Source organism: Reyranella sp. (genome assembly GCF_052439685.1).
In the GTDB taxonomy this organism is placed as follows: domain Bacteria; phylum Pseudomonadota; class Alphaproteobacteria; order Reyranellales; family Reyranellaceae; genus Reyranella.
In genome coordinates this window covers 1-54,431 of record NZ_JBQVQG010000024.1, presented here as the reverse complement: position 1 = coordinate 54,431, position 54,431 = coordinate 1, and the positions used below count along the sequence as shown (strand labels likewise).

56 protein-coding genes and 1 riboswitch (1 of these 57 running past the window's edge) are annotated in these 54,431 nt (G+C 66.4%); of the genes, 20 read left to right on the top strand and 36 right to left on the bottom strand.

The features are described from left to right. The 3 genes in view from ACT6UX_RS23735 to ACT6UX_RS23725 are tightly spaced (at most 24 nt apart) and all read right to left on the bottom strand, a layout consistent with a single transcriptional unit that may run on beyond the window. On the bottom strand, window positions 1-579 hold the 5' portion of the coding sequence (locus tag ACT6UX_RS23735; protein WP_444777627.1) for a LysR family transcriptional regulator. Its footprint begins 342 nt before the window's first position; the window shows 579 of its 921 coding nt (coding positions 1-579); it begins with the start codon at window positions 577-579; the stop codon falls past the left edge of the window. A 24-nt stretch (window positions 580-603) separates the two neighbouring features. Further along, entirely contained in the window at window positions 604-1,692 is a 1,089-nt protein-coding gene (locus tag ACT6UX_RS23730) for an LLM class flavin-dependent oxidoreductase (RefSeq protein WP_444777626.1), read from the bottom strand. 1 nt (window position 1,693) lies between these two features. Further along, window positions 1,694-2,659 carry a Bug family tripartite tricarboxylate transporter substrate binding protein gene (locus tag ACT6UX_RS23725; protein WP_444777625.1) on the bottom strand — a complete coding sequence of 322 codons (966 nt, stop codon included), beginning with the start codon at window positions 2,657-2,659 and terminating at the stop codon, window positions 1,694-1,696. A gap of 96 nt (window positions 2,660-2,755) precedes the next feature. Between ACT6UX_RS23725 and ACT6UX_RS23720 the strand changes: the two genes are divergently transcribed. Then, on the top strand, window positions 2,756-4,369 hold the full coding sequence (locus tag ACT6UX_RS23720; RefSeq protein WP_444777624.1) for a gamma-glutamyltransferase family protein: 1,614 nt from the start codon (window positions 2,756-2,758) through the stop codon (window positions 4,367-4,369). 4 nt (window positions 4,370-4,373) lie between these two features. Here the strand turns inward: ACT6UX_RS23720 and ACT6UX_RS23715 are convergent, their stop codons facing one another. Next, the gene (locus ACT6UX_RS23715) at window positions 4,374-4,838 is read right to left on the bottom strand and encodes a CBS domain-containing protein (RefSeq protein WP_444777623.1); all 465 of its coding nucleotides are present in this window, start codon (window positions 4,836-4,838) and stop codon (window positions 4,374-4,376) included. Window positions 4,839-4,930: 92 nt separating this feature from the next. Between ACT6UX_RS23715 and ACT6UX_RS23710 the strand changes: the two genes are divergently transcribed. The 8 genes from ACT6UX_RS23710 (at window position 4,931) to ACT6UX_RS23675 (ending at window position 13,468) form a co-directional block, all read left to right on the top strand. After that, complete coding sequence (locus ACT6UX_RS23710; RefSeq protein WP_444777622.1) at window positions 4,931-6,526, top strand: ABC transporter substrate-binding protein; 1,596 nt, start codon at window positions 4,931-4,933, stop codon at window positions 6,524-6,526. 96 nt (window positions 6,527-6,622) lie between these two features. After that, window positions 6,623-7,558: an ABC transporter permease gene (locus ACT6UX_RS23705; RefSeq protein WP_444777621.1), complete on the top strand. Its 936-nt coding sequence runs from the start codon at window positions 6,623-6,625 to the stop codon at window positions 7,556-7,558. After that, window positions 7,555-8,409 (top strand): ABC transporter permease, encoded by an 855-nt coding sequence (locus tag ACT6UX_RS23700; protein WP_444777620.1) that lies wholly within the window; start codon window positions 7,555-7,557, stop codon window positions 8,407-8,409. The genes ACT6UX_RS23705 and ACT6UX_RS23700 overlap by 4 nt, the downstream gene beginning before the upstream one ends. Window positions 8,410-8,419: 10 nt before the next feature. Then, window positions 8,420-9,397, top strand: coding sequence for an ABC transporter ATP-binding protein (locus ACT6UX_RS23695; RefSeq protein WP_444777619.1), 978 nt, complete (start codon window positions 8,420-8,422; stop codon window positions 9,395-9,397). Then, on the top strand, window positions 9,390-10,367 hold the full coding sequence (locus ACT6UX_RS23690) for an ABC transporter ATP-binding protein (protein WP_444777618.1): 978 nt from the start codon (window positions 9,390-9,392) through the stop codon (window positions 10,365-10,367). Before ACT6UX_RS23695 ends, ACT6UX_RS23690 begins: the two co-directional genes overlap by 8 nt. A gap of 15 nt (window positions 10,368-10,382) precedes the next feature. After that, complete coding sequence (locus tag ACT6UX_RS23685) at window positions 10,383-11,600, top strand: adenylate/guanylate cyclase domain-containing protein (RefSeq protein WP_444777617.1); 1,218 nt, start codon at window positions 10,383-10,385, stop codon at window positions 11,598-11,600. Between the two features lie 67 nt (window positions 11,601-11,667). Next, window positions 11,668-12,150 (top strand): Dps family protein, encoded by a 483-nt coding sequence (locus ACT6UX_RS23680; RefSeq protein WP_444777616.1) that lies wholly within the window; start codon window positions 11,668-11,670, stop codon window positions 12,148-12,150. Between the two features lie 10 nt (window positions 12,151-12,160). Further along, window positions 12,161-13,468 (top strand): ABC transporter substrate-binding protein, encoded by a 1,308-nt coding sequence (locus tag ACT6UX_RS23675; RefSeq protein ID WP_444777615.1) that lies wholly within the window; start codon window positions 12,161-12,163, stop codon window positions 13,466-13,468. Here the strand turns inward: ACT6UX_RS23675 and ACT6UX_RS23670 are convergent. Genes ACT6UX_RS23670 through ACT6UX_RS23625 form a run of 10 tightly spaced genes read right to left on the bottom strand, consistent with a single transcriptional unit; the run spans window position 13,459 to window position 23,113 of the window. Continuing rightward, on the bottom strand, window positions 13,459-14,316 hold the full coding sequence (locus ACT6UX_RS23670) for a 5'-nucleotidase, lipoprotein e(P4) family (RefSeq protein ID WP_444777614.1): 858 nt from the start codon (window positions 14,314-14,316) through the stop codon (window positions 13,459-13,461). The two genes, ACT6UX_RS23675 and ACT6UX_RS23670, sit on opposite strands and share 10 nt — an antisense overlap. Continuing rightward, window positions 14,313-15,272: an adenosine deaminase gene (gene add / locus ACT6UX_RS23665; RefSeq protein ID WP_444777613.1), complete on the bottom strand. Its 960-nt coding sequence runs from the start codon at window positions 15,270-15,272 to the stop codon at window positions 14,313-14,315. The genes ACT6UX_RS23670 and add overlap by 4 nt, the downstream gene beginning before the upstream one ends. After that, complete coding sequence (locus ACT6UX_RS23660; protein ID WP_444777612.1) at window positions 15,269-16,060, bottom strand: phytanoyl-CoA dioxygenase family protein; 792 nt, start codon at window positions 16,058-16,060, stop codon at window positions 15,269-15,271. Before ACT6UX_RS23660 ends, add begins: the two co-directional genes overlap by 4 nt. Then, a complete protein-coding gene (gene deoA, locus ACT6UX_RS23655; RefSeq protein ID WP_444777611.1) occupies window positions 16,057-17,385 on the bottom strand; it encodes a thymidine phosphorylase in 1,329 nt (442 codons plus the stop codon). Before deoA ends, ACT6UX_RS23660 begins: the two co-directional genes overlap by 4 nt. Continuing rightward, a complete protein-coding gene (locus ACT6UX_RS23650; RefSeq protein ID WP_444777610.1) occupies window positions 17,382-18,173 on the bottom strand; it encodes a purine-nucleoside phosphorylase in 792 nt (263 codons plus the stop codon). Before ACT6UX_RS23650 ends, deoA begins: the two co-directional genes overlap by 4 nt. 2 nt (window positions 18,174-18,175) lie before the next feature. Continuing rightward, window positions 18,176-18,565: a cytidine deaminase gene (locus ACT6UX_RS23645; RefSeq protein WP_444777609.1), complete on the bottom strand. Its 390-nt coding sequence runs from the start codon at window positions 18,563-18,565 to the stop codon at window positions 18,176-18,178. A 1-nt stretch (window position 18,566) separates the two neighbouring features. Next, window positions 18,567-19,487 (bottom strand): ABC transporter permease, encoded by a 921-nt coding sequence (locus ACT6UX_RS23640; RefSeq protein WP_444777608.1) that lies wholly within the window; start codon window positions 19,485-19,487, stop codon window positions 18,567-18,569. Window position 19,488: 1 nt separating this feature from the next. Next, window positions 19,489-20,586 (bottom strand): ABC transporter permease, encoded by a 1,098-nt coding sequence (locus ACT6UX_RS23635; protein ID WP_444777607.1) that lies wholly within the window; start codon window positions 20,584-20,586, stop codon window positions 19,489-19,491. Then, window positions 20,583-22,109: an ABC transporter ATP-binding protein gene (locus ACT6UX_RS23630; RefSeq protein WP_444777650.1), complete on the bottom strand. Its 1,527-nt coding sequence runs from the start codon at window positions 22,107-22,109 to the stop codon at window positions 20,583-20,585. The genes ACT6UX_RS23635 and ACT6UX_RS23630 overlap by 4 nt, the downstream gene beginning before the upstream one ends. Beyond that, a complete protein-coding gene (locus ACT6UX_RS23625; protein ID WP_444777606.1) occupies window positions 22,106-23,113 on the bottom strand; it encodes a BMP family lipoprotein in 1,008 nt (335 codons plus the stop codon). The genes ACT6UX_RS23630 and ACT6UX_RS23625 overlap by 4 nt, the downstream gene beginning before the upstream one ends. 126 nt (window positions 23,114-23,239) lie before the next feature. Between ACT6UX_RS23625 and hydA the strand changes: the two genes are divergently transcribed. Next, entirely contained in the window at window positions 23,240-24,685 is a 1,446-nt protein-coding gene (gene hydA, locus ACT6UX_RS23620) for a dihydropyrimidinase (RefSeq protein WP_444777605.1), read from the top strand. Between the two features lie 181 nt (window positions 24,686-24,866). On the opposite strand, the gene ACT6UX_RS23615 is transcribed toward hydA, so the two are convergent. Genes ACT6UX_RS23615 through ACT6UX_RS23600 form a run of 4 tightly spaced genes read right to left on the bottom strand, consistent with a single transcriptional unit; the run spans window position 24,867 to window position 29,030 of the window. After that, on the bottom strand, window positions 24,867-25,541 hold the full coding sequence (locus ACT6UX_RS23615; protein WP_444777604.1) for an isochorismatase family protein: 675 nt from the start codon (window positions 25,539-25,541) through the stop codon (window positions 24,867-24,869). A 48-nt stretch (window positions 25,542-25,589) separates the two neighbouring features. Then, window positions 25,590-26,753 carry an LLM class flavin-dependent oxidoreductase gene (locus ACT6UX_RS23610; protein ID WP_444777603.1) on the bottom strand — a complete coding sequence of 388 codons (1,164 nt, stop codon included), beginning with the start codon at window positions 26,751-26,753 and terminating at the stop codon, window positions 25,590-25,592. A gap of 28 nt (window positions 26,754-26,781) precedes the next feature. Further along, a complete protein-coding gene (locus ACT6UX_RS23605) occupies window positions 26,782-27,564 on the bottom strand; it encodes an SDR family NAD(P)-dependent oxidoreductase (protein ID WP_444777602.1) in 783 nt (260 codons plus the stop codon). Window positions 27,565-27,578: 14 nt separating this feature from the next. Beyond that, on the bottom strand, window positions 27,579-29,030 hold the full coding sequence (locus ACT6UX_RS23600) for an amidase (RefSeq protein ID WP_444777601.1): 1,452 nt from the start codon (window positions 29,028-29,030) through the stop codon (window positions 27,579-27,581). Window positions 29,031-29,164: 134 nt separating this feature from the next. Between ACT6UX_RS23600 and ACT6UX_RS23595 the strand changes: the two genes are divergently transcribed. After that, window positions 29,165-30,379, top strand: coding sequence for a CaiB/BaiF CoA transferase family protein (locus ACT6UX_RS23595; RefSeq protein WP_444777600.1), 1,215 nt, complete (start codon window positions 29,165-29,167; stop codon window positions 30,377-30,379). 220 nt (window positions 30,380-30,599) lie between these two features. Here ACT6UX_RS23595 and ACT6UX_RS23590 read toward each other — a convergent pair whose 3' ends face one another. Continuing rightward, window positions 30,600-31,820, bottom strand: coding sequence for an MFS transporter (locus ACT6UX_RS23590; protein WP_444777599.1), 1,221 nt, complete (start codon window positions 31,818-31,820; stop codon window positions 30,600-30,602). Then, entirely contained in the window at window positions 31,817-34,072 is a 2,256-nt protein-coding gene (locus tag ACT6UX_RS23585; protein ID WP_444777598.1) for an arylsulfatase, read from the bottom strand. The genes ACT6UX_RS23590 and ACT6UX_RS23585 overlap by 4 nt, the downstream gene beginning before the upstream one ends. Before the next feature lie 88 nt (window positions 34,073-34,160). Between ACT6UX_RS23585 and ACT6UX_RS23580 the strand changes: the two genes are divergently transcribed. The 7 genes from ACT6UX_RS23580 (at window position 34,161) to ACT6UX_RS23550 (ending at window position 40,905) form a co-directional block, all read left to right on the top strand. After that, window positions 34,161-34,925 (top strand): alpha/beta fold hydrolase, encoded by a 765-nt coding sequence (locus ACT6UX_RS23580; RefSeq protein WP_444777597.1) that lies wholly within the window; start codon window positions 34,161-34,163, stop codon window positions 34,923-34,925. A gap of 5 nt (window positions 34,926-34,930) precedes the next feature. After that, entirely contained in the window at window positions 34,931-35,650 is a 720-nt protein-coding gene (locus tag ACT6UX_RS23575; protein WP_444777596.1) for a DNA-3-methyladenine glycosylase I, read from the top strand. 2 nt (window positions 35,651-35,652) lie between these two features. Continuing rightward, complete coding sequence (locus tag ACT6UX_RS23570; RefSeq protein ID WP_444777595.1) at window positions 35,653-36,399, top strand: aspartate/glutamate racemase family protein; 747 nt, start codon at window positions 35,653-35,655, stop codon at window positions 36,397-36,399. Window positions 36,400-36,410: 11 nt separating this feature from the next. Further along, window positions 36,411-37,253, top strand: a complete 843-nt coding sequence (locus tag ACT6UX_RS23565; RefSeq protein WP_444777594.1) for a fumarylacetoacetate hydrolase family protein — start codon at window positions 36,411-36,413, stop codon at window positions 37,251-37,253. Then, the gene (locus ACT6UX_RS23560; protein WP_444777593.1) at window positions 37,237-38,481 is read left to right on the top strand and encodes an MFS transporter; all 1,245 of its coding nucleotides are present in this window, start codon (window positions 37,237-37,239) and stop codon (window positions 38,479-38,481) included. Before ACT6UX_RS23565 ends, ACT6UX_RS23560 begins: the two co-directional genes overlap by 17 nt. After that, window positions 38,481-39,320, top strand: a complete 840-nt coding sequence (locus ACT6UX_RS23555; RefSeq protein WP_444777592.1) for an NADPH-dependent oxidoreductase — start codon at window positions 38,481-38,483, stop codon at window positions 39,318-39,320. The genes ACT6UX_RS23560 and ACT6UX_RS23555 overlap by 1 nt, the downstream gene beginning before the upstream one ends. Window positions 39,321-39,390: 70 nt before the next feature. Then, window positions 39,391-40,905, top strand: coding sequence for an ABC transporter substrate-binding protein (locus ACT6UX_RS23550; protein ID WP_444777591.1), 1,515 nt, complete (start codon window positions 39,391-39,393; stop codon window positions 40,903-40,905). A gap of 7 nt (window positions 40,906-40,912) precedes the next feature. Here ACT6UX_RS23550 and ACT6UX_RS23545 read toward each other — a convergent pair whose 3' ends face one another. The 12 genes from ACT6UX_RS23545 to ACT6UX_RS23490 form a co-directional block, all read right to left on the bottom strand. Beyond that, a complete protein-coding gene (locus ACT6UX_RS23545) occupies window positions 40,913-41,566 on the bottom strand; it encodes an FABP family protein (protein WP_444777590.1) in 654 nt (217 codons plus the stop codon). A gap of 67 nt (window positions 41,567-41,633) precedes the next feature. Continuing rightward, a complete protein-coding gene (locus ACT6UX_RS23540; RefSeq protein WP_444777589.1) occupies window positions 41,634-41,954 on the bottom strand; it encodes a DUF2218 domain-containing protein in 321 nt (106 codons plus the stop codon). Then, entirely contained in the window at window positions 41,951-42,544 is a 594-nt protein-coding gene (locus ACT6UX_RS23535; RefSeq protein ID WP_444777588.1) for a PadR family transcriptional regulator, read from the bottom strand. The genes ACT6UX_RS23540 and ACT6UX_RS23535 overlap by 4 nt, the downstream gene beginning before the upstream one ends. Window positions 42,545-42,660: 116 nt before the next feature. After that, window positions 42,661-42,990, bottom strand: coding sequence for a hypothetical protein (locus ACT6UX_RS23530; RefSeq protein ID WP_444777587.1), 330 nt, complete (start codon window positions 42,988-42,990; stop codon window positions 42,661-42,663). Between the two features lie 108 nt (window positions 42,991-43,098). Continuing rightward, a complete protein-coding gene (locus tag ACT6UX_RS23525) occupies window positions 43,099-43,725 on the bottom strand; it encodes a 2-dehydro-3-deoxy-6-phosphogalactonate aldolase (protein ID WP_444777586.1) in 627 nt (208 codons plus the stop codon). Continuing rightward, the gene (locus tag ACT6UX_RS23520; RefSeq protein WP_444777585.1) at window positions 43,722-44,594 is read right to left on the bottom strand and encodes a 2-dehydro-3-deoxygalactonokinase; all 873 of its coding nucleotides are present in this window, start codon (window positions 44,592-44,594) and stop codon (window positions 43,722-43,724) included. Before ACT6UX_RS23520 ends, ACT6UX_RS23525 begins: the two co-directional genes overlap by 4 nt. Window positions 44,595-44,603: 9 nt before the next feature. Then, complete coding sequence (locus ACT6UX_RS23515) at window positions 44,604-45,038, bottom strand: hypothetical protein (protein WP_444777584.1); 435 nt, start codon at window positions 45,036-45,038, stop codon at window positions 44,604-44,606. A gap of 24 nt (window positions 45,039-45,062) precedes the next feature. Continuing rightward, the gene (gene argE, locus ACT6UX_RS23510) at window positions 45,063-46,232 is read right to left on the bottom strand and encodes an acetylornithine deacetylase (protein ID WP_444777583.1); all 1,170 of its coding nucleotides are present in this window, start codon (window positions 46,230-46,232) and stop codon (window positions 45,063-45,065) included. Window positions 46,233-46,370: 138 nt separating this feature from the next. After that, entirely contained in the window at window positions 46,371-46,997 is a 627-nt protein-coding gene (folE, locus tag ACT6UX_RS23505) for a GTP cyclohydrolase I FolE (protein WP_444777582.1), read from the bottom strand. A gap of 26 nt (window positions 46,998-47,023) precedes the next feature. Next, window positions 47,024-47,416 carry a Co2+/Mg2+ efflux protein ApaG gene (apaG, locus tag ACT6UX_RS23500; RefSeq protein WP_444777581.1) on the bottom strand — a complete coding sequence of 131 codons (393 nt, stop codon included), beginning with the start codon at window positions 47,414-47,416 and terminating at the stop codon, window positions 47,024-47,026. 60 nt (window positions 47,417-47,476) lie between these two features. Next, window positions 47,477-48,385, bottom strand: coding sequence for a cation diffusion facilitator family transporter (locus tag ACT6UX_RS23495; RefSeq protein WP_444777580.1), 909 nt, complete (start codon window positions 48,383-48,385; stop codon window positions 47,477-47,479). 14 nt (window positions 48,386-48,399) lie between these two features. Then, complete coding sequence (locus ACT6UX_RS23490; protein ID WP_444777579.1) at window positions 48,400-48,873, bottom strand: PaaI family thioesterase; 474 nt, start codon at window positions 48,871-48,873, stop codon at window positions 48,400-48,402. Between the two features lie 79 nt (window positions 48,874-48,952). On the opposite strand from ACT6UX_RS23490, the gene ACT6UX_RS23485 reads away from it, so the two are divergent. After that, window positions 48,953-49,402, top strand: coding sequence for a MarR family winged helix-turn-helix transcriptional regulator (locus tag ACT6UX_RS23485; protein WP_444777578.1), 450 nt, complete (start codon window positions 48,953-48,955; stop codon window positions 49,400-49,402). A gap of 293 nt (window positions 49,403-49,695) precedes the next feature. Here ACT6UX_RS23485 and ACT6UX_RS23480 read toward each other — a convergent pair whose 3' ends face one another. The 4 genes from ACT6UX_RS23480 to ACT6UX_RS23465 form a co-directional block, all read right to left on the bottom strand. Further along, window positions 49,696-50,307, bottom strand: a complete 612-nt coding sequence (locus ACT6UX_RS23480) for a TenA family protein (RefSeq protein WP_444777577.1) — start codon at window positions 50,305-50,307, stop codon at window positions 49,696-49,698. Between the two features lie 24 nt (window positions 50,308-50,331). Then, the gene (locus ACT6UX_RS23475; RefSeq protein ID WP_444777576.1) at window positions 50,332-51,543 is read right to left on the bottom strand and encodes an O-succinylhomoserine sulfhydrylase; all 1,212 of its coding nucleotides are present in this window, start codon (window positions 51,541-51,543) and stop codon (window positions 50,332-50,334) included. 74 nt (window positions 51,544-51,617) lie between these two features. Continuing rightward, a riboswitch (SAM riboswitch) is annotated at window positions 51,618-51,694 on the bottom strand. A gap of 71 nt (window positions 51,695-51,765) precedes the next feature. Further along, the gene (locus tag ACT6UX_RS23470) at window positions 51,766-53,454 is read right to left on the bottom strand and encodes a thiamine pyrophosphate-binding protein (RefSeq protein WP_444777575.1); all 1,689 of its coding nucleotides are present in this window, start codon (window positions 53,452-53,454) and stop codon (window positions 51,766-51,768) included. Window positions 53,455-53,470: 16 nt separating this feature from the next. Further along, window positions 53,471-53,785, bottom strand: a complete 315-nt coding sequence (locus ACT6UX_RS23465) for an NIPSNAP family protein (RefSeq protein ID WP_444777574.1) — start codon at window positions 53,783-53,785, stop codon at window positions 53,471-53,473. 289 nt (window positions 53,786-54,074) lie between these two features. Here ACT6UX_RS23465 and ACT6UX_RS23460 point away from each other — a divergent pair. Next, window positions 54,075-54,431 (top strand): RNA recognition motif domain-containing protein (locus ACT6UX_RS23460; RefSeq protein ID WP_444777573.1); only part of this gene is annotated, 357 nt, incomplete at its 3' end.

Genomic DNA, 54,431 nt, shown 5'->3' with positions numbered 1-54,431 from the left:
CTCGGCGAGCGCGACGGTGCGGCGTGCAGCCAAGCGATGGCGGCGCGGCACGACGAGGCAGAACGTCTCGCGCTGCAGCGCCTCCCCCGAAATCGCATCGGGCAGTTCGTCGACATAGGTGAGGCCGAGATCGGCGGCACCGCTGCGCACCGCTTCGAGCACGCTACCATGCACGCCTTCCTGGACATGGATCTCGATGCCCGGCCGATCGGCGCGATAGGCTGCGAGCAAGAGCGGCAACGTTCCGCTGGCGACTGACATGATGCTGGCGATGGCGAGCCGGCCGCGCTGCTCCTCGGCCACCTCGCGGATCGAGCGCACCGTGATGCGTAGGTCGTTCAGCATACGCTCGGCCACAGCCGCAAATTCGCGGCCGGCCGGCGTGATCTGGACGTGGCGCGTACTGCGTTCGAACAGACGAACGCCCAGCGCTGCCTCGACGCGCTTGATGGTGCGCGTCAGAGCCGGCTGGGAAATGCGCAGTCGCGAGGCCGCGGCGATGAAGCTGCCATATTCGCCGACGGCCAGGACGGCTTCGAGCTGGCGGGCGCTGAAATCCGGCAGGGTCGGCTGGGCCATGGCCTCACCCTAAGCAGGCGGAGGTTACGCCGCCAGCATGCGCCCGGGGTTGCGTTCCCGCAGGATCGGCATGATCCACTTGCCGAAGCGCTCGGCTTCCTCGTCATGCAGGTAGCCCGACAGGCAGAAGGAGTGGCACCCGAGGTCGATGAACTTCTGCAAGGTGTCGGCGCACTGTTCCGGATCGCCGACGATGGCGATGCCAGCGCCGGGGCGGACCTGCGTGATGCCGGTCCACAGATGCGGCTCGATGGTCTCGCCGATCGCCGCCAGCTCGCGCACGCGGCGGTTGGCTTCCGAGGTGGCGAAGCGTTCCTTCACGAAGGCCTTCTGCGCCTCGCTCGCATGTTCGACCAGCCCATGGGCGAAGTCCCAGGCTTCCTTCTCGGTCTGGCGGCAGACGACCTGCAGCCGCATGCCGAAGCCGATCTCCTTCTCGCGGCCATGGCGCGCCGCCATCGACTTGATCTCGGCCATGTTGGCGCGGATGCGCTCGTAGGTGTCGCCCCAGAAGAGATGCACGTCGGAATGCTTGGCCGAAATCTCCCAGGCCTGCTTCGAGCCGCCGCCGAGATAGAAGCGCGGATGGGGCTGCTGGAACGGCGCGGGCCGGATCTGCGCGCCCTTGAGCTGATAGAACTTGCCGTCGAAGTTCACCGGCCCCTTCGTGGTCCACAGCGCCTTCAGGATCGAGACTTCCTCGTCCATGATCTCGTAGCGCTCTTCCTTGCCCCACTTGATGCCTTCGGAAGCGTTCTCCGCCTCGCTCTGGCCGGCGATCAGGTTGATGCAGATGCGCCCGCCCGAGAGCTGGTCGAAGGCCGTGATCATCTTGGCCAGCAGCACGGGGTTGATGTAGCTCGGCCGCGCCGCCACCAGCATGCGCATCGACTTGGACCGCGCCACCATCATGGCGCTGGAGATCCACGCCTCCCAGCAGGCGGTCTGGACCGGCACCAGCATGTATTCGAAACCCGCCGCCTCGGCCGCGCCGACGATCCTGTCGAACAGGTCGAGCGACGGCGGCACCTGCGCGCTCGGCAGTCCATAGGCGGTGGTGTCCCCGGCGGTGGGCAGGAACCAGCCGAATTCGAGGCGCTTCTTCTCCATCATTTCATTCCTTCTCGATACCGGCGGCCCTGGAGAGCCGGCCCCATTTCTCGATCTCCGACTTGATGAAGGGCCGGACGTCTTCCGGCGCCTTGCGCTGTGGCTCGAACGAGATACCGCGCAGGCGCTTGATCACCTCGGGATCAGTCACGATCTCCTGCACCGCGGCATCGATCCGCGCCACGATCTCGGGCGGCGTCTTCGCCGGCGCCATGATCACGAACCAGGCGTCGAGCGCGAACTGGCCGAGCCCGGCTTGCTGGAAGGTCGGGACCTCGGGCAGCAGCGGCGAGCGCGAGTCCGAGGCCATCACCAGCGCCTTCACCTTGCCCGCCTTCACCTGCGGCACGGCGATGGCCACGTCCGCGAAAGTCATGTCGATCTGACCCGACAGGAGGTCGGCCAGCGCTTGCGGCGCCGACTTGTAGGGGATGTAGGTGATTTCGGTGCCGAGGCGCTCCGCGAGCGTCGCCGTGATCACACGGGCCGAGGGTGTGCCAGCGCCGGAGGTCAGTGGCGGCTTGGCTTTGGCGCGTTTGATGAAGTCGGCGAGCGTGTCCATGCCGACATCGGCGCGTACCAGCAGGACGAACTGAATGAAGCCATAGAAGCCCGCCGGCGCAAAATCGACCAGCGAATCGTAGGAAAGCGACTTCATCAGGTTGGGATTGCCGGCATGCGTGGCGGCCGTCGCGATCATCAGCGTGTAGCCGTCGGGGGCCGCCTTGGCCACGTAATTGGCGGCGATCGAACCGTTGCCGCCGCCCTTGTTGTCGACGATCACCGGCTGACCGAGTCGCGGTGCGAGTTGCTCCGCCATGAGACGCGCCAACGTGTCGGTGGCGCTTCCCGCCGCATAGGGCACCACGATGGTGAGCGGCTTCGCCGGCCATGATTGAGCGCGTGCCGGAGAGGCGGCGGCGGACGCTGCGGCGAGGATCGTCAGGGCTTTGCGCCGACCGATTGTCATGCCGACCTTTATGCTGGCGGCAGCACCGATGCGCAATTGTCGCTGGTCGAGGCGCGAAAGAGGCGGCACGATCCGCCCGCCTCAAAGGGAGATCTCATGCTGCAACACGGCAGGCGTCCGACAATCGCATCGCGGCACGGCATGGTGGCGGCGGCCCATCCACTCGCGGCGGCAGCCGGCGCGCGCATCCTGTCGAACGGTGGCAACGCCTTCGATGCGGCGGTTGCGACTGCAGCGGCACTGAACGTCGTCGAACCCTATATGTCCGGTCTCGCGGGCCGCGGCGTCGCGACCTGCTACATCGCTGCTGAGAAGCGCGTCCGCACGCTCGACTTCGTCGGGCCGATCTCCAAGAACTTCCCGATCGACAAGCTCAGCAACCGGGCGCAACTGCAGCGCGGCGCCGTGGCCGTTGGGGCGCCGGGCAATCTCGCCGGCTGGTGCGAACTGAACCGGGCACACGGCAGGAAGAAGCTGCCGGAACTCTTCGCGCCGGCGATCGCCATCGCGCGCGACGGCTTCCGGCTGATCGAATTCAACCTCGAGGAAATGCAAGCCGTCGCCGGCGACCTTGCGGGCCACAAGGCGCTGCATCCGGAATGGTCGCGGGTCTATACCGGCGGCGCCGGCACCGTGAAGCCAGGGTTCGTGCTGAAGCAGCCCGACCTCGCGCGCACGCTCGAGGCGCTGGCCAGCGAAGGGCCGGGCCTGCTCTATGGCGGCGCGCTCGGCCAGAAGATCCTCGATCGGCTGACCGAGCTGGGAGGGTGCATGGTCATGGACGATCTGCTGGCCGCCAAGGCGACCTGGCGCGACCCGGTCTCCGTTACTTATCGCGGCCGCACCGTCCACGTGCCGCCGCCGCCCTGCGAGGGCTTCCAGTTCCTGCTGACCCTGCGCATTCTGGAAGGCTTCGACCTCGCCGCAATGAAGCGCAATTCGACCGAGCACCTCGACACGGTGCTGCGCGCCGTCCGCATCGCCGCCGGCGTCCGCATCGCGGCGGGCGTGCCGGCGCCGCAGAAGCTCGCCGAGATCCTGTCGGACGCCCATGTCGAGACGCTGCGCGCCCGCGTGCGCGACGGCAAACCGGTAATCGGCCCGACCGAACAATGGACTCCGCCGCACCAGCCGGTCTCGCCCACCGACGAGAGCCATACGACCTCCTTCTCGATCGCCGACAGCGAAGGCAACCTGATCTGCCTGACGCAGAGCCTGGGCAGTGTCTTCGGCTCGGGCGTCGTGGTGCCCGGCACCGGCCTCTGCCTCAACAACTTCCTCTACTGGGCCGACGTGAATCCGCAGAGCCCCAACCGCGTGAAGCCGGGCGACCAGCTGCCGATGTGCATGGCGCCCTCCATCTCGACCAAGGACGGCGTCCCCGTCCTCGCGCTGGGCACGCCCGGCAGCTACGGCATCCTGCAGACCCAGCCGCAGGCCATGGTCCAGCATGTCGACTTCGGCCTGCCGCTGCAGCAGGCGATCGAGGCGCCGCGCGGCCGTCTCACCGACGGCGCCGCGGTGCTGCTGGAATCGCGCCTTTCGCCCGAGATTCATGCCGACTTGCGCAAGCTCGGACACGACGTCACCACCGGTCCGGAGTGGACCTGGAGCGTGGGCGGCATGCAGGGCGTTGCGGTCGATCCCGAGACCGGCATCTTCACCGGCGGCTGCGATCCCCGCCGCGACGGCTATTGCGTCCCGGCTTGAGCCGCTACTTTCGCGGTCGCGACGGTTCGGAAATCTCGGCCATGGCGGCACCGACGCGGGCCTCCGCCGCGGCATCGGGTTCGGTGGCAATGTCGCCCAGCGCCACGATGCCGGCCAGATTCTTGTCGCGGTCAAGGATGACGAGACGCCGGATCTGCAGCACTTTCATCCGTTCGAGGACTTCCTCCGTCTCCTCGTCGCAGAAGGCATAGGCGACGTCCTCGGTCATGCAGTCCTTCACCAGCGCGTCGACCGGCGACCAGCCGGCCGCCACCGCCCGCACGACGATGTCGCGATCGGTGATGGTCCCGACCAGCCGCTTTCCATCGCACACCGGCAGCGAACCCACGCCGATCGCTTCCATGGCCTCGGCGGCCGCCTGGAGGGAGGCATCGGGCGCGATCGTCTCGACTGCGCGGGTCATGATGTCGGAAACCTGCATGCGCGGATAATGCGACTCTCTCGACATGGTTGCGACCAGCTTAGGCATTCCTCTTGCACGGAGAGGCAAGGCAAGATGGAATGCGGTCCAACGAGAATGTTCACAAGGGGGATGGGTTGATGCGTAAACTGGCATGGCTCGCGGTCGCTGCAATCGCCGTCATCGGCGCCGGCACGGCGAACGCGCAGCAGACGCCGCGCAAGGGCGGTACCCTTCGGATGACCGCACCTTACGCCGCGAGCTTCGGCAGCCTCGACCCGCACGTGACGCCGCGGGCCCAGGACGACATCGTCGGCAAGGCGCTGCAGCGCTCGCTCTACAACTGGAACACCGCCGCCAACAAGCTCGAACTCGAGTTGGCCAAGTCGGTGTCGGTTTCGGCCGACGGCCTCACCTACACCTACAAGCTGCGCGACGACGCCTTCTTCCATAACGGCCGCAAGATGACGGCCGACGACGTGATCTTCTCGTTCACCCGCATCATGGACGGCAGCAAGGGCTATCCCGGCGCCCGCTATGTCCGCCTCATCAAGGGCGCGGTCGATGTCGAGAAGGGCACGGCCAAGGAGATTTCCGGCCTCAAGAAGATCGACGACTCCACGCTGGAGATGACGATCACCGACCGCGTCGACCCCGGCTACTACTTCTTCGGCGGCTCGACCGCGATCCTGCCCAAGGAAGAGGTCGAAAAGGGCAACTATGCCTCCAATCCGGTCGGTCTCGGCCCCTTCAAGTTCAAGGAGCACATCCCGGGCTCGCGCGTCTCGATGGAGCGCTTCGACAAGTTCTACAAGACGGGCAAGCCCTACCTCGACAAGCTCGACGTGCTGATCATGGCCGAGGCCGCCGCCCGCGACGTCGCCTTCCGCAACAAGGAGATCGACACCTCGATCCTGGGACCGGCGCAGTACGTCGCCTATCGCGCCGATCCGCAGCTCTCCAAGGGCATCCTCGAAGTGGCCGAGATGTTCACGCGCTCGATGCACATGAACCTGAACTCGATCAAGCCGTTCCAGGACAAGCGGGTGCGCCAGGCGATCAACTATGCGATCGATTCGAACCTGATCATTTCGCGCCTGGTCAAGGACAAGGCCTATCGCGCCACCAGCTGGTTGCCGCCCTCGTCGGCAGCTTTCGACAAGACCATGAAGCCCTACCCCTACGATCCGGAGAAGGCCAAGAAGCTGCTGGCCGAGGCCGGCTATCCCAACGGCTTCGAGTTCGAATGGACGACCAGCCAGAACGAGAGCTGGGGCCTGCCGATCGTCGAGGCGGTGATCCCGATGTTGGCAAAGGTCGGCATCAAGGCGAAGCCGAAGCTGGTCGAGGTCACGGTGCTCACCGAGATCCTGATGAAGGGCGACCACCAGTCGCTGATCGCCTCGAGCCTGACCGGCCCTGATTCGCTCGCCACGCTGCGCTGCTACTACTCCAAGACGCCGCGTACGGCCTGCAACTACACCGGTTTCAACAATGCCGATTTCGACAAGCTGCTCGACAATGCCGCCCAGGAAGGCGACATGGCCAAGCGCGACGAGATCCTGAAGAAGGCCAACAACCTGCTCTACGACGAGGCGCCGGTCTGGTTCTTCAACTACAACAAGGCGGTGCTTGCCTTCCAGCCGTGGGTCCACGGCCTGCAGGCCAACCCGACCGAGATCACGCATCAGTACCCGGAAGACATCTGGGTCGACGCAAGCTCGCCGGCGAAGTAACGGCGAACGAAGAAAGTCGAAGCGTCCCTCGCTACGGTTCGGGATGACAGCTCCGTTGTCATCGCGAGCGTAGCGAGAGACCTTTCAGAACCCCGCATGCTCCTCGTCCTTGGCCGCCGCCTCGCCAACATCATCCCGACGATGCTCGCCGTCGTGGCGCTCGTTTTCCTGCTCTTCTCCGTCCTCCCGGGCAGCTTCATCTCGGGCATGAACGAGGACGGGCGCTCGACCATCGACCCCGCGGTCATGGAACGAATGCGCAAGGAGATGGGCCTCGACGATCCGTTGATCGAGCGCTTCGCCAAGTATGTCGCGGCGACCGCCGTCGGCGACCTCGGCACTTCGTTCCGCACCCGCGAGCCGGTCACCAAGATGCTGGCCGGGCGCATCTGGCCGTCGCTGAAGCTGGTGCTCGCGGCCATGACCTTCGCCATCCTGGTCGGCGTCACCCTGGGTTTCCTGGCCGCCCTCAAGCCCGGAAGCCTGGTCGATACCGCCGCCATGGTCGGCGCCATCTCGGGCCTCTCGCTCAGCCAGTTCTGGTTCGGCCTGATGCTGATGTACCTGTTCGCGTTGAAGCTCCAGTGGCTGCCGAGCTTCGGCTACGGCGATGGCGGCCTGCGCAACCTCATCCTGCCCGCGATCGCGCTGGGCGTCGGGCCGATGGCCCTGCTCGCCCGCACCACGCGCGCTGCGGTGCTCGACGTGCTCAACGCCGATTTCGTCCGCACGGCGCGCAGCAAGGGCATGAGCGAGCGCCGCGTCGTCGAATGGCATGTGCTGCGCAACGCGCTGGTCCTCGTCATCACCATCGTCGGCCTCCAGTTCGGCTCGTTGATGGGCCAGGCGGTGGTCGTCGAGAAACTGTTCGCCTGGCCGGGTATCGGCTCGCTGATGGTCGACTCGGTGTTCCAGCGCGACATGCCGACGGTCCAGGGCTGCATCCTGATGATCGTGCTGTTCTTCCTCGTCATCAACACACTGGTCGACATCGCCTATGTCGTGATCGACCCCCGGATCCGGTACCGATGAGCCTTGCCCTCAAGCTTCCCCGACTGCGCCTGAAGGGCGGCGCCTCCCTCTGGGTGGGCGGAGGACTGGTCGCCATTGCCATCTCCTCGGCGCTCCTGGCGCCGTGGATCGCGCTGACCGATCCGGTGCTCGACGCCAACCTGATGAACGCCGAAATCCCGCCCTGCTGGGAGTTTCCCTTCGGCACCGATGCCCAGGGCCGCGACATCTACTCGCGCATCGTCTGGGGCGCGCGCGTGTCGTTGAGCGTCGGCATCATCAGCCAGATCTGCAACAGCCTGATCGGCGTCACGCTCGGCCTCACTGCCGGCTACTGGGGCGGCTGGTGGGACGATCTGGTGAGCGGTCTCACCAACCTGATGCTGGCGATCCCCTCGCTGGTCTTCGCGCTGGCCATCATGGCGATCCTCGGCCCCGGCCTCGTCAGCCTGGTCATCGCACTGGGCCTCACCAGCTGGTCCTATTCCTGTCGCATCGCGCGCGCCCAGGTCCTGTCGCTGAAAAGCCAGGGCTATATCCAGGCGGCGCGCATCCTGGGCTATGGCGACCTGCGCATCATGTTCACCCAGATCCTGCCCAACATCCTGGGGCCGCTGATCGTGATTGCGACCCTGGGCATGGGCGGCGCCATCCTCTCCGAAGCGGCGTTGTCGTTCCTCGGCCTCGGCATCCGCCCGCCCTTCCCGAGCTGGGGCAGCATGCTGTCGGAGGCGCGCGACCAGATCACGACGGCGCCGTGGCTCTCGGTCTTCCCCGGCCTCGCCATCTTCTTCACGGTGCTCGGGCTCAACCTGCTGGGCGACGGCCTGCGCGACTATCTCGATCCACAGTCGACGACGCGGCGCGGATGAGGACCGGCGCATGACGACACCTCTGCTCAAGGTCGAGAACCTGCGCATCGCGCTGGCTGGCGACGGTGTCACCTACGATGCCGTCGAGAACGTCTCGTTCGAGATCGGCCGCGGCGAGGCCTTCGGTCTGGTGGGCGAATCGGGCTGCGGCAAGAGCATCACCGCGCTGTCGGTGATGGGCCTGCTGCGCCGACCGCTGTCGCTGGCGGGCGGCAAGATCGTGCTCGACGGCAAGGAAATCCAGAACGTCTCCGCCGCCGAGATGCGCCGCCTGCGCGGCAAGCGCATCGCCATGATCTTCCAGGAACCGATGACGGCGCTCAATCCGCTGTCGCCGGTCGGCAAGCAGATCGCCGAGATGTTCGTGCTGCACCAGGGCGCCAACTGGAACGAGGCGATGGACCGCGCCGAGGACGCGCTGCGCCAGGTCCGCGTGCCCTCGCCCGAGCGGCGCATCAAGGACTATCCGCACCAGCTCTCGGGCGGCATGCGCCAGAGGGTGATGATCGCCATCGCGCTGGCCTGCGGCCCGGACCTGCTGGTCGCCGACGAGCCGACCACGGCGCTCGACGTCACGGTGCAGGCCGAGATCATCGACCTGATGGCCGAACTCTGCGCCGCCAAGGGCACGGCCGTCCTGATGATCAGCCACGATCTCGGCCTGGTCGCCAACATGTGCAAGCGCGTCGCGGTGATGTATGCCGGCCGCATCGTCGAAAGCCAGGTGGCCGACGCGATCTTCGCCACGCCGACCCATCCCTATACGCAGGGGCTGATCGATTCGCTCCCTCGGCTCGGCGAACGGGCGCGCCGCGGCCGCCAGAAGCTGCGCGAGATCTCGGGCGTCGTGCCATCGATTGCCAACTATCCAGCCGGCTGCCGGTTCAATCCGCGCTGTCCCGCCGTCACCGATGTCTGCCGCACCATCGTGCCCGAGGCCACACCGCTGCCGGCCGACGGCCTCGTGAGGTGCCATCACCATGGCTGAGCCCCTGCTTTCGCTCGACGACTTGGCCGTCCATTTCAAGGTCGGCAACGCGCTGGCCGGCGGCATCAAGACCCTGAAGGCCGTCGACGGCGTCACGCTCGACGTGAAGCCCGGCGAGTGCCTGGGCCTGGTGGGCGAATCGGGTTGCGGCAAGTCCACGCTGGCGCTCGCCATCATGGGCCTGCTGCCGCCGACACGCGGCACGATGAATGTCGATGGCCAGCAGATTTCCGGCGCCACGCCACCCGACCGCATGAAGATGGCGCGTACGGTGCAGATGGTCTTCCAGGACCCCTACGCCTCGCTCAATCCGCGCCAGACCGTGCGCCGCACCCTGGCCGATCCGCTGCGCCTGCACGGCGTCACCGACAAGGCCGAGGTCGAGGCGCGGGTCAGCGACATGATGGCCAAGGTCGGCCTGCGCGCCGAACAGGCCGATCGCTATCCGCACGAGTTCTCGGGCGGCCAGCGTCAGCGCATCGGCATCGCGCGCGCCCTGATCCTGAAGCCGAAGCTGGTGCTGTGCGACGAGCCCGTGTCGGCGCTCGACGTGTCGATCCGCGCCCAGATCATCAATCTCCTGCTCGATCTCAAGGATGAGATGGGGCTGGCCTACATCATGATCAGCCACGATCTCGGCGTGGTCGAGCATGTGAGCGACCGCGTCGCGGTGATGTATCTCGGCCGCATCGTCGAACAGGGCGGCTGGCAGGAGATCTTCGAGAATCCGCGCCATCCCTATACGCGCGCGCTGATCGCGGCGATCCCCGACCCGTTCCACCGCGCTGCGATCAGCGCCGACGCCAAGGCGCGCGGCGAGATCGCCAGCGCGCTCAACCCGCCCCCGGGCTGCCATTTCAATCCGCGCTGCCCGCTGAAGGCCGACATCTGCACGACCGAGTATCCCGCCTTCGGCGAGGTCTCACCCGGCCATCGCGCAGCTTGTCATTTCCGCGACCGCGTGGGTTGATGGGGCCATAGCCCCATGACTCTCCTCGACACCGACATTCTTCTCGACTGGATCGTTCGTCGCGGCCTCGACGGTCTCGACGAGGGCCAGCTGCTGCGCGAATTCTGCGAGAAGTGCCGCGAGGCCGGCCTCATGGTGTCGCGGGCGCTGTCCTTCATCGACACGCTTCACCCGGTCCACGAGGGGCGCATCTATCGCTGGAACGACGATTCGGTCGAAGAACCTGCGGCTACGGACTACGCGCGCACCGACCAGGGTGGCCCCGCCGCCGAATCCTGGCAGCGCAGCCCGTTCTTCCATCTGCTGCAGACCGGTGAGGAAGAGCTGCACCGCCGCATCGGCTTCGGCGACGCGGTGGACTTCAGCGTCATCCAGGAGATGAAGGACGCCGGCCACACCGACTACATCGCCTTCATCCACCGCTTTGCCGGCGACACCAAGATCGGCGACATGGATGGCGTCTATTCGGCTTGGTCGACCCGTCATTCCGAGGGCTTCAGCGATGCCAATATCGTCGCGTTGCGCCGCCTGGTGCCGGCGCTGGCGCTCGCGATCAAGAGCGCGGCCCTGGCGCGCATCGCCGACACGCTGGTGCAGGTCTATCTCGGGCGCGATGCCGGCCGGCGCGTCCTGGAGGGCAGCATCCAGCGCGGCGTCGCCGACCGTGTCGAGGCAGCGCTCTGGTTCTCCGACCTGCGCAGTTTCACCGCGATCACCGACACGGCAAAGCCCAGCGAGATCATCCCGCTGCTGAACGACTATGCCGAGGCGGTGATCACCTCGATCCACGAAGCCGGTGGCGACGTCTTGAAATTGATCGGCGACGGCACGCTTGCGGTCTTCCGCGCCGACGATCCCGCCGAGGCCTGCCGGTGTGCGCTGCGCGCCGAGGAGAATCTGCGGGCCCGCATGAAGGAGCTGAACGAGCGCCGTCTCGCCGCGGAGCAGCCGGTCACCACAGCCTATATCGGCCTGCATATCGGCGAAGTCTTCTACGGCAATATCGGCAGCTTCGATCGCCTCGACTTCACCGTGGTAGGACCGGCGGTCAACGAGGCCAGCCGGATCGCCTCGATGTGCCGCTCGGTCGACCGCCCCCTTCTCGTCTCCTCGACGTTCGCGGAGACCCTGCCCGCGGAGGAACGCGCCCGCCTGGTCTCCGTCGGCCGCTTCGCCCTGCGTGGCGTGGGCAAGGCGCAGGATCTGTTCACCATCGATCCGGAGTTGCTCTGACCTTCGGTATGCTTGCCGACGCCGTGGACGCTGCTAGGTTCGCGGCCTGACCCAGGAGGAGCAGCCCATGGCCAAGACACCTGCCATCTCGATCGGCATCAAGGAAACGGACCGCAAGAAGATCGCCGAGGGTTTGAGCCATCTTCTGGCCGATACCTACACGCTCTATCTCACGACCCACAATTTCCACTGGAACGTCACCGGGCCGATGTTCACGTCGCTCCACACGATGTTCATGACCCAGTACACCGAGCTCTGGAACGCCGTCGATCCGATCGCCGAGCGCATCCGCTCGCTGGGCTATCCCGCGCCCGGCTCCTACGGCCAATTCGGCAAGCTGAGCTCGCTGGCCGATGCGCCGGCCAAGCCGCCAAAGGCGCTGGAGATGGTGAGCATCCTGGTCACCGGCCACGAGGCGGTGGCACGCACCGCGCGCGGCATCTTCCCGGTGGCCGACAAGGCGGGCGACGAGCCCACGGCCGATCTGCTCACCCAGCGCCTGACGGTCCATGAACAGTCGGCCTGGATGCTGCGTTCGCTGCTGGAATAGTCGCCCCCACATGGCCAGGACCAGACGTCGTCGCCTGTTGAGGCTCGCCGGCGGCGGCGCCGCATCGATGGCCGCCATCCTGGCGACCGGCCGCATGCCGGCGCTGGCGCAGCAGAGGACTGTCCACTGGCTGAAGTGGGTCGACTACGTCCCAGCATCCGATGCGTTGCTGCGCGGAGAGATGCTGCCGGAAGCCGAGCGCGCGCTGGGCATCCGGATCGCCCTCGAGACGGCCAACGGCAACGACCTGCAGCCGCGCGTGACCACCTCGATCAGGTCTGGCGCCGGCCCCGACCTGGTCATGGCGTTCAACGAACAGACCTATCTCTATGCCGGCGGCGCGGTCGATCTCACCGACATCGCGCAATCCGTCGCGCAGGCCCAGGGTGGCCTCTATCCCTATGCCCGCGCAACCTGCAGCCATGGCGGCAGGTTCATGGCCATGCCGTGGGCGGTGATCGGCAGCATGATCGTCTATCGACGATCATGGTTCGAGGAAGCCGGGGCGACTTCATTTCCCACGAGCTGGCCTGCCTATCGCGACGTGGCGAAGAGACTGAAAGCGCGAGGCCGCCCGATCGGCCAGACCCTGGCCCATACGCTGGGCGACGCTCCGGCCTTTGCCTATCCCTTCCTATGGTCGTGGGGCGGCATGGAGATCGATCCCGCCGGCAAGGTGATCCTCAACTCGGCGGCGACGCTCGAGTCCGTGAAATTCCTGCAGGCCTTCTGGAAGGATGGCTGTGACGAGCGCGGCTTCGGCTGGGACGACACCGGCAACAACCGCGCCTTCCTGTCCCAGTCCATTTCGGCGACGCTCAACGGCGCCTCGATCTATATCGAGAGCCTGCGCCAGCCCGAGCGCTACCGGACGGCCGACGGCACGCCGATGAACAGGGACATGATGCACGCGCCGCTGCCAGCGGGACCGGGCGGGCAGTTCGGCATGCACCTGCTGCAGTCGAACATGCTGATGAAGTATTCGCAGAACCAGGAGGCCGCGAAGGAGTTCCTGACCTGGATCCATGCCGAGAAGAACTTCGAGAAGTGGTTCGTCTCGCAGAAGGGCTTCTCGACGCCCTGCACCGAGACGTGGGAAGGCCACGCGGCCTGGACCAACGATCCCGTGATGGCGCCGTTCAAAGTCGCGGCGAAGCTTGGCCAGGCGCCGGGCCGCGCCGGCCCGCCGGACGCCCGGGCGGCGGAAGCGCTGTCGAAGTACGTGATCTCCGACATGTACGCCAAGGCCGTGCAGGGCATGCCCGCCGAGGAGGCCGTGAAATGGGCCGATGGCAGGCTGGGGAAGATCTACGGCTGAGCCGGCCCCGCCCAGGACTCCAGCACGTCCCACTTCGCCTTGCGCTGCTCGTCGCGCGATTTCTTGAAGTCGTGGCCGTAGGGAGCCGTGTCGAACGAGCCGTAGGTCGGATTGGGGAGCATCAGCCATTGCTTGCCCCAATAAGGCATGCCGGCCTCGAACGCCTTCACCCGGTCGGCCTCGCTGCTGCGATAACGGTCGTCGAAGTCGCCCAGATTGTCGCCGATGTTCAGCAGGATACGATAGTCTTTCGCGATGGCCGCGCGGCGCGTGCTCTTGGCGCCAGTCCAGTCCGGCTTCTCGCCCTGCATCAGGAACGTGTCGACATCGCCGCCCAGGGGAAAGCCGAGCGTCGCCATGTTCTCGCGCGTGTCCTTCTCGGTCTGGGCGCCCCGGTTGGTGACGTAGAAGGCCTTCACCCCCTTCGACTCGGCGTACTTGGTGAACTCGACGGCGCCCGGAATCGCTGCGGAAATCCGGGCGGCGCAGAACTGGTTCCAGGTCTTCGTGCTGAAGCTCTGGTCCGCGCGCATAAGCCAGACCTGATACTTCGAATTGTCGAGCACGGTCTCGTCGACGTCGAGTACCACGGCCGGCGGCAGGCTCTGGAAATCGCCCTTCTGCTCGCCCGGCGCCGCCGTCCAGCTCCTGTCAGCCAGCGCGTCGTCGAGGCGGATGCGCGCCAGCGCATACACGGTGAGGGCGTTGGCCTTGTATTCGACGGCCCGCTGCATCCAGAGGTTGGCGAGCAGAAAGTCATGCGCAGGCGGCACGTCCTGGGCGCGCCCCGCACCGCCCGAGACAAGCGCGAACAGGAGGCCGAGAAGCAGCGTCTTGCGGGCGATCATGGCAATATCCTCTCCAGCAAGTGCCGCTTGGTCGCCTCGTCGGCAAAGGAGGCCTCGATCGTCGTGCGGGCGATGCCGCGAAGATGCCCCTCGTCGAGACCCGCGAGGTCGTACTCGGTGCCAAGCGTCGTATGGAAGAAGGGCGGATCGTCGGAATTCAGCGTGACCCGGACGCCCGCCTCGATCAGCCGATGCAGCGGATGCGAGGCCCGGTCGGGATAGAGACCGAGCGCGACGTTACTGCCCGGACAGACCTCCAGGACGATGCCGCGCCGCGCCAGCTCCTCCATCAAGGCCGGATCGTCGGCGGAGCGCACGCCATGGCCGATGCGTGTCACCGGCAGGTCGCTGATCGCGGCCCAAACGCTCTCCGGCCCCACGACCTCGCCTGCATGGACGGTGCAGCCATAACCGTTCTCGTGTGCGAGACGATAGGCCGGCGCGAAATCGACCGGCGCGAACTTGGCCTCGTCGCCGCCCATGCCGAAACCCACGACATAGGGATGCGGCTCGACCAGCATGGCGCGGACCATCGCCTCGGCCCGCTCCGGCCCGAGATGGCGGATGCAGATGATGATGATGCGGCCTTCGATGCCGAATTCGCGGCGGGCGTCGTCGATGCCCTCAGCCAGCGCCCCGAGCCACTGGGCATAGGAAATGCCGAGCGCGGCCGGCCGTTCGGGCGAACAAAACATCTCGACATAGACCGCGCCTTCGCGCGCTGCACCGGCGAGATAGGTGTAGATGACGTCGTGGAAGTCGCGGGGCGTCTTGAGCGCCGTGCAGACGCGGTCGTAGGCGTCGAGGAAGCTCCAGAAATTCGTCCAGGCGTAGTGGCCCCTGGCGTCGAGCAGGTTCGGCGGCAGCACCAGGCCGTTGCGCTCGGCCAGTTCGAGGGCGAGCTTCGGCGGGATCGAGCCTTCGAGATGGCAGTGGATTTCGGCCTTGGGAATCACGCGAATCCTCGGAGCGGCAGGTCGGGGCGTTGCAGCCAGTTGTCGGCGGGATAATCGGCCCGCCCGTCGATCACGTGCAAGCTGTAGGCCTGACGCGGCCGCGACGAACGGTTGGCCGTGCTGGCATGCGGCAGGAGGCCATGCAGGACGATCAGGGTGCCGCGCCGGACTTCCAGCGGGACCGGCTCGACGGAGGGCCAGGGTGTCGAATCGAGGGTGCGGTCGACGAGGTCCCCGTCCTGGTAGCCGAACCACTGCCGCAAGGGCCCGCGATGGGCGCCCGGCAAGGCGATCAGGCAGCCATTGCCGCGGTCGGCGTCGTCGAGGGCGATCCAGAACCCCGTGACGCTGGGTGGATCGGTGCGCAGGAATGTCGCGTCCTGGTGCCAGGCGACCTCGGCACCGACATGCGGCTGCTTGAACAGGTACATCGACTGCAGCAGCAATGGCTCTGCGAGACCGAGCGCATGCGCGAGCGCGGCCAGCCGCGGCTGGCGCGAGAAGCGGTCGAATACCGGATCGAGATCGTGCAGCGCGTGCCCGATCTTGTTCAGCTGGGCCGGCGCCTCCGCCTCGACGAAGAAGCGGATGGCGCCACCCGAGTCGCGAAAGTAGCGGTCTCTTGCATGAGCCTGATCGACGGTCGAGAACGCCGTGGGTACGCCCGATGGCTCGAATTCCAGCACGAGTTCGGCCGCGCGCGCCTTGAGGGCCTCGCACGCCTCGCTCGAGACGAAATCCGGCAAGACCGCAAAGCCGTCGCGCGCATAGGCGTCGAGGTCGATCACAGCGCGACCCGTTCGAGGATCGCGGGTATCTCGGGCGGCGCCTCGTCTTCGATGCGGACAGCGCGGCGTATCAGGGCAATTGCCTCCTCGGCGTCGGCCTCGCTGGCGGCATGGACGAGACAGAGCGGCTCGCCGTTCTGGATAGGCCGGCCGACATCGACGAAGTCGCTGAGACCGACCGAGGTATCGATCGCATCGTCGGCATGGCGGCGGCCTCCGCCCAAAGCGACGACAGCAATGCCGACCTCGCGGGCATTCATGCCCGCGATATGGCCGGATCGCTCGGCCGTGCAGGGCTTCACGACGGGCGCGTGGCTGAGATAGCGGGCGCTGTGTTCGAGGAAGTCGTCGGGCCCGCCCAGTGCGGAAACCATGCGGGCGAAGGTCTCGGCGGCACGGCCGTCGGCCAGAGCCGCTTCAGCCTTGGCCCTTCCTCCGGCGATGTCCTCGGCCAGCCTGCCCAGAACCAACATTTCACCCGCCAGCGCCATCGTGACCTCGTGCAGCCTCGGTTCGCGCGTACCGTTGCCGGTGAGGTAGGCCACCGTCTCCGCCACTTCGAGCGCGTTGCCGACCTCGCGGCCCAGCACCCGGTCCATGTCGGTGATCAGCGCCACGGTCGGCAGCCCGGCCCGGTTGGCGACATCGACCAGGCTGCGCGCCAGGTCGCGCGCCATCTCCTCGGTGTCGCAGAAGGCGCCGGAGCCGCACTTCACGTCCATCACCAGCCCGTCCAGCCCCTCGGCGACCTTCTTGCTGAGGATCGAACTCACCAGCAGCGGGATCGATTCGACGCTGCCGGTGACGTCGCGAGTCGCATAGAGACGCCGGTCGGCGGGCGCCAGATCGTCGGTCTGGCCGATCACGGCGCAGCCGACCTCGCGCACGACCTTGCGGAACGTGTCGATGTCGGGCTGGGTCTCGTAGCCCGAGATGGCGGAGAGCTTGTCGAGCGTGCCGCCGGTATGCCCGAGGCCCCGCCCGGAGATCATCGGCACGAAGGCGCCGCAGGCGGCCACGATCGGTGCCAGCATCAGGCTCACCTTGTCGCCGACGCCACCGCTCGAATGCTTGTCGAGTACCGGCCCCGGCAGGGCGAGATCGCGCCAGTCGAGCATGATGCCCGAGCGCGCCAGGCCGAGCGTCAAGGCGACCCTTTCCGGCACGGTCATGCCGCGAAAGAACACGGTCATCGCGAAGGCCGCCACCTGGCCCTCGCTCAGGCTACCGTCGTGGATGCCCCGCACGACGAAGGCGATCTCCTCGTCGGTGAGTTCATGCCCGTCGCGCTTCCGGCGGATGACCTCCTGCGGCAGCATGCTCATGCGTAGCGCTCCAGGAAGGTGCGCAGAACGAGGCGCACCTTGTCCCCCGCCGCAGCCGCCACCGAGAGCGTCTGCTCATGCGCGAGCCCGCCCGGCACGAGGCCGGCGGCGTAGTTCGTCATCAGCGACAGGGCCGCGACCTTGAGGCCGGCATGGCGCGCCAGGATGGTCTCAGGCGCCGTCGACATGCCGACGGCATCGGCACCCAGCACGCGCGCCGCGCGAATCTCGGCCGGCGTCTCGAAGCTCGGCCCGCTGAAGAAGATGTAGACGCCCTCGTGGCAGGCGACGTTCGACGCGCGCGCCGCTTCCATCAGCTTCGTCCGCAATACCGGATCGTAGGCATCGACCATGTCGACGAAGCGGCTGTCGCCCGGCCCGACGCCGAACAGCGGATTGATGCCGCCGAAGTTGATGTGATCGCCGATCGCCATCACCGACCCCGGCGGCATATCGAGCCGCAGGCTGCCCGCCGCATTGGTCTGCAGCAGGGTCTCGCAGCCCGATCCGGCCATCGCATCGATGGCGCCCTTCATCTCGTCGGCCCGGCCGCGCTCGTAGTAATGGGCGCGGCCCTGCAGCACGGCGACCGGTGTCGGCCCCACATGCCCCAGCACCAGCCGGCCGGCATGGCCACCGACCGTCGGCCTTGGGAAGCCCGGCAGGTCGGCATAGGGAATCGTGGCCAAGGGCGTCACTTCCTCGACGAAGCCGCCGAGGCCGGAGCCAAGGATCACCGCGACCTTCGGCCGAAAACCCGGGGCCGCGCGCTCGAGAACGTCGCTCACGGTCACGCGAAGTGCTGCGGACCAAAGGACATCGGCAGGAGCTGCCCCAGCGTCACCGTGCGATGCAGCCCGTCGGGACCGCAGAGATGCACCGATACCTCGTCGCCCGCGAACTCGCGCAGCTTCTGCCGGCAGCCGCCACAGGGCGTGATGACTTCCGGGCCGGGCCCGACCACGACGCATTCGAGGATGCGCTTGTGGCCCGCCGCGACCAGGGCCGCGATGGCGCCTGCCTCCGCACAAAGCCCCTGCGGATAGGCCGCGTTCTCGACGTTGCAGCCGCCATGGATCGAGCCGTCCTCGGCACGCAGCGCGGCGCCGACATGGAACTTCGAATAGGGCGCATGGGCGCGCAGCATCATGCGCTGCGCCAGGTGGAGAAGGTCGTTCATCTCAATGCTCCTTCTCGTACGGCACCCCGGCGGCCTTCGGCGCGACGGTGCGGCCGATGAAACCAGCCAACAGGAATAGAGTCAGAAGATAGGGCAAAGCCTGGATCAGTTGCACCGGGACTTCGCCGATGCCGGGCAGCTTCACGCCCTGCAGCCGGATGGCGATGGCGTCGAGCAGGCCGAAGGCAAGGCAGGCGCCGAAGGCCGGCACCGGCCGCCAGCGTCCGAAGATGATGGCGGCCAGGGCGATGAAGCCCTGGCCCGCCGTCATGTCGCGACTGAACCCGGCATTCTGCGCGATCGAGAGGTAGGCGCCCGCCAGGCCCGCGAACAGACCGCAGATCAGCACCGCGCGGTAACGCAGCCACGACACGGAAATGCCGGCGGCGTCGACCGCCAGCGGCACCTCGCCCACGGCGCGCAGCCGCAGGCCGAAGCGCGTGCGCTCGATCACCCACCAGGCGAAGGGGACCGAGAGAAGGCCGACATAGACCAGGACATTGTCGCCGGCGATGGGGAAGAAAATCGGGTTGAGCCTTTCCGTCGCGGCGAGCGGCGGCGTCTGACCGCCGCGCCCGAACCAGGCCGCGCCGAGGACCACGGTGAGGCCCATAGCCAGGATGTTGATCGCGATGCCGCTCACCACCTGGTTGCCGCGATGGGTGATGCAGGCGAAACCGTGCAGCAGGGCCAAAACCTCGGCGGCCAGGATCGCGGCGCCGACGCCCGCCCAGGCGGAACCGGTGAGCGACGCAGTGGCCGCCGCGAAGAACGCCGCCATCAGCATCTTGCCTTCGAGCCCGACGTCGATGATGCCGCTCTTCTCGGAGAACAGCCCGCCCATGGCGCAGAGCACCAGCGGCGTCGCAACCCTCAGGGTGGCAGCGAGCGTCGCGACGACGAGGGTGAGCGTTTCCTCCATCTCAGCCTTTTCGCGCGAACAGCGCCTGCAGCCACGGCCTCGGCAGATGGACGAGCGCGCCCGAAAACAGGATCACCAGCCCCTGGATCACCACCACCATCTCGCGCGTGATCGTGGGAATCTCGAAATTCAATTCGGCTCCCCCCTGCTGCAGTGCGCCGAACAGCAGCGCGGCCAGCACGATGCCGAGGGGATGGCCGCGGCCCATCAGCGCGACCGCGATGCCGGTGAAGCCGTAGCCCGCGGCAAAGTCGAGCACGAGCCGGTGATGCACCCCCAGCAGCTCGTTGACCGCGACGCCGCCGGCCAGCGCGCCGGACAGGCACATCGCCAGCATGGTCGTGCGCTTCAGGTTGGTACCGGCATAGAGAGCCGCTTCCGGATTCTGGCCCATGGTGCGCAGCCCGTAGCCCCAGGGCGTGTGCCATAGGAAAATCCAGACGCCAACGCAGGCCAGGAGCGCCAGCAGCAGCGACAGGTTGAGCGCCGACGGCGCTACCGCAATGCCGATCCACTGCAGCGCGGCCTGCATCGACGGTACCGTGGCGGAGGCGGCGAAGCCGCGGCTCTGCGGCGTCATCGAGCCCGGCGCGATCAGCACGTTCACCATCAGGTAGACCATCAGGGCGGAGGCCACGAAGTTGAACATGATGGTGGTGATGACGATGTGGCTGCCGCGCCACGCCTGCATCCAGGCGGGAATCGCAGCCCAGGCCGCGCCGAAGGCCGCCGAGGCAAGGATGGCGAGCGGGATCATCAGCAGGCCCGGCAGATAGCGGTCGAGCGTCAGCACGGCGAGGCCGCAGCCCAGCCCGCCGATATAGGCCTGCCCCTCGCCGCCGATGTTGAACAGGCCGGCATGGAAGGCCACCGCGACGGCAAGCCCCGTGAAAATGAAGTTGGTCGCGTAGTAGAGCGTGTAGCCGATCGATTCCGACGACCCCACGGCGCCCAGGACCAGGAGCTTCAGCGCATGGAAGGGATCGACGCCGATGACCTCCACGATGAGACCGACCACGAGGAACGCCAGCGCGATGTTGGCGAGCGGCATCAGGCCGATCTCGACCCAGCCGGGCAGAGGACGGCGCGCCGTGCTCATGCCGCCTGCGCACCCGCCATCATCAGGCCCAGGCTGCGCTCGTCGGCCTCGCCCGCGGCGACCTCGCCCACGATGCGCCCACCGAACATCACCAGGATGCGGTCGGCCAGTGACAGGATTTCTTCCAGCTCGACCGATACGACCAGCACCGCGCAGCCCGCATCGCGACTTCTGACCAGCTCGCGACGGATGAACTCGATGGCACCGATGTCGACCCCGCGGGTCGGCTGCCCGACCAGCAGCACCTTCGGGTTGCGCGCCATCTCGCGCGCCAGGATCAGCTTCTGCTGGTTGCCGCCGGAGAAATTCGACGAGCGCAGACCCGGCGTGCGCGGCCGCACGTCGAAGCGCTCCATGAGGTCGGCGCAGTATTTGCCGACGGCCGGACCGTCCATCAGGTAGTTGTGGCAGAACGGCTCGCGATCCTGATAGCCGAGGATCGAGGTTTCCGAGGCGAGGAAGGCCGGCACCAGCCCCTGCCGCAGCCGGTCTTCCGGCACGTGGGCGACGCCCAGCGCGCGCATCTCGGCCGGGTCGACGGGATGGGCGGCATCCACCTTGCGTCCGCAGACCTCCATCCCGCCGGCCGTCGGCGGCCGGATGCCGGAGAGGACTTGCAGCAATTCGGTCTGGCCGTTGCCGGAAACGCCGGCGATACCCACGATCTCGCCCGCCCTCACCTCGAGCGAGATGTCGTCGAGCAGACGGACGCCGTGACGATCGACCAGCGACAGGTGCCGCGCGGCCAGTCGCGTCTCGCCTTTCCGGGCCGGCGCCTTGTCGAGATCGAAGCGCACCTGGCGGCCGACCATCAGCTCGGCGAGTTCCCCGGCGTGCGTCTCCACGGTGCGCCGCTCCGCCACTACTTCGCCACGACGCATGACGATCACCTTGTCCGTGACGGCCATGATCTCGCGCAGCTTGTGGGTGATCAGCACGATCGTGACGCCGCGATCGCGCAGCCGCCGCAGGATCTGCAGCAACCGGTCGGTCTCCTGCGGCGTGAGCACGGCACTGGGTTCGTCCAGGATGAGGATCCGCGCGCCGCGCAGCAGCACTTTGAGGATCTCGACCCGCTGCTGTTCACCCACTGACAGGTCGGCGATGCGCGCGTCGGGATCGACGGCCAACCCGTATTCGCTGGCGAGCCGCGCCAGCTCGGCCCGCGCGGCGGCCAGTCCGTCGGCCAGCAGCGCCCCACCCTCGGCGCCCAGAATCAGGTTCTCCAGCACGGTGAAGCTGTCGACCAGCATGAAGTGCTGGTGGACCATGCCGATACCGTGGCCGATGGCATCACGCGGGCTCGCCATCTCGACCGGCCGTCCGTCGACCAGGATCTCGCCGGCATCCGCTCGATGGAGCCCGTAGAGAATACTCATCAGGGTCGACTTGCCGGCGCCGTTCTCGCCGACGATGCCGGTGATGCTGCCGCGTGAGATCCGCAGCGATGCGCCACGCACCGCGTGCACGCTGCCGAACGACTTGTCGATAAGCCGAAGCTCGATCGCCGCGTCGGCCGTCAGCTCTTGCACGAATTGTTGCTCATATAGTCGTGGACGACGATCTGGCCCGAGATGATGCCGGCCTTGGCGGCCTCGACCGCGGCCTTCATCTGCGGCGTGATGAGCTTCTCGTTGTCCTTGTCGAGCGCCCAGTCGACGCCACCTTCCTTGAGTCCCAGGACCTGGACGCCGCCCTTCCAGTCCTTGTTCCGGGCCGCCTTGAAGCTGTCATAGGCCGCGAGATCGACGCGCTTCAGCATCGAGGTCAGCATATTGCCGGGATGCAGATGGTTCTGGTTGGAGTCGACGCCGATGCCGAGCTTGCCGCGGTCCTTCGCCGCCTGGAGGATGCCGAGGCCGGTGCTGCCGGCGGCGGCATAGACGACGTCGACGCCGCGATCGAACTGGCCCTTGGCCAGCTCGGCGCCGCGGCCCGGATCGTTCCAGGCGGCGGGCGTCGTGCCGGTCATGTTGGTGATCAGCTCGGCATTGGGGCTGACATACTTGATGCCCTGCTCGAAGCCGCACTGGAAACGGCGCACCAGCGGGATGTCCATGCCACCCACGAAGCCGATCTTGCCGGTCTTTGAGGCCATTGCTGCCAGCACGCCCACGAGGAAGGAGCCTTCCTGCTCCTTGAACACGACCGATTGGACGTTGGGCAGGTCCACCACGCTGTCGATGACGGTGAAGTGGATATTGGGAAATTCCCGGGCAACCTTCTCGAGGGCGACGGCCTGCGCGAAGCCGACGGCAATGATCGGGTCTTGCCCCCTTTGGGCAAAGCGCCGCAGCGCCTGCTCGAACTGGGTCTCGTTGCTGGGCTCGAACTCCGAGACAGCGATGTTCGTTTCCTTCTTGAAGCGCTCGGCGCCCTGCCAGACACCCTCGTTGAAGGATTTGTCGAACTTGCCGCCGGTGCTGAAGACCACGGCCGGCTTGATGGCCACGGTCTGTGCATGTGCGAGCGCGCCGAAACCGACGGCAGCCAGCACGGAGATCAGGGAGCCAACCCAGCGTTTCATTGCCATTCCCATATTGTTGGCGAGAGTTTGGACCGGGCCGCGCGCCCGGTCTAGGCACAGACGCCGCCCCCGGAGACGGGCACGGGACTTGCTATACTACAGCGCAAAGCCGCCCCGGGAGGACTCATGGCCGAGTACGATCTCGTCATCCGCAACACGACGATTGCCACAGCCTCCGACGTGGTGAAGGGCGATATCGGCATTGTCGGCGGGCGCGTGGTGGCGCTGGGCGAACGGCTCGACAAAGGCCGGCGCGAGATCGATGCCACCGGCCTGATCGCAGTGCCCGGCGGGATCGACGCGCATGTCCATTTCGACCAGGACACGGCCGACGGCTCGGTGTTCTGCGACGATTTCGAAAGCGGCAGCCGCGCCGCCGCGGCAGGCGGAACCACGACCATCATTCCCTTCGCCTACCAGAACAAGGGCCAGCCCCTGCGCGATGCGGTCAACAAGTATCACGCCCGGGCCGAGGGCAAGTCGCTGATCGACTACGCGTTCCACGTCATCCTGTCGGATGCCAGCGAGAAGATCATGGGCCAGGATTTCACCGCCCTGGTCGCCGACGGCTACACTTCGTTCAAGGTCTACATGACCTACGACGACGTGAAACTCACCGACCGCGAAATGCTCGACGCGCTGGCCGCCGCGCGCCGCGAGCAGGCGATGCTCATGATCCATGCGGAAAACTCCGACTGCATCACCTGGCTGACCGAGCGGCTGCAGCTGAAGGGCATGACGGCCGCCAAGTTCCATGCGACCTCGCGCCCCTTCGTGGTCGAGCGCGAAGCCACGCACCGCGCCATCTCGCTGGCGGAGCTGCTCGACGTGCCGATGCTGCTGGTCCATGTCTCGGCCAAGGAGGCGATGCACGAGATCCAGCGCGCCCAGGCCCGCGGCCTGCGCGTCTATGGCGAGACCTGCCCGCAATACCTGTTCCTCAGCGAGGAAGATTTCGAGAAGCCGGGCGAGGAAGGCGCCAAGTGTGTCTGCTCGCCGCCACCGCGCGGCACCGACAACCAGGAACACATCTGGACGGGCCTCTCGGCCAATACCTTCCAGATCCTCTCGTCCGACCATGCCGCCTTCAAGTTCGACGACGTGCGCGGCAAGAAGCTGCCGGGCGCCGCCCAGAGCTTCCGCAAGATTCCCAATGGCGTTCCGGGCGTCGAGACGCGGCTGCCGCTGCTCTTCTCCGAGGGTGTCAACAAGGGCCGCCTGACCCTGCAGCAGTTCGTGGCGCTGAGTTCGACCAATGCCGCCAAGATCTATGGCCTTCATCCCCGCAAGGGCACGATCGCGGTGGGCTCGGATGCCGATATCGTGCTGTGGGATCCCGAGCGCCGGGTCAGCCTCACCAACTCGATCCTCCATCACAATTGCGACTACACGCCCTACGAAGGCCGCGAACTCACCGGCTATCCGGTGATGACCCTGTCGCGCGGCGAGGTGGTGATGGAGGAAGGCCGGATGAGCGGCTCGGCCGGCCGTGGCGTCTTCCAGAAATGCGACCGCCCCGACGCCGCCCGCCCGCGCGGCCGACCCCTGATCGATCCGTCGATCTTCAATTAGAGATACAGAACCCCCGTCGTCTCGACCGGAGCGCGCAGCGCGGAGTGGAGAGACCTTGCCTCCACCAAAAACCGGCAGATTGTGGCGACAAGGTCTCTCCACTCCGCCTCGCTGCGCTCGGCTTCGGTCGAGACGACAGGGTTGCTTTAGGTTGTGCGTTCTTCGGTGGCTGCAGCCGGCTTCAAGGCCGCGGCTCATATCCCTCCAGGAACCCGATAACTTCGGCCACCGGCAGGACATCGGCATACTTGGCCATCATGTCGTAGAGGTTGGCGAAGTGCGGGCTCTCATGCTTGTCGGAGACACACTCCTCCGGAACGATCATGCGGAAGCTGCGTGAAAGACCGTCGACCACGGTTGCACGCACGCAGCCTGATGTGGAGCCGCCGGTGACGATCACCGTATCCACCTGGTGAAAGGTGAACAGCGAACCCAGGTTCGTTTCGAAGAAGGCCGAGGCCATGCGCTTGTTCATGACGATGTCATGGTCGCGGTCGACTTCGCAGCGCTCGTCCAGTTGGGCCCGCCGATCGTCGGCCGTGATGCTCCGCAGCGCCTCCGACATGTCGGCACGCGTGCCCCAGACGCCGCAATCCTCGCCCGAGTCGAGGTAGGCGACGAAGGTCCAGACGACGGGACAGCCGCGAGAGCGCAGCAGCTGCGCCAGCCTGTTCACATGCTCGATCTGTCGTGGATCGGTCTCATAGGCGGTCGGGAACTCGGAAGGCCTCGTATAGGCGTTCTGGAGGTCCACGTTCACAAGGGCAGGCTTGCGCCCGAAGCCGAAACGGCGCCGCTGCGGATCGGCTTTCAGCGCCTCGAAGAGTTGGCGTGCCGTTTTGCTCGAGGTTTCCATGCCCGACATTCCCATGGCAGCCCCTGCGGGCGCCAGGGGACTCGGGGACTAACGGAAGCGCGGCATCACCTTCGTCCAGAACGTCTCGATCGATTTCATCAGGACCGGATGCGGCACCAGGCTGTTGTACGTGTAACAGAAGACCCAATCGACGGGTTGCCGCTTCTGCTGGACCTCCATGCCGCGCAGCACTGTGTCGACCGTGCCGACATAGGCATAGCCCTCGGCAATCACCTCCTCCGGCGTGGGAAAGCGGCCGGTCTTGGGATCGGCCATGCCTTTGCGGAAGCCGAAGGGCTCGAACCAGGCGCGGCCCGAGAACTGGCCAGAATCCTGCCACAGCGCCATCGCCTCCTCGTCGGTGTCGGCGATGATGACGTCGCGCAGCACGCCCGTGCCCTGCCCCCTGGGTTTGCCCGACACTTCGGCATAGACGCTGTAGAGCTTGTCTTCGTGAAACGGATGCATCGGCGGCAGGATCGGCGTCACGTTCTCCTGCGCACAGAAGCGGACGGTGTTCTCGGAGCTGGCGAAGGGCTGGAAAAGCGGCGGGTGCGGCTTCTGCAGCGGCTTCGGCACGACGCCGACCGACTTCAGGATGCCGTTCTCGACGCCCTTGCCCCATTTCTCCGTCGTGTCGAGAGTCCACGGCGTCGGTCCGGCCGGGATCTTCCAGAACTTGCCGTCGTGGGTGAGCATCTCCTCCGTCCAGCATTTCTTGACGATGCGGAAATTTTCTTCGAAGGCCAGGCGATTGGCATTGTCGATCTCATCGTGCTGGTTGGGCAGTGCGCCGTGAATGCCGTGCGTCTGCTGCGCCATGATGTCGACCCAGCGCCGCTGGTAGCCGCGTGCGAAGCCTGCATTGGCACGGCCTCCCGTCATGTGGTCCAGCATGGCGATGTCCTCGGCCACACGGATCGGGTTGGAGGCCGGCAGCACGATGCCCAACTGCCCGACGCGGATGCGCTTGGTCTGCATCGCGAAGTACAGATCGAGCAGCACCGGATTGTTGGAAAGCTCGAAGCCTTCGATGTGGAAATGATGCTCGGTGAAGCTCACCGAATCGTAGCCAAGATCGTCGGCCAGACGGATCTGCTCGGACAGCTCTTTCAACATGCGCTGGTAGAAGTCGGGCCGCATGCCAGCCATCCCGGCCTCGATCTCTGCCCGGCTGGCAATGCTCGGCAGATAGAAGAGCGATGCCTTCATTTCACTCCCTTTCACTTCATCTTGTTTTTCACTTCGATTTCGGTGTCGCGGCGACTCCCGGAACATGGTTGAGAACCGAATGGACGAGGCCGCCATCGACCAGCAGCGACTGGCCGGTGATGTAACTGGCCTGCGGTCCCAGCAGGAAGGCGATGGCATCGGCGATGTCGCCCGGCTTGGCGACCCGGCCCAACGGCACCATCCTGGCGCGGCCGCGCGCCAGCGCCGGCTTGCTGTAGATCGCGTCCGTCATCGATGTATGGACGAAGCCCGGGCAGACGGCGTTGGCGCGGATGCCGTCGGGCGCCCATTCCTGGGCCATCATCTCGGTCAGCATGATCAGCGCCGCTTTGGTCGGGCTGTAGGCGCCAGTCGGAAGCTGCGGCACGACGCCCGCCATCGAGGCCAGCATCACGATGGCGCCCTTGGAACGCTTGAGATGCGGATGAGCGGCCTTCGCGAGCAGCCAGTTGGCGCGCAGATTGATGTCGAACACGCGGTTCCAGGTCGCGAGATCGAGGTCGACCAGTTTCGAAGGCGCGGTGATGCCGGCATTGCCCACCAGCGCATCGATGCCGCCCATCGCCTTGACCGCCGCAGCGATCACCTTGGCAGGGTCCGCGGGCTTAGCCATGTCGGCCTTTAGCGTGCGCACCGTGCAGCCCGAGGTGCGCAGGTTGGTGGCCAGCGCCTCGAGCTCGTCGAGATAGGCCACGTCGCAAAGCGTCATGGCTTCCGCGCCGTCGGCGGCCAGTTTCAAGGCGGTCGCGCGACCGATACCCCGGCTCGCGCCGGTAATGACGACCCGCATCGTTTCCTCCCCTTTTATGGGGAGGATGGTGGCACGGTTCCCGGCCTGGGGTCGATGGGGAGCAGCCGATCGAATCCGACCAATTTCTCGTAGAGCGCCGCCGCCTGCAGGAGTGCGGCCTCGCCGCGCGGCTTGCCGACGAGTTGCAGGCCCACCGGCCGGCCGAAACTGTCGAAGCCGCAGGGCACGGCGATCGCCGGGCTGCCGGTCACGGTGATCGCCGAGTTCAGGGTCGAGCCCGACATGTAGTTCTCGAGCGTCTTGCCGGCGATGGTGGCCGGTGCCCGCAGGTTGACGTCGAAAGCCGCCGTCGGGGCGCCCGGCGTCACCAGCAGGTCGTAGGTCTGGAAAAAGGCGAACATCCGGCGGTACAGCGCCGCCCGTTCGCGCTCCGCCCAGGCCAGCTGGCTCGTGGTCTGCTTGAGGCCGAGCTCGGTGTTCCAGATGATGTCGGGCTTGAACTTGTCGCGATACTGCTGAATCTGCAGCTCGCGATCGACGAGGAATTGCTGGCTTCGGAACGCCATGAACACCTCATCGACCGGTCCGAAGTCCGGCGAGACTTCCTCGACGATGCAGCCCAGCTCCTCGAAGCGTTGCGCCATCCTCGTGCAGATCTCGCGGATCTCGCGGTCGACCTCGAACCGGCCGCCGAAATCGATGGTGAAGGCGACGCGCTTCGGCAGAACGGGATTGGCGACCGCATCGCTGAACGACACGCCTGGCGCGTCGAAGGTCATGGCGTCCAGGGGACAGAAGCCCGCCATCGTGTCGAGGAACAGCGCCAGGTCGGCGACGTTGCGCGCCATCGGCCCCTGCACCGACTGCGGCGAATAGAGATTGTTCGAGGTGCCGCGCGTGACCCGGCCCGCCGACGGGCGGAGTCCCACCGTCGAGCAATAGGTGCCCGGCCGCCGCAGCGACCCGCCATGGTCGGAGCCGTGCGCCAGCCAGACCTCACCCGTCGCCACCGAGACCGAGCCGCCTCCGGTGGAGCCGCCGCAGGTGAGCGAAGTGTTCCAGGGATTGCGCGTGCGGCCGAAGACTTCGTTGAAGGTGCTGCCGCCGGCGCCGAATTCCGGCGTGTTCGACTTGCCCATCACGATGCCGCCCTTGCGCTCGATGCGCTCGACCAGCGGATTGGACTTCTCCGGGACATGATCGGCGAAGATCGGCGAGCCGTAGGTGGTGCGCACGCCCGCCACGTCGGTCAGGTCCTTGATCGAGACCGGGAGACCGGCCAACCAGCCCGCCTCACCGTCGGCCTCATTGGCCTTGCCTTCCATGATCCGCTTCGCGTGGTCGCGGGCGCGATCGAGGCAGAGCGTCGGCATGGCGTTCACGGCAGGCTCGACCTGGGCCATGCGCGCCGCCGAAGCGTCCACCAGGTCGAGGGGCGAAATCTCCTTCTTCTTGAGACGCGAAACGGCCTCGACTGCGGTAAGACGCCAAAGTTCGTTGCTCATGTGATGCCTCCAACCGACAGTGTGCCAGCCTTCGCCGCCGCGTGTCTGCCTTCCATCGCCCGCAAACCCGGTTTAGCTGCCCCGACCGCGCCGCATGCGCGCCGGCCCGATATTCGCCCACGAGGAAATGCCCGATGAAAACCGATCAACCCGAAGCCGCCGGCCCCCTCAAAGGTCTGCGCATCGTCGACATCTCGACCGTCGTGGCCGGTCCCTTTGCGGCTGGCCTGCTGGGCGACTACGGCGCCGAGATCGTGAAGATCGAGATGCCGGGCGTCGGCGACTCGCTGCGCGCGCTGGCGCCGCACAAGGACGGCGTGCCGCTGTGGTGGAAGGTCACCAACCGCAACAAGAAGGGCATCACCCTTGACCTTCGCCTGCCCGAGGGCCGTGACCTGTTCGCAAAACTGGTCGTCGACGCCGACGTGCTGGTCGAGAATTTCCGCCCGGGCACACTCGACGGCTGGGGCATCACGCGCGCCTGGCTGCAGGGCCTCAACCCGCGCCTCACCATCCTGCGCGTCACCGGCTTCGGCCAGGACGGGCCTTACGCAGAGCGGCCGGGCTTCGCGCGCATCTTCGAGGCGATGAGCGGCTTCACGCAGATCTGCGGCGAAGAGGAGGGCAGGCCACTGCATCTCGGCTATCCGATCTCCGACGCCGTCGCCGGCCTGTTCGGGGCGCTGGGCATCCTGGCCGCGCTGCACGACCTCGCGCAGCATCCCGAGCGCCGCGGCCAGGAGATCGACTGCTCGGCGACCGAGGCGATGATGCGCACGCTCGAATTCCTGGCGATCGAGTACGACCAGCTGGGCGCCGTGCGCACACGCTCGGGCAATCGCAGCCAGTACGCGGCGCCCGGCAACGTCTATCGCACCGCCGACGACAAATGGGCCTCGATCGCGGCATCGACACAGAGCATCTTCGTCCGGCTCTGCGCGGCGCTGGATCTGAAGTACCTGCTGGAAGATCCGCGATTCGCGCTCAATCCGGCACGCGTGAAGAACTATCAGGAGTTGGACGAGATCGTCGGCGGCGCCATCGGCAAACTGACCCTGGCCGAATTGCGCGAGACGTTTACCCGACACGAAGTTGGCTTCTCACCCATCTACGACATCGCCGACGTCTTCGCCGACCCGCAGTTCGCGGCGCGCCAGGCGATCGTCAGCGTGCCCGACACGGAGCTGGGCTCGGTGCGCATGCAGGGCGTGGTGCCGCGCTTCTCCGAAACGCCGGGCGCCGTGCGCCACGCCGGCCCGGCGATGGGCCAGCACAATGACGAGGTCTACGGCGGGCTTGGACTCTCGGCCGCGCAGATCGAAGCGCTCAAGGCCCGCAAGGTCATCTGAATCTCTATTCCTCTCTCGTGTGACGGATAGGGCTATCGCATTTGCCCCAACTCCCCGTCGTCTCGACCGGAGCGCAGCGGAGTGGAGAGACCTTCTTTCCTCCATTTGACGGCTAATGGTGAAAAAAAGGTCTCTCCACTTTGCACCTTCGGTGCTCCGGTCGAGACGATGGAAACTTTCATATGCGATTGCCCTGGCCTGACGGGAGAGGACAAGAATTTCAGGTGAGACCCACCATGGGCCGGCGGCGCTGCGCCGTATAGAGGATGCCCAGCAGCATAAGGTTGAGCAGGTTGAAGGCGAGCGCCGACTGGAAGGCCGACGTGTAGGAGAGCGTCGCGTCGAAGATGAAGCCGCCCAGCCAGCCGCCGGCCGCCATACCCGCCATCGCGAACAGCATCACAACGCCCAGCCGCCAGCCGGCGATGGTCGGGCCGTAGAGGTAGCGCAGGTTCAGCGCATAGCCCTGCACGATGGCGATGAAAGGGATGCCGTGCAGCAGCGACAGCGCGTAGATGCCATTGATGTCGCGCACGTGGAGGAAGCCGACCAGCGAGCCGATCTGGATCACCGAACAAAGCAGGCTGACCGGCAGCGGTCCGATGCGCTGCGCCAGCCGCGCCATGACGAAGGTGGCGACGATGGCCGACACCAGCACCAGCGACACCGCCTCGGTACCGCGCGCCGCGGGATAACCGAGGTCGCCGCAGAAGGCGACCATATGCACGAAGGGAATCGCCATCGCGGTGCAGCAGCAGAAACCGGCCGCCGACAGCAGCAGCATGATCATCGAGGAGGGCAGCGGCAGGTGAACCTTCTCCTCGCGCCGCCGTCCGCCTGGGCCGCGAAGGGTCGGCGCCGCCCGAACGTAGAGCGCGCCCAGCAGCAGCAGCGCGCCGGCCGACAGGCCGTAAACCAGCAACGTGTCGCGCCAGCCGATCTCCGGCAGCAGCAGGCGATAGACCTGCGGCCAGACCGAACCTGCGACCGCGGGCCCGATGGAGATGAGAGCGATCGCCATGTTGCGGCGCTTCTCGAACCAGCCCTGGACGTTGTTCATCGCCGGCGTGAAGGTGCCGGCATTGCCGAAGAAGCCCAGCAGCATCGCGTAGCCGGCGTAGAGCGCGAACTCGCCGCCGCGCGAAGCCACCCATCCGCCCAGCGCGATCGAGATGCCGGCAATCAGCAGCGGCACCCGCGGGCTGGTGCGATCGGCCAGCCAGCCCATGAAGACGCCGCCGACGCCCATGCCGAAGAAGCCCACCATATAGGCGAAGGACGGCACGGCGCGCTGGTCGCCGAAGTCGGCGGCCATCTCCTTGAGGCCGACCATGGGCAGGTAGATGCCGCCGCCGCCCAGCGCGACGCAGGCCATCGAGACCAGCGCCAGCCGCCACGCATAGGCGCTGTCGACGCCCCTCCCCGGCGGGGCCACGCTCACTCGCGCGCCAGCGCCGCCGCGGCTGCCGTTTCGGCGTCGAGCACCTGGTCGTCGTCCATCAGCACGGTGACCTTGCGCAGCTTGCCGGTGAAGGCGAACGGCGCCTCGTAGTGCGACACTGGGCTCGAGCGGTCGCGGCCGATGTCGAGGCCCGACCAGGAGATGAAGCTCACGAAGCCGTTCTGGGTGTCGAAGCTGCCCGCCGGCTCGCCGTCGATCAGGATCGTCGCGAGATTTCGGCCCTGGTTGCGGCGCATGCGCACCGCCAGCTTTCGGTTGCCTGGCGGCACGGGCCGGTCGGAGACGATCAGATGATGCTCGCCGCCGATGTTCATGTCGTAGGCGAGCTTGCCGTCCTTCATGTAGAGCGAGTAGCCGGTCGTCATATCGCCATGGGCGATCAGAACGCCTTCGGTCATCGGCCCGTCGACCTGCACGTCGGCCTCGATCGTATAGGTGCGGTTGCGCACGTCGGGCGCCACGTCGGTCGGGACATGGCCCATGCCGGCATGGAAGACGAAGCGGTTGCGCGGCCCGTGGAAGCGCTTGGCATTGTCGGCGAAGCGCGGCGCGAAGCGGTCGTCGAGCGGCAGCACCTTGTGCGCCTCGGCCTGGCGCCACCATTCCTCGATCATCGCCTTCAGCCGCTCAGGCTCCGTCTCGGCGAGATCGTTGGTCTCGTTGAAGTCCTGGTCGAGGTGGTAGAGCTCCCACTTGTCGTTGGCGAAGTCGGCGCCCGGCGGATGGTAGGAGACGGCCTTCCAGCCGTCCTGCACCAGGCCGCGATGGCCGAACATCTCGAAATACTGCGGCTTGGCCTTGGACTTGGCCTTCGCGTTCTTGAGACTCTTGGCGAAGCTGGTGCCCTCGAGCGGCATCTGCTTCACGCCATTGATGACCTTGGGCGGCTTGATGCCGACGACGTCGAGCAAGGTCGGGACGAGATCGCTGGCGTGGCAGAACTGGTGACGCAGCTCGCCGCGCGCAGCGATGCCCTTGTCCCAGGCCATGACCAGCGGATCGCGGATGCCGCCGCCGTGCGTGTTCTGCTTGTAGCGGCGCAGCGGCGTGTTGGCCGCCATCGCCCAGCCCCACGGGAAATTCGAATGCGTGTCGGGCCCACCGATATCGTCGATGCGCGCGATCTTCTCCTCGAGCGATTCACGACGAAGATTGTAGGGACCCATGGCATTGATCATGCCGAACGGGCCGCCCTCCTGGCTGGCGCCATTGTCGGACATGAGGATGACCAGCGTGTCGTCGAGCTGGCCGGCGCTTTCGAGGAAGGCCATCAGGCGGCCGATATGCTGGTCGGCATGGTCCAGCATGGCGGCATAGGCGGCCTGCAACCGGGTGAACATGCGGCGCTCGGGCTCGGCGATCTCGGCCCAGGCCCGCACGGAATCGTTGCGCGGCGGCAGCGGCGTGCCCTTCGGCACGATGCCCAGTTCGATCTGGCGCGCGAGGCGGCGCTCGCGCTCGGTGTCCCAGCCCCCGGCGAACACCGAGTCATATTTGGAGACGAGGTTGAACGGCGCCTGGTGCGGTGCATGGCAGGCGCCCAAGGCCAGCCAGGTGAGCCACGGCGTCTCGGCATTGTCGGCAGTATGGTCGGCGAGATAGCGGATCGCCTGATCGACCAGGTCCGATGTCAGGTGATAGCCGGTGGCGAAGGTGCCCGGCGGATCGACCGGCGTGTTGTCGCGCACCAGCTCGGGCGCGAACTGGTCGGTCTCGGCATCCATGAAGCCGTAGTAGCGGTCGAAGCCGCGGCCCAGCGGCCAGCCGTCGAACGGGCCGGTCGCGCCCGATTCGGTGAGCGGCGTCACATGCCACTTGCCCAGCATGTAGTTGCGATAGCCGTGCGGGCGCAGCATCTCGGCGATGGTACCAGCCTCGCGACTGATCTTGCCGCGGTAGCCGGGATAGCCCGAATCGAAATTGGCGAGGCAACCGACGCCGACCGAATGATGGTTGCGGCCGGTCAGGAGGGCTGCACGCGTGGTCGAGCACATCGCCGTCGTGTGGAAGCCGGTGTAACGCAGGCCGCGCTTGGCGATGGCGTCGATGACCGGCGTTTCGATCGGCGAGCCGTAACAGCCCAGATCCGAGAAGCCGACATCGTCGAACAGGATGACCAGGATATTGGGGGCGCCGGTCTTATTTATTCCAGGGGGCCGCTTGGGCCCTTCGGGCCAGTGGGGCTGCGAGTCCTGGACCGTCTTGCCGATCCTGCCGCCGTGTTCGGTCATGCGTTTCCTCTTTCGTTGCCGCGTTTGTCCGACACTTGGGGAGCGCGATCAACCTTGTCGCAGTTCATGGCGCTTGTTAGGGAAAGTCATGGCTCACTTCACCTCCGATGGGCTCGACCTCGCCTACGATGAATTCGGTCCCGCCGATGGCCGCAAGGCTATCGTGCTGGTGCATGGTTTTTCCGCCAACCGCACCGAAAACTGGAAGCGCATGGGCTGGTACGACGCCATCGCGGCCAAGGGGCTCCGCGGCTTCGCGCTCGACAATCGCGGCCACGGCGAGAGTGCCAAGCCGCACGATCCGGCCCAGTACGATCGCGAGACCATGGCCCGCGATGTTTTTGCATTGATGGACCATGCCGGCGTCGAGCGCGCACATGTCCTGGGCTTCTCGATGGGCTCGCATATCACCCTGACGGCGGCCCTTCTCGATCCCGGCCGTATCGACCATCTGGTCGTCGCCGGTGTCGGCGCCACTTTGTTCGATCCGCCGCGCGCGGAAGGCGCCATGGCAGAAGCCATGGAAGCCGCCAACCCTGACGACATCGCCGACCCGATGCTCAAGAGCTTCCGGCACTTCGCCGACGAGCAGAAGGAGGACCGGCTCGCCCTGGCCGCCTGCTCACGCGGACCGCGCCTGCCGCTCACGCGCGATTCGCTGATGGGGATCCGCCGCCCGACCCTGGTCGTCGCCGGCGCCCGCGACCAGCTCGCCGGCCCGCCGCAGGGATTGGCCGACGCCATTCCCGGCGCCAAGGCGGTGACCCTGCCGGGCTGTGACCACTTCTCCTGTATCGGTCATCCGATGTTCAAGGCCACGGTGTTCGACTTCTTCGACGGCTGGCTCGAGTAGCTTCCGTGGCACGCGTCCGCTTCAAGTCGATCCAGGCGCGCGCCGCCAGGCGCAAGGGCGGCGAGAAGGCGCTGGCGTCGCTCCTGCCGAAGAAGCGTGACAACAAGGCTTTGGCGAAGCTGACAGACGACCGCGTGCTGGCCGAGATGGCACGCCGCGTCTTCTGTGCGGGCTTCGTGTGGAGCGTCATCGACAAGAAGTGGCCGGGCTTCGAGGAGGCCTTCCTCGGCTTCAATCCCAAGCGGCTGCTGTTCCAGCCGGCCGAGTTCTGGGAGAAGCTGACGCAGGACACGCGCATCGTGCGCAACCCGACCAGCATCCGGTCGGTGCGCGACAATGCGAAGTTCGTCACCGACATCGCGGCGGAGCATGGCAGCTTCGGCAAGTTCCTGGCCGCCTGGCCGGCCGACGACCAGATTGGCCTGCTCGAAGTCTTCGCCAAGCGTGGCTCCCGGCTCGGCGGCTTCTCCGGCCAGTACCTGCTGCGCTTCCTCGGACGTGATTCCTTCATCCTGACCGGCGACCTCATGATGTGCCTGCGCGATGCCGGCGTGCCGATCAGCGAGAAGGGCACCTCCAAGAAAGACCACAAGCTCGCCCAGGCGCAGATCAATGAGTGGGCCAGGGAAAGTGGCCTGCCGCTCACCCACATCTCGCGCATCTGTTCGATGTCGATCGGCGAGAACCACGATGCCGCGCGCCTTGCGGAAAACATGCGGACGTGACCATGACGAACATCCTGCTGATCAATCCCAACACGACGAAGTCGATCACCGACCTCGTGCTCAAGACGGCAAAGGGATTTGCCTCCAAGGGCACGCGCCTGCGGGCGCTCACCGGTTCCTTCGGCCCGCGCTACATCGCCTCGCGCGCCGCCTACGCCATTGCGAGCCACGCGGCGCTCGACGCCTATGCCAACGATCGCGGACCGAAGGATGCTGTCGTGCTGGCCTGCTTCGGCGATCCGGGCCTCGCGGCTCTCAAGGAGGTCAGTCCAGTGCCGGTCGTGGGCATGGCTGATGCGTCGATCCTGCAAGCCTGCGCCATGGGCAACCGCTTCTCGATCGTTACCGGCGGCGAGCGCTGGAAGTCGATGCTGGAAGAATTCGTCGCCAACCACGGCGTCTCCTCGCGCCTCGCCTCGGTGCGCACCGTCGCGCCGACCGGTGCCGACATCGCGCGTAACCCCACGGCCGCCATGGAATTGCTGGCAAAAGGCTGCAGCGCTTGCGTCAAAGAGGACGGCGCCGACGTGGTGATCCTGGGCGGCGCGGGCCTGGCCGGGCTTGCAGCCAAGCTGAAGCCGATGGTCGATGCGCCTCTTCTCGACGGCGTGGCCTGCGCCATCTCGATGGCCGAGGGACTCGCGCTGCAGAAGCTGGCGAAAGCCACCCATGGTGCACTTGCGAAGCCGGGCGCCGTCGACAGCATCAAGCTCTCCAAGGGTCTTTCGAAGCTGCTGCAATCACCCTAGGGTCCGTCCCTATGCGGTTTGTCAGCTTTCGCCATGCGGGCGCGAACAAATTCGGCGCGGCCGTCGACGGCGGCATCGTCGATCTGTCGGCACGCACGAACGGACGCTGGTCCCGCTTGCGCGACGTCATCGCGGCCAAGGCGCTCGACGAACTCCGCTCCGTGGCGAAGGAAGCCTCGGCCGATCTCGCGTTCGAAGACGTCGAGCTGCTGCCCGTCATTCCCGATCCGGGCAAGATCCTCTGCGTCGGCCTCAACTATGCGAGCCATGTCGGCGAGGTCGGACGCCAGATGCCGACCGTTCCGAGCGTCTTCTCGCGGCTGCACGACACGCTGGTGCGCCACGGCGGCAACATCGTGCGGCCGCGTGCCTCGACCCATTTCGACTATGAGGGCGAACTCGCCATCGTGATCGGCGAGCGTTGCCGGCACGTGCCGCGCGCCCGCGCCCTGTCGGTGATCGCGGGCTACACCTGCTTCATCGACGGCAGCGTGCGCGACTTTCAGAAGCATTCGGTGTTCGCCGGCAAGAACTTCCCGGCCACCGGGCCTCTCGGGCCATGGATGGTCACGGCGGATATGATCCCCGATCCGCAGCGGCTCGAGCTCACGACGCGGCTGAACGGCACCGTGGTGCAGCACGACACGACCGATCACATGATCTTCGATGTCGCGACCATCATCGAATATCTCTCGACCGTGACCTGCCTGGAGCCGGGCGACATCATCGCGACCGGCACGCCTGATGGCGTCGGCACCGGCCGCAAGCCGCCGCTCTGGATGAAGGCCGGCGACCAGCTGGAAGTCGAAATCTCAGGCATAGGGACTTTGGGCGTCAATGTCGTCGACGAGTAACTCATTCGACCTGCCGGCCAGCGACGCCGGCACCGATGCGAAGAAGGTCCGCGAATTCAAGGTGATCGCGCTGATCGCCGTGGCGCATTTCGTGAGCCACGTGCACATCATGCTGCTGCCGCCGCTGTTCGGCGAGGTCCGCGAGGCGTTCGGCGTCAGCTATGTCGAGATCGGCTTCGCGCTCACCGCCTTCAACGCCGCGTCGGCCCTGCTGCAGACTCCGGCCGGCTTCCTGGTCGACCGGGTCGGCCCGCGTGCCATGCTGACCGGCGGCCTGATCCTGGGCGGCGTCGCCGTGGCGGCGGCTGCGCTGCTGCCCGGCTACTGGTTCTTCGTCATCGCCTACGGTTTCCTCGGCCTCGCCAACACGGTCTATCACCCGGCCGACTATTCGATCCTGTCGGCCACCATCGACCACAAGCGCATCGGCAAGGCTTTCTCGATCCACACCTTCGCGGGCTACCTCGGCTCGGGCGTGACGCCGGCGCTGGCGCTGGCCTGCGCGGCTCTGTGGGGCTGGCGCGGCGCCTTCCTGTTCGTCGGGGGCCTTTCGATCGCGACCGCCTTCGTGCTGATCGTGGCAGGCAGCATCCTGCCCCGCGTCGTGCACAAGCCCGGCCAGCAGCCAGCGAAAGGCGAGCAGAAGGTCGGACTCGACCTTCTGCTGAGCGCCCCGATCCTGCGCAACCTCCTGTTCTTCTTCTGCCTCGCCATGGCCAATGGCGGCATCCAGACCTTCACCGTCGTCGGTATGGCGCAGATCCATGGCACGCCCTTCTCGGTCGCCAGCGTCGCGCTATCGGCCTTCCTCCTGTGCAGCGCCGGCGGCGTGCTGCTGGGCGGCATCATCGCCGACCGCACGCCGCACCATGAACGCGTGGCGGCCATCGGCTTCGCCTGCACCTCGACCATGGCGATCCTGATGGCCTGGGTGAACATGCCCGCCGCCGTGCTGATCGGCGTCATGTCCCTGGGCGGTCTGCTGAACGGCATCATCCAGCCGTCGCGCGATATGATGGTGCGCGCCGTCACGCCGCCCGGCTCGTTCGGCAAGGTGTTCGGCTTCGTCAGCACCGGCTTCAACCTGGGCGGCATGGTCGCCCCGCTGCTCTACGGGTCCCTGATGGACCGTGGCGAGCCGCGCGCCATCTTCATGATCGTCACCGGCTTCATTTTCCTGGCGCTGATCACCGCGATCACCCGCCGCAAACCCGAGAGCATTGCCTGATGGATTCCCTGACGCCCGCCACGCCAGCCAAGACCGACGCCCTCGCCCGCCGTTACGGCGCCGATGTCCTGCCCGCGGCAGGCCCGTGGAACGAGACCATTGCCACGATGCTCGACCATCGCTCGGTGCGCGGCTACAAGCCCGATCCCGTGCCGGCCGGCGCGCTGGAGAGCATGATCGCCGCCGCCCAGTCGGCCGCCACCAGCTCCAACATGCAGTGGTGGTCGGCGCTCGCCGTCACCGACCCCGCCAAGAAGAAGGTGCTGGCCGAGATCGCCGGCGGCCAGAAGCATATCGAGCAGTGCCCGCTGTTCATCGCCTGGATCGCCGACATGTCGCGCAACCAGCGCATCTCGAACGCGACGAAGACCCCGTTCGAGACGATGCCCTGGCTCGAGACCTTCATGGTCGCCTCGATCGACGCCGCGCTGGCCGCGCAGAACGCGGTCGTCGCGGCGGAGTCGATGGGCCTGCGCACCGTCTATATCGGCGCCATGCGCAACGACCCGATCCGCGTTGCCGAGCTGCTCGGCCTGCCGCCCCAGGCCGTCGTCGTGTTCGGTCTCTGCGTCGGCTACGCCACGGAAAAGGGCGAGGGCGAGGTGAAGCCGCGCCTGCCGCAGTCGGTCGTGCTCCACAGCGAGCGCTACGACGCGAGCAAGGAAGAGGCGCTGCGCGCCGCCTATGACGCCGAGATGAGCAAGTTCTCGGCGCGACACGAACTGCAGGCCGCGACGTGGACCCAGCGGGTCCTGAACCGGCTGGGGCCGATCAAGGCGATGAACGGCCGCGAAACGCTGCGCGCCGCGCTGGCGAAGATGGGGTTCGAGGTGCGGTAGTAGCCGAGCTTCGCTCGGCCTCATGGCACGCCGCGTGCTGGAGTGCCGAGACGGTCAGGACGGAGGTAACATGCGGCGGACGGCTTATCGTTTTCTCGTGACATTGGGGCTCTGCGCAGCGGCCACTACGGCCTCGGCGCAGGGTCATCTCAGGATCGGGATCGGCGACGATCCGGACGTGCTCGATCCCACCCTGTCGCGCACCTACACCGGCCGCATCGTCTTCGCGTCGATCTGCGACAAGCTGTTCGACATCGACGAGAAGCTCGCGATCGTGCCGCAGCTCGCGCTCGGCCACGAGACATCGGCCGACGGCAAGACGGTCCTCATCAAGCTGCGCCCGGGGGTGAAATTCCACGACGGCGAGCCGCTCGACGCCGCCGCGGCCAAGTACAGCCTCGACCGACACCTCACGATGAAGGGCTCGTTCCGCAAGCCCGAGATCGGCATCGTCGAGAGCGTCGACGTGGTCGATCCGCTGACCATCAAGCTGAACCTGAAGCAGCCCTTCTCGCCGTTGCTGGCGCAGCTCACCGATCGTGCGGGCATGATGGTGTCGCCCAAGGCCGCCGAGGCGGCGGGCGACAAGTTCGGGCTGAAGCCCGTGTGCGCCGGGCCATACAAATTCGTCGAGCGGGTCCAGCAGGACCGCATCGTCGTCGAGAAATTCGCCGACTACTGGAACAGGAACCAAGTCTTCATCGACAAGATCACCTACCTGCCCATCGTCGATACGACCGTGCGCCTGGCCAACCTGCGCTCGGGCGGCATCGACCTCACCGAGCGCATCCTGGCGACCGACATCCCGACCGTGCGCGCCGATCCCAAGCTGAAGCTCGCCAACTCGGTGTCGCTCGCCTGGTTCGGGCTCATGATCAACCAGGAGAACGGGCCCAAGTCGAACAATCCGCTGGGCAAGGACCCGCGGGTGCGCCGCGCCTTCGAGCTGGCGCTCGACCGTGACGCCATCAACCAGGTCGTGTTCAACGGCGAGTTCGTGCCGGGCAATCAGTGGGTCAGCCCGCAGAGCCCGTACTACCAGAAGGATTTTCCGATCCCCAAGCGCGACATTGCCAAGGCGAAGGCGCTGATGAAGGAAGCCGGCATCACCGGCCGGCTCAGCCTCGACTACATGGTGAACAACGCGCCGGAGTCGCGCGCCATCGCCGAGGTCGTGCAGTCGCTGGTGGCGGAAGCGGGCTTCGACCTGAAGCTGCGCGTGGTCGAGGTGGCGACCGCGTTGAAGGCCGGCGAGGACGGCGACTTCCAGGTCTATGCGCTGACCTGGAGCGGCCGCAGCGATCCCGACGGCAATTCCGTGGTCTTCCAGACCTGCGGCGCGCCGCAGAACATGGGAAAATACTGCGACAAGGAACTGGACGCCTGGCACCAGCAAGCGCGGGCCGCCACCGACCTCGAGGCGCGCAAGGCGATCTACGCCAAGACCACCGAGCGCTTCCTCGACAAAGGCTGGATCTTCTACCTGTACCACCCGCAGAATCTCGCGACCCATACGGTCCGGCTCGAAGGATTCCGGCCGGTGCCGGACGGGCTGCTGCGGGTGGTCGGTCTGAAGCTGAAATAGCGCAGGCTCAGTCGAACTTGCCGCTCTTCAGCCGGTCGACCATCGGGTTCTGGGCCGGCGCCGAAATCCGGCGCAGCGTGTTCGTGTCGCGATGGTTGAAGGCCGGCGTCTTGCCGCGCACCGCCAGATCGGTGCGCGTCACGTAGGTCCAGCTGCCGTCATCGTTGAAGGTGATGTCGATGCGGTAATAGTCGGTGCGAAACGCCTGCTCGAGGAAAGTGGTCGAGCAGATGCCGAAGCGCGTGTCGCCGCGCTTGGCTTCCACCGAGATCGTCTTGTCGCCGGGCTTCGCCGTCCCGCCCGCCAGCACGACCTGGCCGCGCGGGATGGCGATCGACTGCATGATCAGGCCGGTGGCCGGCTCCCACAACCAGTAGCCGACCTGGTCGTGGAAGGTGATGGCTTCCTCGTCGGTGTTGATGTGGATGTGGTAGCGCAGCCCGTAGAGAAGCTGCGGCCCGTTGGGCTGGGGGTCGATCGGCTCCATCCGGATATGCTCGCGAAAGCCGCGCTGCTCCGGGCCCGGCGCCTTGGGCGCGATGTCGATCCCCTTGTCGGATTCCCAGTCGCCGGCCAGGCGGGCCAGTGGCCCAAGGTTGGCGAGCGTATCGGGCGAAAAATCCTCGGGCTCGGTAAAGACGTCTTCAGGAAGGGTCGACATGGGGTCCTCGGGCTGCACTCGCGCGGAATGTGCAAGCCCGGCCCCGGCTTAACAAGCGCGCGGCTTGTCACGCATCGCGCCACTCGAAGGAAAGCGGTGCTTCGCGGAAGGCAAAGCGATCGAGGTGGCTCGCGACGGCGCCTTTGAGGGCTTCGAGTTGCCCCTCCGCGCTGGCCTCCAGCCGGCATTCGAGCGCGTCGGCCTGAGCCGTCAGATGAAGGGTGGCATCGCCCGGCCAGTCGGCGCCGCGGGCGTTGCGGGGAAACACGACCCTGCCTGCTTCCGGCGTGAACTCGACCTCGAGATTGTGGCTCCAGTGCTTGCAGAGCTGCTGGAGGTAGCGGCTGCCGTTGGCGGTCGGCACGCGCGCGCTGCTGGCGGTACTCATAGACGTTCGATCCTCTGCGCCGCTTCGTCGATGATGGCGACCGCGTCGTGCACCGTCTGCTTCTGCACGCCGTCGCGGCCGAGACGCAGGATCAGCGCCTCGCGAAGATTGCTCATGGCCCGGCGCACCGGCGCGGAGTCGGTACGCTCCTGGAGGCCGGCGAGTTCGGCCAGCCGCGCGAACAGCGCGTCGACCTCCGCCTTGCGCTCCGCGAGGTGGGCGATGCCGTCCGGCGTGACCGCGAAGGACTTGCGCGCCCCTTCCGACTTCGCCTCGGCGATGTGGCCCATCTCGGCGAGCATCGTCAGCGTCGGATAGATCATGCCGGGGCTCGGCACGTAACGGCCGCCGGTCAGTTCCTCGATGGCGCGGATCAGCTCGTAGCCGTGCCGTGGCTCATCGGCGATCAGCTTCAGCAGCACGAGCCGCAGTTCGCCCGCATCGAAGACGCGCCGGCGCCCCTGCCCGCCGCGGCCCTCGCCCGAGTCGCCGTGCCAGCGATGGCCGGAATGGTGGCCAAAGCCACGACGGCCGAAATCATGCCGGTGCGCGTCGTCGCTTCGATGATGGTGATGATGGGAAGACCTCATGGATTTCGTCCTGATATGATTGAACATATCTAAGATATATCTTGATCGTTCTCAAATTCAAGACTGTCGTGGCCATTTTCCGCCACGACACTGAATTACGGTTTTAAATCAGCTACTTAGTGACGGCCGACGCGATTGACGGGACCGCCGCCGTTGACCACCCCGTCCACGCCGCCCTCCCGGGTCACGCCCGCTCCCGGCGCCCCGACACCGACACCGGGCCTCACGCCCACGCCAGGGGCGCCAACACCGACGCCGGGCGCAACGCCGACACCGGGCGCACCCGCGCCCACGCCCGGGACCACGCCCACCCCCGGCGCGCCGGCGCCGCGGGGCGCCCAGACGCAGCCATGCGGCACACCCTCGGCGCGGCAATAGACTTCGGCATGGGCGGAGGTCGCCAGCAAGGCCAGACCCAACGACAAACCTGCGATTGTGCGAACCATGACTTTCTCCGACGCCCGTATGCAATTCCGACAGTGTTTATCATGTCGCCGACAGAGACGCGCGAGAATTGAGACCCGTCCCAGTCGGTCGAACCTCACCCCGTTTCCCTAGAGACGCCAAGCCGCCACAATCGCGGCCGCCTTCACTCTCACCGCCGCCGCATCGTCGCCCGGCTTGTAGAGCGATGAACCGAGACCGAAGCCGGCCGCACCGGCTGCGCGCCAGGCCGCCATGTTTTCCGCGCCGATGCCACCAACCGGGATCAGCGGCGTCCCCTTCGGCAGCACCGCCAGCAGCGCCTTCACCACCGAAGGCGAGGCGAGCTCAGCCGGGAAGAGCTTCAATCCGTGGGCGCCTTCCTTCAGGGCCGCGAAGGCTTCCGTCGGAGTCAGGATGCCGGGCAGGCTCACCAGCCCGAGCCGCACCGTCTCCTCGACGACATCGCGATCGAAGTTCGGCGCGACGACGAGCTCACCTCCGGCCGACGCGACTTCCCTCACCTCGGCCGCAGTCAATACGGTCCCCGCGCCGATAACGGCGTCGGGAAAGCGCTCGCGCAAGGCCGCGATACTGTCGAGCGGCTGCGGCGAGTTGAGCGGCACTTCGATCAGGCGGAAACCCGCTTCGAACAGCGCCTCGCCGATCGCCGGTGCCTCGGCGGGCTTCACCCCGCGCAGGATGGCGACGAGCGGCAGCGCGCGCATCGCGGCCTCGAACCTCTCCACCGTCTTCATGCCAGCACCGCCCTCATGCCCGCCCAGGTTGCCTCGGCACCGAAGCGGCGCACCCGGACTCCGCTGCGGTCGAGCGCGAGAGCATAACGTTCCGTGAGCGCCGGCGCGCCGATCACGATGACCTCGCGGCCGGCCGTCAGCTCCTGCGTACGCAGTTCCTCGCCGATCAGCAGGCCGGAGAGGTAACTCGCCGATTGCGCCGGGGAGAGACGGTCGAACAAAGCGAGCGCCCGCACGCCGAAGGCGTCGTGCAGCAGGCCCTTACCCTCGCCGGCACGCGTCACGCCGCGCCCGAACATCGCTTCGTCGAGCGGTGCCTCGGCGTCGAGTGTCCGGGCCAGGATGGAATGCCGGCCGAGCACGCCATAGAACTCGCCCGTCATGTAGGTCCGGAAGCCGGTCACCCGGCCGCCCTGCACCGTGGCCCATTTGCTGTGCGTGCCGGGCAGCACGAACAGCCCGTCCGTGAGGCCGGCCAGCCGCATCGCGCCGAAGATCTGTACTTCCTCGCCGCGCATCACGTCGGGCACCTCGCCCTGCTCGATACTGAGGCCAGGCATCAGGGCGATGCGCCCCGGCTCGATCCAGTGCAGGTGTCGTTTGAGGTCTTCGGGCCCGGCCGGACAGGCGACATAGGGCGCCTCGGCCCAGCCCTGCCGGCTGCCGGCCATGCCGGAGATCAGGCAGACGCTGCCGGCCGGCTTCATCCACTCGGAGAACAACGACGCGAAGACGCCGGCAAAATCGCCATTCGGGACGTTGAGAATCCCCAGCGGCGCGCTCTTCTCCTCCAGCACGCGGCCCTCCCCGTCGAGACGGGCGCCCCGCAGAGAGCTCGTCCCCCAGTCGACGGCGATCAGGTTGGGCACTTCAACCACTCACCTGTTGGCGAACGAGGCGTAGTTTCTTACGGAAATCTGATGTCGTTGCGTCAGATAGGGATACCTGATCGCGACCATACGCTTCACGACATCGTCCTCATCGCGAAGTCGCCCACATTTCACGTCGTCATCCCATCGAACGACTGTCCACGTAATCTCTCGGCATTTCGCCTTTAGATTTGGATACTTCGAGGGATCGACGTCGGGAAGTGCCGCGGGCCACCGTTCCTCTATCGGAACAGAGGCACGCGGCCCCCACTGTCTGTATTCTTCGAAGGCCCGATCGAACTGCTCCGGCGTCACAATCGAAAGCACATCCGGAGTCAAACTGTCGGGATCGTCAACAATGCGCAGCACAGGCTGTGTCGAAGGTCCCGCCCAAGGGCCGGTCAGGCTTTCCGCCTTCTCCCAGGAACCAGGAACCTTCGCCATCGGCCCTCTCTCAACCCTGCAGACCTAGTCCCGGCAGGACCACTCCAGCATGCGCTTCATGAATTCCTCGCCGGCATCGATCTGCGAGGCCAGGATGAATTCGTTGGGCTGATGCGCCTGGGCGATGTCGCCGGGGCCGCACACGACCGTCGGCACGCCCAGCACCTTGCGGAAGATGCCGGCTTCGGTCGCGTAGACCACGGCGCCGACCGTGTTGGAGCCCGACCAGCTTCCCGCCAGGGTCTTGGCGTCGTCGTTGCCCTCGGGCGAGAAGGCGGGGGTCGAGGCGCGCAGCTCGGTCTCGATGCCGGCCGCCGGGTGCTTCGCCTTCATCTTCGGCAGCAGCTCTTCCTTCAGCCACTTCTTGGCACGTTCGCCCAGCTCCTCGATCGGCCGCGTCGGCAGCTCGCGATAGCCCCACAGGACCTCGCACTCGCGCGCCAGGATGTTACCGGCGGTGCCGCCGATGATGGTGCCGACGTTGAAGGTCGCGGCGGCCGGCATGAACTCGCTGTCCTTCGGCGCCGCGGCCTCGAGCTCCTCCTGCACCGTGTTGAGGTAGTGGATGAACTCACCGGCGAAATGGATGGCGCTGACACCGAGATGGGTCATCGAGGAATGCGCCTCGAAGCCGGTGAACTTGGTGACGTAGCTCTGGCTGCCCTTGTGGGCATGCACCACGGTCATCATGGTCGGCTCGCCGATGATGATGACGCGCGGCTTCGGCACCTCGGTCGCCATGCGGGCGGCCAGCGAATGCGCGCCGAAGCAGCCGATCTCCTCGTCGTAGGAGAGCGCGAAGTGGATCGGCTTCTTGAGAGGGGCCTTCAGGAACTCCGGCAGCATGGCGAGCCCGATCGCATAGAAAGCCTTCATGTCGCAGGTGCCGCGGCCGTAATACTTGTCGTCCTTCAGCGTGAGCGTCCACGGGTCGGTGACCCAGGGCTGGCCGTCGACCGGCACGACGTCGGTATGGCCCGACAGGACGACGCCGCCTGGCACGTTGGGGCCGATGGAGGCGAATAGATTGGCCTTCGAGCCGTCCTCGTTGGGCACCAGCTTGGACTCGACGCCGTGACCCTTGAGGTAGGCCTGCACGTACTCGATCAGAGCGAGGTTGGAATTGCGCGAGGTGGTGTCGAAAGCCACGAGCCTGCGCAGCATTTCGATGGAATTGACGGTCTCTCCGGCCATGATGTCCCTTGCTCACTCTATTCCGGCCTCACCCTGAGGAGCCGCGCGAGCGCGGCGTCTCGAAGGGTGGGCAACAACCTGCTGGATCACATCCTTCGAGACGCGCGCCGGGGCGCGCTCCTCGGGATGAGGTGGAAGCTAAATCGACGCGCGGCCGATCATGCTCAGGAATTCGCGCCGTGTCTCGCCATTGTCGCGGAAGGCCCCCAGCATTCGGCTGGTCACCATGGTCACGTCCGACTTGTGGACGCCGCGGGTGGTCTTGCCCTGGTGCGCCGCCTCGATGACGTCGGCGACGCCGCGCGGCTGGAGCACTTCCTGCAGCGTGTTGGCGATCTGAGCCGTCAGCTTCTCCTGGATCTGCAGACGGTGACCGAAGGCATCGACCACGCGGGCGAGCTTGCTGATGCCGACCACGCGCTTGTCCGGCAGATAGCCGACATGGACCCTGCCGATGATCGGCACCATGTGATGCTCGCAGTGCGATTCCAGCCGGATGTCGCGCAGCGCCACGACCTCGTCGTAGCCCTCGACCTCCTCGAAGGTCCGCTGCAGCATGTCGCGCGGATCCTGGTCGTAGCCGGCGAAGAATTCCTCGTAGGAGCGCACGACGCGATCGGGCGTGCCGGCCAGGCCCTCGCGGCCGGGATCGTCGCCGGCCCATTGGATCAGCGTGCGGACGGCCGCCTCGGCCTCCTCGCGCGAAGGCCGGGACAGGCCGGTGGCGAGCGAAACGACCTCGCGCGGCTTCGCCATCTTGTTCATCGTCTTACCCCCTTGATCCGCGCAGCCTAGTTGAGGCTGCGCTGCGTCGTTGGCGTGTCGAGCGAAAAGGTCGGAATCTCGATGTCGAATTTCACGCCCGCCTCGTCGACCATCTGATACGTGCCGCCCATGATGCCGGATGGCGTGGAAAGTGGCGTCCCGGAAGTGTACTCGAACACCTCGCCAGGGCGCAGCAACGGCGTCTTGCCGACGACGCCCGGTCCCTTCACCTCCTGAAGGCGGCCAAGCCCGTCGGTGATCTTCCAGTGCCGGCTGCGCAACTGCACCGCGACATCGCCCTTGTTCTCGATGCGCACCGTATAGGCCCAGACGAATTGTGACTTCTCGGGCTCCGACTGATCCGGCAGATATTGAGGCTGGACCGTCACCTGGATGGCACGGGTTGTGGCTTTGTACATGCGCGGGCGAATTCCTCCAGCCCCTGACATGGGAGTTTCGGGCCAAAAGGTCAAACCCGTCTACAACCACCTCGGATCAGCAGTGAAGTCGATCGTGAGCCAGCGGTTCGGCCCCTCACCGCCGATGGCCTCGGCGATCTCCCGGCGGATGGCATCGGCTTTACCCACACTGTCGATCGGGGATTGCGGCGGCACGGCGATGTGGATCTCGATGAACTGCGCCCGCCCCACCTTGGCGACGTAGGATGTGTAGGTCTTGAATCCGTGTCGCGTGACCATCTCGTCCATGACCTGGCGGACGCGGGCGTCCAGCGCAGGCGGCGTGATCAGCAGGATTTCCTGCAGCGCCCTCCGCACGGTGGCGATCGGCACGAAGACGAGAACGAGCGTCAAGAGGGCCAGCACCGCCGGGTCGGCGTATGGGGCGAGATCCTCGCAGGCCGTGCCCTTCAGCGCGGCAGCGACCGCAAAAGCCACGAGCAGGGCCGAGGTGATGGCACCGCTCATCAGCCAGCTCTGCGTGTCGAGCCGCACGAAATCGGATCCGATCCGGCGATTGCGGTGGCGCTCGTAGAAGAACATGCCGAAGCATACGACGCAGACCATGACGGCATAGGCCATGGCCCAGTCGAAATCGAGCTGGCGGCCACCGGCCAGAAGGCTGTCGAGGGCATTCAGGAACGCATAGAAGCAGAGCAGCATCAGCGTGCCGCCGTTGAAGGCCAGCACCATCGGCTCGATATGCCAGTAGCCGAACTGGAAACGCCGGTTCTCGGCAACGCGGGTAACGAGGCGAGACACGAAAAGCGCCAGTCCCGACATCGCCGCATCGATGGCCGAGAAGACGCCGTCGAACAGGATCGACATCGACCCCGACAGCAGGCCGAACAGCACGCCGAAGGCCGACACGACGATGGTGACGGCGATGGAAAGTTTCAGGAGGCCTTGTTCGGCGGCGGCATTCTGCATCCCGCCAGACTAAGCTAAATCGGGAAGATCAGGCAGGTCGTGGTGCCATGTGCGAGCAGCTTGCCGGAGGCGTCGGTCAGGCGCCCTTCCGAAGTGGCGATGCGCGAACCGACATTGATGACCTTTCCCTCGGCCCGGACCGGCCCGGTCTTGTCGGTCATGGCACGCACGTAGTTCACCTTGATCTCGACGGTGGTATAGCCGCTGCCGGCCTTCAGCATCGTGTGGATGCAGCAGCCCATCACCGAGTCGAGCAGGGTGGCGGCGATGCCGCCATGGACCGTGCCCAGCGGGTTGTAATGGTCGAAGACCGGCGTGTAGCCGAACAGCACGCGGCCGGCTTCGACTTCCTGCAGGTTGAAACCCAGGGCCCGGGAGATCGGCGGCGCCGGATAGCGCCCCTCCAGCAGTCCCTTGAAGAGGTCCAGCCCGTCCAGGGTGCGCGCCTGCTCGATCGGCACGACGCCATATCCCGCTTCTGCCACCATGTCCGCCTCCATCTCAATTTTAAGTGCATATACACATTGAGACTTTGCCAGCGCAACGACCAGCGATACTCTCGGCGCCATGACAGCCGATTCTCCTCCGGTCCGCCTGTCGCCCGCCGAGTGCACCTGCTTTCGCGTGCGCAGCGCGGCGCGGCGCGTCACCCAGATCTACAGCCGGCACCTGGCACCGACCGGCCTGCGCATCTCGCAGTTCTCCCTGCTGGGCTACGTGATCTCGCGCGGCCCCGTCAGCATCACCGAGCTGTCCGAACTCGTCGCGACCGATCGCACCACCCTGACGCGCAACCTGCGGCCGCTGCTGGCCTCGGGCGTGATCGAACGGGCGGCCGCGGGTGACAAGCGCCGGCACGAGCTGGTCGCGACGCCGGCCGGCCGCGCCCTGTTCAAGCGCGCGCTACCGCTGTGGGGCGCTGCCGAACAGGAAGTGCGGACGGCGATGGGTGCAAAGCTGACCGCCGACCTGCATGGCGCCCTCGACCGCTCGATGGAGAAACTGGCGCCGCTCTGACAGGGCGTTGAAAAAGCCGAGTCATGGCAAATAAACGAAACAAGCGAAATAAACGAATCAGTCGAAACGAGAGTCGCACCCCTCATACAGGTATCCTGGTACCGCGGATGTTCCCGGCGGGACCTGCCACGAGCCGAGCATTCCAACACCGACCTCACCCTGAGGAGCATCGCGCAGCGATGCGTCTCGAAGGGTGGGCACGCGCACCGCGTTTGTTGGCCATCCTTCGAGACACCGCGCAAGGCGCGGCTCCTCAGGATGAGGTAAGTGGGTCAATGTAAAACGGAAGGAATCTAGGCGTGGGCGGCGAAGAAGCCGAGTTCGAGTTCCATGGCGCGGCGATAGTTGGCGCGCACCGCCTCGGTGTCCTCCGCATGGAGATCGAGCAGGGTTTCGAGTTGAGCGGCCAGCGCCTCGAAACCCGGATCGGCATAGGTCTTCACCCAGTCCGAATAGAGCTTGGCCACGCTGTTCGCCGCCAGCGAACGGCCGAGGAAGGCGTAGAGCCGCATGCACGGGGTCATCGCCGCAATCGTCTCGCCGAGATTGCCGCGCCGCGCCGTCTCGAGAAGAAAATCGACATAGGCGCGTGTCGACTCGATGGGGGCGACGCCATCGAGGTCGACCCGCCAGCGTTCGGCATAACCCTTATGGAGCTTGAGCTCCTCGAGGACGCCGGCGATCAGGCCGGCGAAGCCGTACAGATCCTCGCGAGAGCGCGAATTGGCGAGGCAGAAGGCATAGGCGCGGGCGAAGGCTTCGAGGAAATAGGCGTCCTGCGCGACATAGCCCTTGAAGCATTCGATCGGCAGCGAGCCGTCCCGCAGCCCGCGCACGAAACCGTGCGACAGGATGCGTGATGCGAGGTCGGCGTTCGCCGCCCACAGATCGGCCGAAAGTGCCATTCCCCCCGTCTCCGACTGCCGGCTTCAGCCGCCCAGCGCCTGCGTGAGATCTGCGATGATGTCCTCGACATCCTCGAGGCCGACCGAGAGGCGGACCGTGCCGTCGGTGATGCCGAGCTTCGCGCGCTCCTCGGCGCCGATGCGCATGTGGGTGGTCGTCGCCGGATGGGTGACGAGGCTCTTGGCATCGCCGAGATTGTTCGAAATGTCGACGATCTGCAGGCGGTTCAGCGCCGCGAACGCGCCCTGCTTGCCGGCCTTGAGGTCGAACGTCACCACGCCGCCAAAGTCGGACATCTGCTTCGCGGCCAGCGCGTGCTGCGGATGGTCGGGACGTCCGGGATAAAGCACGCGGCCGATCGCCGGATGGGCGGCCAGCGCATCGGCGACGCGGCGCGCGTTGGCACAGTGGCGCTCGACGCGCAGGCCGAGCGTCTCCAGGCCCTTCACCAGCACCCAGGCATTGAACGGGCTGAGCGAGGGACCCGTATTGCGGATGATCGGCTGCAGCTTGTCGATGATGAACTCCTTCGAGCCCAGCACCGCGCCGCCCAGGGTGCGGCCCTGGCCGTCGATGTACTTGGTGGCGGAGTGGACCACGACGTCGGCGCCGAATTCGAGCGGACGCTGCAGGATCGGCGTGGCGAAGGCGTTGTCGAGCACGACCTTGGCGCCGGCCTTGTGGGCGAGATCGCACACCGCCTTCACGTCGACGATGTCGAGCATCGGATTGGACGGCGATTCGAACAGCACGGCCTGCGTCGGCTTGCTCAAGGCCTTTTCCCACTGCGCGAGATCGCCGCCATCGACCAGCTCGCTCTGGATGCCGTACTTCGGCAGCAGGTCGGTCACGATGTAGTGGCAGGAGCCGAAGAGCTGGCGGGCCGCGACGATACGGTCGCCCGACTTGAGCAGCGCCAGCAGCGCGAAGAACACCGCCGACATGCCGGTCGAGGTCGAGCGACAGGCCTCGGCGCCTTCCAGCGCGGCCAGCCGGTTCTCGAACATGGTGACGGTCGGATTGCCGAAGCGCGAATACTGGTAGTGGTTGCTCTCGCCCTTGAAGGTGGCCTCGGCCTCCTCCGCGCTCGCATAGGCGTAGCCCGAGGTCAGGAACAGCGCTTCGGACGTCTCGTCGAAGTTGCTGCGGATCTGGCCACCGCGCACCGCGCGGGTCTGGGTGCGCCACTTCGAAACGTCGGCTTGCGCCTTCTTGCCGGAAATCGAACCGTCCATCTCACTCTCCTGTCTCGCCGCGCGCCCTTCCAGCTGCGCAAACGAAAAGCCCCCGACCTGGAAGGACGGGGGCTTTGCGAGCACCTCCGACCTTTTAGCGATGTTTAACGTGGTCGCAAGCCGGTCGGCTCAAATCTCCACGGACCGCCTCTATAAGGGCGGCGACGGCCGGACGCAAGCCCATCGATCGGGTTTGCGTCCGGCCGCTTTCGCTTTCTCAAGTCAGTGCTTCTGCTTCGCCAGCGCCTGCTCGCGGAGCTTGGTCATGGTGATGCGCGAGGTGATCGCCTCCGCGTCCGTCTTCACATGGATGATCGAAGGCTTGCCGGCGCCCAGGGCGCGCTCGAACGCCGCCTCGAAGTCCGCCGTGCGCTCGACCGTCTCGCCATGACCGCCGAAGGCGCGGGCATAGGCCGCGAAGTCGGGGTTCTTCAGCTCGGTCCCGTGGACGCGCGTCGGATACTCACGCTCCTGATGCATGCGGATCGTGCCGTACATGCCGTTGTCGACCACGATGAACACGACGTTGGCTCCGTGCTGGACGGCGGTCGCGAACTCCTGCCCGTTCATCAGGAAGCAGCCGTCGCCGCTGAACGACACGACGGTGCGCTCGGGCGCGGCGATCTTGGCCGCCACCGCCGACGGCACGCCGTAGCCCATCGAGCCGTTGGTCGGCGCGAGCTGGGTGCGGAAGCCGCGATACTGGAAGAAGCGGTGGACGAAGCCGGCATAGTTGCCCGCGCCGTTGGTGACGATGACGTCGTCGGGCAGACGCTTGTTCAGCCAGCCCACGATCTCCGCGAGGTTGGCCGAGCCGGGCATCGGCGTCGGCTCGATGTTCTTCAGATAGTCGGCACGCGCTTCGGCGATGCCCGCCTTCCAGGCGGAGGCATCGACCGGCTTCATCGCCTTGGCGGCCGCCGCGAACTGGGCCATGCCCGAGTTGATCGGCAGGGTCGCCTGATAGACGCGGCCGAGCTCCTCGGCGCCGGCATGCACGTGCACCATCTTCTGCGCCGGCACCGGCAGGTCGAACATGGTGTAGCCGCCGGTGGTGGCCTCGCCGAGACGCGGACCGATCGCGATGATGAGGTCGCTCTCCTTGATGCGCTTGCCGAGCGGCGGGTTCACGCCGAGGCCGAGATCGCCGACGAAATTGTCGTGACGGTTGTCGATCAGGTCCTGGTTGCGGAAGGCGGTCGTCACCGGCAGGTGGTTGGCTTCGACGAATGCCTTGATGTCGTCGCAGGCCTTCGCGTCCCAACCGCCGCCGCCCAGGATGACCAGCGGCTGCTTCGCCGCGGCCAGCAGTTCGCGGAATGTCGCCATGTCTTCCGGCGCGGGCGCGCCACGCGCGACCTTGTAGGGACCGGTGTCGGCGACCTCGACCTCGTCGACCAGCATGTCTTCGGGCAGGGCGATGACGACGGGACCCGGCCGGCCGTTCATGGCGCGATGGAAGGCCTGGCTCACGATCTCGGGAATACGGCGGGCATCCTCGATCTGGGTCACCCACTTGGCCATCTGGCCATACATGCGGCGATAGTCGATTTCCTGGAACGCCTCGCGCTCCGCCTGCTCGCGGGCAACCTGTCCGACCAGCAGAATCATGGGCGTCGAATCCTGGAAGCCGGTATGCATTCCGACGCTGGCATTGGTGGCGCCCGGCCCGCGCGTGACGAAACAGACGCCGGGCTTGCCGGTCAGCTTGCCGTACGCCTCGGCCATGTAGGCGGCGCCGCCTTCCTGGCGGCAGATGACATAACGGATGGAATTACGCTGGGCGTAGAGGGCGTCGAGCGCGGCGAGGTAGCTCTCGCCGGGCACGCCGAAGATCGTGTCGGTGCCGTGGATACGCAGTTGGTCGATCAGAACCTGCGCGCCGCTTCGGCGCGGGTATGCGGTAGCCATCTTGGAGTTCTTTCCCTTACTTCGTGGGTGAAAAGGTGGTGGGCACCAATATCTTGTTGTTCATCGTCTTCATATATTCTCGGCTCTTCTGCAAATAAGCTTGCCAGGCGGGATCTGCAGCCATCGCAGCGCGACGCCTGGTGCGGTCGGCGAGATCGGCATAACCCCACATGTGAACGATCTCGTTCACGTTGCCGACCTCGGTCGTGTAGTAGCCCACGAGGTTGCCGAGATGCTTGAGTTGGATGGGCAGGCCCTCTTTTTCGTAGAGCGCGAGGAAGTCGCGCAAGCGACCGGGCTGCAACTCGTAGGTTCGATGGTCGACGATCACGTTCAAATTCCTCCTGAATTCCCGCTGATTGTGTGCCGTGCTTCCTTGTGCCTCAAGCCCGCGACGCGGTGGACTCAAAGCCGGAATAGGCGCATAAGTGCTGCATTGCGACACTAGCCGACGAGCATCATCATGAGTCTCGGCCCACAGTCGCGGAGCGCGATACCGGTCAACGTCTTCCCGTGAGCTACTTGGTCATCTGTCATAGGTCATCGAAACGCTTGGACGCATCCGTCCAGCAAGCGCGCGCCGGACTCCGCTCGATCCTTCCTCTAGCCCAGAGCCTTGAATGAGTCGCAAATTGTTTGTGGGCAACCTGCCCTATTCGGTCACGTCTGAGCGTCTGTCTGAAGCCTTCTCTCAGTTCGGCACCGTTACCTCTTCGAAAGTGATCGTGGATCGCGAGACCGGCCGCAGCCGCGGCTTTGCGTTCCTCGAGATGGAAACCGATGACCAAGGCGCCTCGGCCATGCAGGCCATGAACGGCGCGTTGCTGGATGGCCGCTCGATCGCGGTCCGTGAAGCCGTCGAACGTCAGCCCGGTGGTGGCGGCGGCGGTGGCGGTGGTGGATATGGCGGCGGCGGCGGTGGTGGCGGCCGCGATGGCGGCGGCTTCCGTCCGCGCGGCCCGCGCCCGCCCTATGGC

Excerpts from the sequence above, each read along its gene's own strand:
- ACT6UX_RS23675 (WP_444777615.1), top strand. The coding sequence starts at position 12,161 with ATGGCCAGGACCAGACGTCGTCGCCTGTTGAGGCTCGCCGGCGGCGGC.
- ACT6UX_RS23705 (WP_444777621.1), top strand. The coding sequence starts at position 6,623 with ATGCTCCTCGTCCTTGGCCGCCGCCTCGCCAACATCATCCCGACGATG.
- ACT6UX_RS23560 (WP_444777593.1), top strand. The coding sequence starts at position 37,237 with ATGTCGTCGACGAGTAACTCATTCGACCTGCCGGCCAGCGACGCCGGC.
- ACT6UX_RS23685 (WP_444777617.1), top strand. The coding sequence starts at position 10,383 with ATGACTCTCCTCGACACCGACATTCTTCTCGACTGGATCGTTCGTCGC.
- ACT6UX_RS23600 (WP_444777601.1), bottom strand. The coding sequence starts at position 29,030 with ATGAGCAACGAACTTTGGCGTCTTACCGCAGTCGAGGCCGTTTCGCGT.
- ACT6UX_RS23720 (WP_444777624.1), top strand. The coding sequence starts at position 2,756 with ATGCTGCAACACGGCAGGCGTCCGACAATCGCATCGCGGCACGGCATG.
- ACT6UX_RS23570 (WP_444777595.1), top strand. The coding sequence starts at position 35,653 with ATGACGAACATCCTGCTGATCAATCCCAACACGACGAAGTCGATCACC.
- ACT6UX_RS23540 (WP_444777589.1), bottom strand. The coding sequence starts at position 41,954 with ATGAGTACCGCCAGCAGCGCGCGCGTGCCGACCGCCAACGGCAGCCGC.
- apaG (WP_444777581.1), bottom strand. The coding sequence starts at position 47,416 with ATGTACAAAGCCACAACCCGTGCCATCCAGGTGACGGTCCAGCCTCAA.
- ACT6UX_RS23715 (WP_444777623.1), bottom strand. The coding sequence starts at position 4,838 with ATGTCGAGAGAGTCGCATTATCCGCGCATGCAGGTTTCCGACATCATG.
- ACT6UX_RS23485 (WP_444777578.1), top strand. The coding sequence starts at position 48,953 with ATGACAGCCGATTCTCCTCCGGTCCGCCTGTCGCCCGCCGAGTGCACC.
- ACT6UX_RS23615 (WP_444777604.1), bottom strand. The coding sequence starts at position 25,541 with ATGGAAACCTCGAGCAAAACGGCACGCCAACTCTTCGAGGCGCTGAAA.
- ACT6UX_RS23565 (WP_444777594.1), top strand. The coding sequence starts at position 36,411 with ATGCGGTTTGTCAGCTTTCGCCATGCGGGCGCGAACAAATTCGGCGCG.
- ACT6UX_RS23625 (WP_444777606.1), bottom strand. The coding sequence starts at position 23,113 with ATGAAACGCTGGGTTGGCTCCCTGATCTCCGTGCTGGCTGCCGTCGGT.
- ACT6UX_RS23535 (WP_444777588.1), bottom strand. The coding sequence starts at position 42,544 with ATGAGGTCTTCCCATCATCACCATCATCGAAGCGACGACGCGCACCGG.
- ACT6UX_RS23680 (WP_444777616.1), top strand. The coding sequence starts at position 11,668 with ATGGCCAAGACACCTGCCATCTCGATCGGCATCAAGGAAACGGACCGC.
- ACT6UX_RS23695 (WP_444777619.1), top strand. The coding sequence starts at position 8,420 with ATGACGACACCTCTGCTCAAGGTCGAGAACCTGCGCATCGCGCTGGCT.
- ACT6UX_RS23635 (WP_444777607.1), bottom strand. The coding sequence starts at position 20,586 with ATGAGCACGGCGCGCCGTCCTCTGCCCGGCTGGGTCGAGATCGGCCTG.
- ACT6UX_RS23480 (WP_444777577.1), bottom strand. The coding sequence starts at position 50,307 with ATGGCACTTTCGGCCGATCTGTGGGCGGCGAACGCCGACCTCGCATCA.
- ACT6UX_RS23495 (WP_444777580.1), bottom strand. The coding sequence starts at position 48,385 with ATGCAGAATGCCGCCGCCGAACAAGGCCTCCTGAAACTTTCCATCGCC.
- ACT6UX_RS23530 (WP_444777587.1), bottom strand. The coding sequence starts at position 42,990 with ATGGTTCGCACAATCGCAGGTTTGTCGTTGGGTCTGGCCTTGCTGGCG.
- ACT6UX_RS23585 (WP_444777598.1), bottom strand. The coding sequence starts at position 34,072 with ATGACCGAACACGGCGGCAGGATCGGCAAGACGGTCCAGGACTCGCAG.
- ACT6UX_RS23725 (WP_444777625.1), bottom strand. The coding sequence starts at position 2,659 with ATGACAATCGGTCGGCGCAAAGCCCTGACGATCCTCGCCGCAGCGTCC.
- ACT6UX_RS23605 (WP_444777602.1), bottom strand. The coding sequence starts at position 27,564 with ATGCGGGTCGTCATTACCGGCGCGAGCCGGGGTATCGGTCGCGCGACC.
- ACT6UX_RS23490 (WP_444777579.1), bottom strand. The coding sequence starts at position 48,873 with ATGGTGGCAGAAGCGGGATATGGCGTCGTGCCGATCGAGCAGGCGCGC.
- ACT6UX_RS23645 (WP_444777609.1), bottom strand. The coding sequence starts at position 18,565 with ATGAACGACCTTCTCCACCTGGCGCAGCGCATGATGCTGCGCGCCCAT.
- folE (WP_444777582.1), bottom strand. The coding sequence starts at position 46,997 with ATGAACAAGATGGCGAAGCCGCGCGAGGTCGTTTCGCTCGCCACCGGC.
- ACT6UX_RS23555 (WP_444777592.1), top strand. The coding sequence starts at position 38,481 with ATGGATTCCCTGACGCCCGCCACGCCAGCCAAGACCGACGCCCTCGCC.
- ACT6UX_RS23545 (WP_444777590.1), bottom strand. The coding sequence starts at position 41,566 with ATGTCGACCCTTCCTGAAGACGTCTTTACCGAGCCCGAGGATTTTTCG.
- ACT6UX_RS23710 (WP_444777622.1), top strand. The coding sequence starts at position 4,931 with ATGCGTAAACTGGCATGGCTCGCGGTCGCTGCAATCGCCGTCATCGGC.
- ACT6UX_RS23730 (WP_444777626.1), bottom strand. The coding sequence starts at position 1,692 with ATGATGGAGAAGAAGCGCCTCGAATTCGGCTGGTTCCTGCCCACCGCC.
- deoA (WP_444777611.1), bottom strand. The coding sequence starts at position 17,385 with ATGAGCATGCTGCCGCAGGAGGTCATCCGCCGGAAGCGCGACGGGCAT.
- ACT6UX_RS23475 (WP_444777576.1), bottom strand. The coding sequence starts at position 51,543 with ATGGACGGTTCGATTTCCGGCAAGAAGGCGCAAGCCGACGTTTCGAAG.
- ACT6UX_RS23525 (WP_444777586.1), bottom strand. The coding sequence starts at position 43,725 with ATGAAGACGGTGGAGAGGTTCGAGGCCGCGATGCGCGCGCTGCCGCTC.
- ACT6UX_RS23550 (WP_444777591.1), top strand. The coding sequence starts at position 39,391 with ATGCGGCGGACGGCTTATCGTTTTCTCGTGACATTGGGGCTCTGCGCA.
- ACT6UX_RS23700 (WP_444777620.1), top strand. The coding sequence starts at position 7,555 with ATGAGCCTTGCCCTCAAGCTTCCCCGACTGCGCCTGAAGGGCGGCGCC.
- ACT6UX_RS23610 (WP_444777603.1), bottom strand. The coding sequence starts at position 26,753 with ATGAAGGCATCGCTCTTCTATCTGCCGAGCATTGCCAGCCGGGCAGAG.
- hydA (WP_444777605.1), top strand. The coding sequence starts at position 23,240 with ATGGCCGAGTACGATCTCGTCATCCGCAACACGACGATTGCCACAGCC.
- ACT6UX_RS23595 (WP_444777600.1), top strand. The coding sequence starts at position 29,165 with ATGAAAACCGATCAACCCGAAGCCGCCGGCCCCCTCAAAGGTCTGCGC.
- ACT6UX_RS23470 (WP_444777575.1), bottom strand. The coding sequence starts at position 53,454 with ATGGCTACCGCATACCCGCGCCGAAGCGGCGCGCAGGTTCTGATCGAC.
- ACT6UX_RS23690 (WP_444777618.1), top strand. The coding sequence starts at position 9,390 with ATGGCTGAGCCCCTGCTTTCGCTCGACGACTTGGCCGTCCATTTCAAG.
- ACT6UX_RS23515 (WP_444777584.1), bottom strand. The coding sequence starts at position 45,038 with ATGGCGAAGGTTCCTGGTTCCTGGGAGAAGGCGGAAAGCCTGACCGGC.
- ACT6UX_RS23670 (WP_444777614.1), bottom strand. The coding sequence starts at position 14,316 with ATGATCGCCCGCAAGACGCTGCTTCTCGGCCTCCTGTTCGCGCTTGTC.
- ACT6UX_RS23640 (WP_444777608.1), bottom strand. The coding sequence starts at position 19,487 with ATGGAGGAAACGCTCACCCTCGTCGTCGCGACGCTCGCTGCCACCCTG.
- ACT6UX_RS23580 (WP_444777597.1), top strand. The coding sequence starts at position 34,161 with ATGGCTCACTTCACCTCCGATGGGCTCGACCTCGCCTACGATGAATTC.
- argE (WP_444777583.1), bottom strand. The coding sequence starts at position 46,232 with ATGGCCGGAGAGACCGTCAATTCCATCGAAATGCTGCGCAGGCTCGTG.